Annotated in this window: 53 protein-coding genes, 1 tRNA gene and 1 pseudogene (1 of these 55 cut by a window edge); 32 read left to right on the top strand and 23 right to left on the bottom strand. The window is 67.9% G+C overall.

Going from position 1 to position 56,329, the window contains the following annotated elements; genetic code table 11:
• Positions 1-686, top strand: the final stretch of a protein-coding gene (locus tag RBT54_RS09260) for an ABC transporter ATP-binding protein/permease (RefSeq protein WP_320366427.1). 1,102 nt of this gene lie to the left of the window's left edge; only the last 686 of its 1,788 coding nucleotides appear in the window; the start codon falls outside the window, past its left edge; the stop codon is at positions 684-686.
• Here RBT54_RS09260 and RBT54_RS09255 read toward each other — a convergent pair.
• Entirely contained in the window at positions 672-1,781 is a 1,110-nt protein-coding gene (locus RBT54_RS09255) for a glycoside hydrolase family 5 protein (protein WP_320366424.1), read from the bottom strand. The two genes, RBT54_RS09260 and RBT54_RS09255, sit on opposite strands and share 15 nt — an antisense overlap.
• A gap of 271 nt (positions 1,782-2,052) precedes the next feature.
• Here RBT54_RS09255 and RBT54_RS09250 point away from each other — a divergent pair, with 271 nt between their 5' ends.
• Entirely contained in the window at positions 2,053-3,069 is a 1,017-nt protein-coding gene (locus RBT54_RS09250) for a nucleoid-associated protein (protein ID WP_320366422.1), read from the top strand.
• A gap of 28 nt (positions 3,070-3,097) precedes the next feature.
• On the opposite strand, the gene RBT54_RS09245 is transcribed toward RBT54_RS09250, so the two are convergent.
• The 3 genes from RBT54_RS09245 to RBT54_RS09235 form a co-directional block, all read right to left on the bottom strand.
• Complete coding sequence (locus tag RBT54_RS09245) at positions 3,098-4,018, bottom strand: cation transporter (RefSeq protein WP_413788435.1); 921 nt, start codon at positions 4,016-4,018, stop codon at positions 3,098-3,100.
• Between the two features lie 106 nt (positions 4,019-4,124).
• Positions 4,125-4,559 (bottom strand): hemerythrin family protein, encoded by a 435-nt coding sequence (locus RBT54_RS09240; protein WP_320366418.1) that lies wholly within the window; start codon positions 4,557-4,559, stop codon positions 4,125-4,127.
• 77 nt (positions 4,560-4,636) lie between these two features.
• Positions 4,637-5,266, bottom strand: a complete 630-nt coding sequence (locus RBT54_RS09235) for a DUF938 domain-containing protein (protein WP_320366417.1) — start codon at positions 5,264-5,266, stop codon at positions 4,637-4,639.
• Positions 5,267-5,491: 225 nt separating this feature from the next.
• Here RBT54_RS09235 and RBT54_RS09230 point away from each other — a divergent pair, with 225 nt between their 5' ends.
• Together RBT54_RS09230 and RBT54_RS09225 are read left to right on the top strand one after the other, a co-directional pair.
• Complete coding sequence (locus RBT54_RS09230) at positions 5,492-6,691, top strand: CaiB/BaiF CoA-transferase family protein (protein ID WP_320366415.1); 1,200 nt, start codon at positions 5,492-5,494, stop codon at positions 6,689-6,691.
• A gap of 65 nt (positions 6,692-6,756) precedes the next feature.
• Positions 6,757-7,377, top strand: a complete 621-nt coding sequence (locus RBT54_RS09225; protein WP_320366413.1) for a hypothetical protein — start codon at positions 6,757-6,759, stop codon at positions 7,375-7,377.
• Between the two features lie 8 nt (positions 7,378-7,385).
• On the opposite strand, the gene RBT54_RS09220 is transcribed toward RBT54_RS09225, so the two are convergent.
• The 7 genes from RBT54_RS09220 to ftsY form a co-directional block, all read right to left on the bottom strand.
• On the bottom strand, positions 7,386-9,170 hold the full coding sequence (locus RBT54_RS09220) for a diguanylate cyclase domain-containing protein (protein WP_320366411.1): 1,785 nt from the start codon (positions 9,168-9,170) through the stop codon (positions 7,386-7,388).
• Positions 9,171-9,214: 44 nt separating this feature from the next.
• Complete coding sequence (locus RBT54_RS09215) at positions 9,215-11,098, bottom strand: ABC transporter ATP-binding protein (protein ID WP_320366409.1); 1,884 nt, start codon at positions 11,096-11,098, stop codon at positions 9,215-9,217.
• Between the two features lie 207 nt (positions 11,099-11,305).
• On the bottom strand, positions 11,306-12,871 hold the full coding sequence (gene ahpF / locus RBT54_RS09210) for an alkyl hydroperoxide reductase subunit F (RefSeq protein WP_320366407.1): 1,566 nt from the start codon (positions 12,869-12,871) through the stop codon (positions 11,306-11,308).
• A gap of 131 nt (positions 12,872-13,002) precedes the next feature.
• On the bottom strand, positions 13,003-13,566 hold the full coding sequence (gene ahpC / locus RBT54_RS09205) for an alkyl hydroperoxide reductase subunit C (RefSeq protein WP_320366406.1): 564 nt from the start codon (positions 13,564-13,566) through the stop codon (positions 13,003-13,005).
• Between the two features lie 227 nt (positions 13,567-13,793).
• Positions 13,794-14,690, bottom strand: a complete 897-nt coding sequence (ftsX, locus tag RBT54_RS09200; protein ID WP_320366404.1) for a permease-like cell division protein FtsX — start codon at positions 14,688-14,690, stop codon at positions 13,794-13,796.
• Positions 14,687-15,382, bottom strand: a complete 696-nt coding sequence (locus tag RBT54_RS09195) for a cell division ATP-binding protein FtsE (protein WP_320366402.1) — start codon at positions 15,380-15,382, stop codon at positions 14,687-14,689. The genes ftsX and RBT54_RS09195 overlap by 4 nt, the downstream gene beginning before the upstream one ends.
• Positions 15,379-16,716, bottom strand: coding sequence for a signal recognition particle-docking protein FtsY (ftsY, locus tag RBT54_RS09190; RefSeq protein ID WP_320366400.1), 1,338 nt, complete (start codon positions 16,714-16,716; stop codon positions 15,379-15,381). The genes RBT54_RS09195 and ftsY overlap by 4 nt, the downstream gene beginning before the upstream one ends.
• 179 nt (positions 16,717-16,895) lie before the next feature.
• On the opposite strand from ftsY, the gene RBT54_RS09185 reads away from it, so the two are divergent.
• From RBT54_RS09185 to RBT54_RS09165, 5 genes are all read left to right on the top strand, one after another.
• Entirely contained in the window at positions 16,896-18,272 is a 1,377-nt protein-coding gene (locus RBT54_RS09185; protein WP_320366398.1) for a pitrilysin family protein, read from the top strand.
• A 70-nt stretch (positions 18,273-18,342) separates the two neighbouring features.
• Positions 18,343-19,833, top strand: coding sequence for a M16 family metallopeptidase (locus tag RBT54_RS09180; protein WP_413788433.1), 1,491 nt, complete (start codon positions 18,343-18,345; stop codon positions 19,831-19,833).
• Positions 19,830-20,369 carry a 16S rRNA (guanine(966)-N(2))-methyltransferase RsmD gene (gene rsmD / locus RBT54_RS09175; RefSeq protein ID WP_320366396.1) on the top strand — a complete coding sequence of 180 codons (540 nt, stop codon included), beginning with the start codon at positions 19,830-19,832 and terminating at the stop codon, positions 20,367-20,369. The genes RBT54_RS09180 and rsmD overlap by 4 nt, the downstream gene beginning before the upstream one ends.
• On the top strand, positions 20,366-20,854 hold the full coding sequence (gene coaD, locus RBT54_RS09170) for a pantetheine-phosphate adenylyltransferase (RefSeq protein WP_320366394.1): 489 nt from the start codon (positions 20,366-20,368) through the stop codon (positions 20,852-20,854). The genes rsmD and coaD overlap by 4 nt, the downstream gene beginning before the upstream one ends.
• A gap of 19 nt (positions 20,855-20,873) precedes the next feature.
• Positions 20,874-21,125 (top strand): YfhL family 4Fe-4S dicluster ferredoxin, encoded by a 252-nt coding sequence (locus tag RBT54_RS09165; RefSeq protein ID WP_320366392.1) that lies wholly within the window; start codon positions 20,874-20,876, stop codon positions 21,123-21,125.
• A gap of 91 nt (positions 21,126-21,216) precedes the next feature.
• Here RBT54_RS09165 and RBT54_RS09160 read toward each other — a convergent pair whose 3' ends face one another.
• Complete coding sequence (locus RBT54_RS09160; protein WP_320366390.1) at positions 21,217-23,193, bottom strand: dynamin family protein; 1,977 nt, start codon at positions 23,191-23,193, stop codon at positions 21,217-21,219.
• 167 nt (positions 23,194-23,360) lie between these two features.
• Positions 23,361-24,179: a bifunctional DNA-formamidopyrimidine glycosylase/DNA-(apurinic or apyrimidinic site) lyase gene (mutM, locus tag RBT54_RS09155; protein WP_320366388.1), complete on the bottom strand. Its 819-nt coding sequence runs from the start codon at positions 24,177-24,179 to the stop codon at positions 23,361-23,363.
• A 183-nt stretch (positions 24,180-24,362) separates the two neighbouring features.
• Between mutM and RBT54_RS09150 the strand changes: the two genes are divergently transcribed.
• The 8 genes from RBT54_RS09150 (at position 24,363) to ychF (ending at position 31,248) form a co-directional block, all read left to right on the top strand.
• Positions 24,363-26,078: a tetratricopeptide repeat protein gene (locus tag RBT54_RS09150; RefSeq protein WP_320366386.1), complete on the top strand. Its 1,716-nt coding sequence runs from the start codon at positions 24,363-24,365 to the stop codon at positions 26,076-26,078.
• Complete coding sequence (gene lolB, locus RBT54_RS09145) at positions 26,075-26,683, top strand: lipoprotein insertase outer membrane protein LolB (protein WP_320366385.1); 609 nt, start codon at positions 26,075-26,077, stop codon at positions 26,681-26,683. The genes RBT54_RS09150 and lolB overlap by 4 nt, the downstream gene beginning before the upstream one ends.
• Positions 26,665-27,558, top strand: coding sequence for a 4-(cytidine 5'-diphospho)-2-C-methyl-D-erythritol kinase (ispE, locus tag RBT54_RS09140; protein ID WP_320366383.1), 894 nt, complete (start codon positions 26,665-26,667; stop codon positions 27,556-27,558). Before lolB ends, ispE begins: the two co-directional genes overlap by 19 nt.
• A gap of 46 nt (positions 27,559-27,604) precedes the next feature.
• Positions 27,605-27,681: transfer RNA gene (locus RBT54_RS09135), tRNA-Gln, on the top strand.
• 91 nt (positions 27,682-27,772) lie between these two features.
• A complete protein-coding gene (locus RBT54_RS09130) occupies positions 27,773-28,723 on the top strand; it encodes a ribose-phosphate pyrophosphokinase (protein ID WP_320366381.1) in 951 nt (316 codons plus the stop codon).
• A gap of 88 nt (positions 28,724-28,811) precedes the next feature.
• A complete protein-coding gene (locus tag RBT54_RS09125) occupies positions 28,812-29,423 on the top strand; it encodes a 50S ribosomal protein L25/general stress protein Ctc (protein WP_320366379.1) in 612 nt (203 codons plus the stop codon).
• 53 nt (positions 29,424-29,476) lie between these two features.
• The gene (gene pth, locus RBT54_RS09120) at positions 29,477-30,160 is read left to right on the top strand and encodes an aminoacyl-tRNA hydrolase (RefSeq protein ID WP_320366377.1); all 684 of its coding nucleotides are present in this window, start codon (positions 29,477-29,479) and stop codon (positions 30,158-30,160) included.
• Positions 30,157-31,248: a redox-regulated ATPase YchF gene (gene ychF / locus RBT54_RS09115; RefSeq protein ID WP_320366375.1), complete on the top strand. Its 1,092-nt coding sequence runs from the start codon at positions 30,157-30,159 to the stop codon at positions 31,246-31,248. The genes pth and ychF overlap by 4 nt, the downstream gene beginning before the upstream one ends.
• An 82-nt stretch (positions 31,249-31,330) precedes the next feature.
• Here the strand turns inward: ychF and RBT54_RS09110 are convergent, their stop codons facing one another.
• On the bottom strand, positions 31,331-32,659 hold the full coding sequence (locus tag RBT54_RS09110; RefSeq protein WP_320366373.1) for a ferric reductase-like transmembrane domain-containing protein: 1,329 nt from the start codon (positions 32,657-32,659) through the stop codon (positions 31,331-31,333).
• 77 nt (positions 32,660-32,736) lie between these two features.
• Positions 32,737-33,648 (bottom strand): DMT family transporter, encoded by a 912-nt coding sequence (locus RBT54_RS09105; protein ID WP_320366371.1) that lies wholly within the window; start codon positions 33,646-33,648, stop codon positions 32,737-32,739.
• Positions 33,649-33,909: 261 nt separating this feature from the next.
• On the opposite strand from RBT54_RS09105, the pseudogene gluQRS reads away from it, so the two are divergent.
• Both gluQRS and RBT54_RS09095 read left to right on the top strand, forming a co-directional pair.
• Positions 33,910-34,830, top strand: a pseudogene (gluQRS, locus tag RBT54_RS09100) (tRNA glutamyl-Q(34) synthetase GluQRS); the annotation flags it as partial.
• Between the two features lie 15 nt (positions 34,831-34,845).
• Positions 34,846-35,271, top strand: a complete 426-nt coding sequence (locus RBT54_RS09095; RefSeq protein WP_320366536.1) for a CoA-binding protein — start codon at positions 34,846-34,848, stop codon at positions 35,269-35,271.
• Positions 35,272-35,287: 16 nt separating this feature from the next.
• Here RBT54_RS09095 and clsB read toward each other — a convergent pair whose 3' ends face one another.
• The 4 genes from clsB to RBT54_RS09075 form a co-directional block, all read right to left on the bottom strand.
• A complete protein-coding gene (clsB, locus tag RBT54_RS09090) occupies positions 35,288-36,442 on the bottom strand; it encodes a cardiolipin synthase ClsB (RefSeq protein WP_320366369.1) in 1,155 nt (384 codons plus the stop codon).
• Positions 36,442-37,191, bottom strand: coding sequence for an endonuclease/exonuclease/phosphatase family protein (locus RBT54_RS09085; protein WP_320366367.1), 750 nt, complete (start codon positions 37,189-37,191; stop codon positions 36,442-36,444). Before RBT54_RS09085 ends, clsB begins: the two co-directional genes overlap by 1 nt.
• Positions 37,192-37,216: 25 nt before the next feature.
• Positions 37,217-38,317, bottom strand: coding sequence for a quinolinate synthase NadA (gene nadA / locus RBT54_RS09080; RefSeq protein WP_320366364.1), 1,101 nt, complete (start codon positions 38,315-38,317; stop codon positions 37,217-37,219).
• 110 nt (positions 38,318-38,427) lie between these two features.
• Positions 38,428-38,880: a rhodanese-like domain-containing protein gene (locus tag RBT54_RS09075; protein WP_320366362.1), complete on the bottom strand. Its 453-nt coding sequence runs from the start codon at positions 38,878-38,880 to the stop codon at positions 38,428-38,430.
• A gap of 60 nt (positions 38,881-38,940) precedes the next feature.
• On the opposite strand from RBT54_RS09075, the gene RBT54_RS09070 reads away from it, so the two are divergent.
• The 12 genes from RBT54_RS09070 to RBT54_RS09015 all read left to right on the top strand — a co-directional run bounded on the left by RBT54_RS09070 (position 38,941) and on the right by RBT54_RS09015 (position 50,833).
• On the top strand, positions 38,941-40,131 hold the full coding sequence (locus tag RBT54_RS09070; protein ID WP_320366360.1) for a cation diffusion facilitator family transporter: 1,191 nt from the start codon (positions 38,941-38,943) through the stop codon (positions 40,129-40,131).
• Positions 40,132-40,349: 218 nt separating this feature from the next.
• A complete protein-coding gene (glnA, locus tag RBT54_RS09065; RefSeq protein WP_320366359.1) occupies positions 40,350-41,759 on the top strand; it encodes a type I glutamate--ammonia ligase in 1,410 nt (469 codons plus the stop codon).
• A gap of 138 nt (positions 41,760-41,897) precedes the next feature.
• On the top strand, positions 41,898-42,395 hold the full coding sequence (locus tag RBT54_RS09060) for a DUF4124 domain-containing protein (RefSeq protein WP_320366357.1): 498 nt from the start codon (positions 41,898-41,900) through the stop codon (positions 42,393-42,395).
• 54 nt (positions 42,396-42,449) lie between these two features.
• A complete protein-coding gene (gene glnL / locus RBT54_RS09055; protein WP_320366355.1) occupies positions 42,450-43,517 on the top strand; it encodes a nitrogen regulation protein NR(II) in 1,068 nt (355 codons plus the stop codon).
• A gap of 66 nt (positions 43,518-43,583) precedes the next feature.
• The gene (gene ntrC, locus RBT54_RS09050) at positions 43,584-45,002 is read left to right on the top strand and encodes a nitrogen regulation protein NR(I) (protein ID WP_320366353.1); all 1,419 of its coding nucleotides are present in this window, start codon (positions 43,584-43,586) and stop codon (positions 45,000-45,002) included.
• A 77-nt stretch (positions 45,003-45,079) separates the two neighbouring features.
• On the top strand, positions 45,080-45,934 hold the full coding sequence (locus RBT54_RS09045; protein ID WP_413788432.1) for a biotin--[acetyl-CoA-carboxylase] ligase: 855 nt from the start codon (positions 45,080-45,082) through the stop codon (positions 45,932-45,934).
• Positions 45,931-46,674 carry a type III pantothenate kinase gene (locus RBT54_RS09040; RefSeq protein WP_320366351.1) on the top strand — a complete coding sequence of 248 codons (744 nt, stop codon included), beginning with the start codon at positions 45,931-45,933 and terminating at the stop codon, positions 46,672-46,674. Before RBT54_RS09045 ends, RBT54_RS09040 begins: the two co-directional genes overlap by 4 nt.
• Positions 46,675-46,706: 32 nt before the next feature.
• Positions 46,707-48,071 (top strand): TrpB-like pyridoxal phosphate-dependent enzyme, encoded by a 1,365-nt coding sequence (locus RBT54_RS09035; protein ID WP_320366349.1) that lies wholly within the window; start codon positions 46,707-46,709, stop codon positions 48,069-48,071.
• A gap of 88 nt (positions 48,072-48,159) precedes the next feature.
• A complete protein-coding gene (locus tag RBT54_RS09030; RefSeq protein ID WP_320366347.1) occupies positions 48,160-49,104 on the top strand; it encodes an SPOR domain-containing protein in 945 nt (314 codons plus the stop codon).
• 19 nt (positions 49,105-49,123) lie between these two features.
• Complete coding sequence (gene coaE, locus RBT54_RS09025) at positions 49,124-49,756, top strand: dephospho-CoA kinase (protein WP_320366345.1); 633 nt, start codon at positions 49,124-49,126, stop codon at positions 49,754-49,756.
• A 92-nt stretch (positions 49,757-49,848) separates the two neighbouring features.
• On the top strand, positions 49,849-50,604 hold the full coding sequence (gene zapD, locus RBT54_RS09020; protein ID WP_320366343.1) for a cell division protein ZapD: 756 nt from the start codon (positions 49,849-49,851) through the stop codon (positions 50,602-50,604).
• A gap of 7 nt (positions 50,605-50,611) precedes the next feature.
• On the top strand, positions 50,612-50,833 hold the full coding sequence (locus RBT54_RS09015; protein ID WP_320366341.1) for a DNA gyrase inhibitor YacG: 222 nt from the start codon (positions 50,612-50,614) through the stop codon (positions 50,831-50,833).
• A gap of 77 nt (positions 50,834-50,910) precedes the next feature.
• On the opposite strand, the gene RBT54_RS09010 is transcribed toward RBT54_RS09015, so the two are convergent.
• Both RBT54_RS09010 and RBT54_RS09005 read right to left on the bottom strand, forming a co-directional pair.
• Positions 50,911-51,861: a Nudix family hydrolase gene (locus RBT54_RS09010; RefSeq protein ID WP_320366340.1), complete on the bottom strand. Its 951-nt coding sequence runs from the start codon at positions 51,859-51,861 to the stop codon at positions 50,911-50,913.
• Positions 51,858-52,733 (bottom strand): ATP-binding protein, encoded by an 876-nt coding sequence (locus RBT54_RS09005; protein WP_320366338.1) that lies wholly within the window; start codon positions 52,731-52,733, stop codon positions 51,858-51,860. Before RBT54_RS09005 ends, RBT54_RS09010 begins: the two co-directional genes overlap by 4 nt.
• A 187-nt stretch (positions 52,734-52,920) precedes the next feature.
• Between RBT54_RS09005 and RBT54_RS09000 the strand changes: the two genes are divergently transcribed.
• A complete protein-coding gene (locus RBT54_RS09000; RefSeq protein ID WP_320366336.1) occupies positions 52,921-54,162 on the top strand; it encodes a murein transglycosylase A in 1,242 nt (413 codons plus the stop codon).
• Positions 54,163-54,219: 57 nt separating this feature from the next.
• Here RBT54_RS09000 and RBT54_RS08995 read toward each other — a convergent pair whose 3' ends face one another.
• Both RBT54_RS08995 and RBT54_RS08990 read right to left on the bottom strand, forming a co-directional pair.
• Positions 54,220-54,948: a DsbC family protein gene (locus RBT54_RS08995; protein WP_320366333.1), complete on the bottom strand. Its 729-nt coding sequence runs from the start codon at positions 54,946-54,948 to the stop codon at positions 54,220-54,222.
• A gap of 18 nt (positions 54,949-54,966) precedes the next feature.
• Positions 54,967-56,130: a UbiH/UbiF family hydroxylase gene (locus tag RBT54_RS08990; protein ID WP_320366331.1), complete on the bottom strand. Its 1,164-nt coding sequence runs from the start codon at positions 56,128-56,130 to the stop codon at positions 54,967-54,969.
• Positions 56,131-56,329 lie beyond the last annotated feature (199 nt).

The following is a 56,329-nucleotide window of genomic DNA, read 5'->3' as shown; positions in this document are numbered from 1 at the left end:
ACGGCAAGCCCGGATTGCAGCGCCTCACGCTCGGCGCATCGGCCCACGCCGAGCTCGAGCTGCGCGCGCTCTGCCTCACCACCCCTGCCGGCGAGCCGCTGCTCGATCACCTCGACCTGCGCCTGCGCCGCGGCGAGCGCATCCTCATCAGCGGCGACCCTGCGGTTACGGTCAGCCTGTTCAAGGCAATCGCCGGGCTGTGGCCGTGGGGCAGCGGCGAGATCCGGCTGCCGGCGGGGCGCGACCTGATGTTCGTCCCCCAGCACCCCTTCCTGCCTGTCGCCACCCTGCGTGCAGCGCTGAGCTATCCGCAGCCGCCCGACCGCTTCTCCACCGCGAGCCTGCACCGCGCGCTGGAGTGCGCCGGCCTCGCCTGGCTCACACCGCGCCTGGACGAGCGCGAGGACTGGAGCCGCGAACTGCCCTTGCGCGCGCAGCAGCGTCTGGGCATGGCACGCATCTTCCTGCAGCAACCCGGCTGGGTCTTCATCGACGAGGCCACCGACGCCCTCGCCGCCAAGGACGAAGTCGACACCCTGGAGCTGCTCCACCACGAGCTGCCCAACGCCACCCTGCTCAACATCAGCCGCCGCGGCCGCCAGAACCATTTCTACGACCGCCGGCTGGTACTCGAACGACCACAGCCAGCGCCGGCAAGTCCGGCGCCCGAACTACCCGAAGCGTGACGGCAGCCAGCCGCGTTCCACGCACGCACGCAAGCACCAGGCCGGCGTGGTCTCGGTCCTGTAGCTCCAGAAGAACCACCCTGCCACGCGCTCGAAAGTCAGCAACTGGCTGTCGCCGTAGGCGCGGCAGGCGACATCCTGCTGGAAGCGGTCCATGCGCTCGAGGGCGTGGTTGAACGGCCCCTCGGCCCACAGCGACACCACCTTCAGGTCCAGCCCCAGGCTCCACTCGCCGCAGATCGCCGGCAAGCCGAGTTCGGCGTTGATCGCGTCGGCCTCCTCGCGCCAGTCCACCGCCGCCTTGCGGATGTGGCCGTGGATGTCCATGTCGATGTCGCCACGCTCGAAGCACTGGTAGCGGTGATAGTCGAACACCACGTTGCGGAAGGCCGGCGCCGGCATGAAGCCGACGTACTCGCGAAAGCTGCGAAAGCCGTCGTGAAAGACCACCGCCACTTTGTCGGGCGCGCAGTGCTTGCGGATGCGGGCGTAGGCCGCCTCGTAGTACGCCTTCAGAAAATCGGTCGGCACGTCCCAGCGCGGCTCGTTGAGCACTTCGATCGCGTGCAGCGCCGGGTGCGTCCGGTAACGCGCGGCCAGGCGCTCGAGCACGTCGAGAGCGTGATCGCGATATTCCTGCCTGGTGTGCCACTCGACCACGTCCTTGATGCCGCCATTGTCGAAGCCATTCTGGCAGCCAGGAGCGGCATGCAGGTCGATCATCACGGCGAGGCCGAATTCCTGTGCCCAGTCGAGCGCGCGGTCGAGTACCTCGATGCCGCCGCTGACGAAGGGGTGGCGGTGTGCGCCGTACTTCGGGTGATAGGGATAATTGGGGCCGAAGATCCAGTGCCCCACCGGGATGCGCACCGCGTTGAGCCCGCGCCCGGCGATCCAGGCGAAGTCGTCGCGGGTGATGAAGCCATCCCAGTGCCGGCGCAGGCGCTCGGCCGCGGCGACGGGGCCGAGCTCGGCGCACCAGGTGGTCTCGTCGGTTGCCGCCAGACCTTCGAACAGGCTGGGCACCATCCACTTCTCAAGTACCAGCCAGCTACCGAGGTTCACGCCACGCAGCTTGGCACGGGTCGTTTCCATCGCGTCCTCCAATGCCGGGAATTCGTCAGTCGCACGGTCCTCATTGTCGCAGGCAATCGGCGCGGAGGACTCTGCCGAAACCCCCGACGGCACCCGGCACCGTGGGAGCGGGCTTGCCCGCGAACGTCGCGCGCCCAGGCGCTGCATTCGCGGGCAAGCCCGCTCCCACGGTGCTCGTGCGAAAATCGCGCCCCGCCGCCCCTGCATCACTCGCCCCTGCCTCACGCGCTTCGCCTCACTCGCCCCAGTAACACGCCCCCCGGAACACATCATGCGCACCGTCGAACACGTCGTCACCCAACTCATCGTCCACTCGCTGATCCGCGCCCCCGGCACGCCTTCGCGCCTCGTTCTGCGCGACGCGCCCTGCGCGCTCGACGGCGCCGCGCTGCGCCTGGTCGAACGCCTGTGCGCGCAATACGAAAGCCGCTCGGCCAAGGGCTTCGGCCGCTTCGAGGAGGACCACGAGGCCTTCCCGCTGGCGCGCTGGCTGGGCGAGCACCTCATCGACGAGACGCTCGACTTTGCCACGCTGTCGCGCCAGTTTGCCGAACGGGTACAGGCGATCGCCGACGAGGAGGAACTCGAGGACGGCGGCCATCTGGTCGTGGCGCGCGTGCGCGAGGGCGACACCGACACGCTGTGGGCGGCACTGCTCGGCGCGGCCGAGGGCGTGAGCATCAACGGCACGCTCGATCTGCTCGACTGCACACATGTCGACTTCGCCGCGCTGCACGCCGCCGGCCGCGTCGATCTGTCGGGCTGGCGGCGCGGCGACGAGCGCTACCTCGGCTTCCTGCGCGGGCGCGGCAAGGGCGGAGCGTGGTTCAAGCACGTGCTCGGCTGCAGCGACGTGATGGTGGCGCTGCAGGAAACCAAGAAGCTGGTCGCCACCCTTGACCGCTTCGTCGACACCGAGCGCCTCGCCCCCGCCGCGCGCGACGCCGTGCTCGAACGCGCGCACGACTACCTCGACACGCTCGGCGAGGCCGGCGCCCCGGTAGTCTTCGAAGAGCTCGCGCGCGAAGTCTTCCCTGAACAGCCGGCGCGCCTCGACGCCCTGCTCAACGCCAAGGAGACGAAGATCGCCCCCGGCTTCGTGCCCAACCGCCGCGCCATCCGCCCGCTGGTGCGCTTCAGCGCAAGTGGCGAAAACTGGAAACTCGAATTCGAGCGCAACGGCCTGCATTCGGGCGCGGTGCACTACGACCGCGCCACCGACACGCTGGTGCTGTCGGGCGTGCCCGACTATCTGAAGCGGATGCTCGACGAGGACAACGCGGGCTGAGCTTGCGCTGGCGTATCGCCCGCGCCGCTCACTTCAGCCGCAGGATGCGCACCGCCCCCGTCAGCACCACCGCCGCGATCAGCAGGCCGATGATCCAGTCCGGCCACGGTGTCCCGAGCCAGGCCACCAGCGCGCCGGCGCCGATCACGCCGAGGTTGGCGATGACGTCGTTGGCCGAGAAGATGTAGCTCGCCTTCATATGCACGCCGCCCTCGCGATGGCGGGCGATCAGCACCAGGCAGGCGACGTTGGCGACGAGCGCGAGCAGCGCGATGCCCATCATGCCCACCGGCTCGGGCATCGCACCGGTGACGATGCGGCGCACCACTTCGGCGAGCGCGCCGAGCGCCAGCACGAGCTGCAGCACGCCCGCCAGCCGCGCCGCGGAGAGCTTGTGGCGCGCAGCGCGCCCCACCGCGTAGAGCGCGACGCCATACACCGCGGCGTCGGCGAACATGTCCATGGCGTCGGCGATCAGGCCCGCCGAGCGCGCCCACACGCCGGCGCCGAGCTCCACCACGAACATCAGCGCGTTGATCGCGAGCAGGATCCACAGCACGCGAGCCTCGGCGGCATCGTCGGCGGGCGCGGCGGCCTGCGCCTCGCCGGCGGCGAGCGCACGCGAATCCGCCAGCTCGGCGCCGTAACCCAGCGGCACCAGGCGGGCGAGGATCTGCGCCGGATCGCCGTCGTGATCCACCGTGAGGAGGCGCCCGGCAAGGTCGAACTTCAGCGCCGCCACCGGTGCATCGGCCAGGCGCATGCGGACCATCTGCTCCTCGGACGGGCAGTCCATGCCGGGGATGCGGAACACGCTGCGCGTGCGCGCCTCGACCCCACCCAAGCGCACAGCGGGCCCGGCGTCCGACGCCGTCTCGCCGCCGCCCGCGGCAGCGGCACCCGCCAAGCCCCCGAGCGCCCCGCGCCGTGCGCCGTCACCCGCCACCATCGGCTGCAGCCTCGGCTTGGGCGCCGCGCCGCCGCACTGGCCACAACAGCCGCCTGCACCGTGGTCTTCGCCATTCATCGACGGCTTGTCGCTCAAATCGCTCCTCCTAACGCGCGGCCGGCTTGCGGAACAGCGGCACCAGCAGCATGTCCGCCTTCATCACGTGATCCACCAGCCACTTGCGCAGGAAGGCGGTGATCTCGCCACTCTGCGCCTTGACGCCTTCCACCCCGCCGTCGGGATCCTCGAGCGTGGCATGAATGCGCTGCGCGAGGACGTCGATCTCGGCCAGCAGCGCGCGGTGCTCGCGCTTGTGCTGGTCGAGGTGGAGGTAGCCGCAGGCGATCTGGATGCGTTCCTCGCGCTCGAAGTGGTATTCGGCGTAGCGCCTCAGCTCGGTCAGCGCCAGGTCGACGTTGCGCGGGTCGTCCGGGAAGCGCAGCACGAGTTCCACCGTGTTGATCAGCAGGATCAGGTAGCGGTGGTCGGCGTCGATGTCGTCGTGGCCGATACGGAACTGCGGTCGCCAGAAGATGGGCATGGGAGCCTTGGGAGTCGGTCAGGGGCGTGGAAACGCAGGTGGCTCGATTGTCGCCGATGCAGCGGCCGCCGCGGGCATCATGCGCCTGCCCCGCACGTACCGTCGCGCCGGAAGACCAGGCTGAAGTTGTTGGCGGGCATGGCGACCACCTCCTCCAGCCGAAAGCCACGGCGCTGGGCCTCGGCTTCCACCGCTTCCAGGTCACGCACCGCGAAGCGCGGGTCGACGCTGCGCAGCCATTCGTCGAAGTCGGCATTGCTCGGCGCGGTGTGGGCGCCGCCGCGGCGGTAGGGACCGTAGCAGACCACGACGCCGTCTGCAGGCAAGGCCTCGGCCGCCGCCGAAAACAGCGCGGGCGTGGTTTCCCGGGGCGAGTAGTGCAGCACGTTGATCGCGACGATGGCGTCCGCGGCAGCGACCGGCCAGGGGGTGGCGGCAAGATCGAAGCGCAGCGGCGGCAGCAGGTTGGGCAGCGCGCTGTGCGCCACCCAGTCCGTGATCGAGGCCAGCGCCGCGGGGTCGGCCTCGCTCGGCTGCCAGCGCAGCGCGGGCAGGTGGCGGGCAAAATGCACCGCATGCTCGCCGGTGCCGCTGCCAATCTCGAGCACCAGGCCTGCGCCCGGCAGCACGCGCAGCAGCACGGCGAGGATGGGGTCGCGGTTGCGGGCGGCAGAGGGCGAGAACTGGCGGCGGTCGAAGGTCGGCATGAGGCGCGGCGGGCAGGGTGAAGGATGCCGCGATTATCGCCTGCTCTCTGCCAGGCGCTGACAATTCCAGCCGGAGCAATCCGGCACGGGCGCCCCGCCACCCCTGCCATCCGAGCTCGGCGGCCTCACCTGGCTCTTGTCGACGGGACCGATCAGGTATCAGACGCACGGACGCACGCGCCAAGGCTGAGATAATGACGCATCCCCTTCACCACCCGACCCGCCATGACCGCACCCACCAAACCCCTCGCCGGCCTCAAGGTCATCGAACTCGGCACCCTCATCGCCGGCCCCTTCGCCGCGCGCATCCTCGCCGAATTCGGCGCCGAGGTGATCAAGATCGAATCGCCCGACGGCGGCGATCCGCTGCGCAAGTGGCGCAAGCTCTACGAGGGCACCTCGCTGTGGTGGTACCTGCAGGCGCGCAACAAGAAGTCGGTGACGGTGAACCTGAAGCACCCCGACGGCGTCGAGGTGGTGCGCCGGCTGGTGGCGGAGGCCGACATCGTGGTGGAGAACTTCCGCCCCGGCGTGCTCGACAAGCTGGGCCTGGGCTGGGAGGCGCTGTCGAAGATCAACCCCGGGCTGGTGATGGTGCGCCTGTCGGGCTTCGGCCAGAGCGGGCCGATGGCGCAGCAGCCCGGCTTCGGTGCGATCGGCGAGTCGATGGGCGGGCTGCGCTATGTGACCGGCTTTCCCGACCGCCCGCCGGTGAAGACCGGGATCTCGATCGGCGACTCGATCGCCGCGCTGTGGGGCGCGCTCGGCGCGCTGATGGCGCTGCGCCACAAGGAAGTGAATGGTGGTGCCGGCCAGGTGGTGGACGTCGCGCTCTACGAAGCAGTGTTCGCGATGATGGAGTCGCTGGTGCCCGAGTTCGACGTCTTCGGCTTCGTGCGCGAGCGCACCGGCAACATCATGCCCGGCATCACGCCGTCGAACACCCACACCACCCGCGACCGGCGCCACATCACCATCGGCGCCAACGGCGACGCGATCTTCCGCAGGCTGGTGAAGGCAATGGGCCGCGATGACCTCGCCGAGGACCCGACGCTCGCCGACAACGCCGGGCGCGACGCGCGCCGCGACGAGCTCTATGCGCTGATCGACGCCTGGGTGGCGCAGCACGACGAGGCGGCGGTGCTGGCGACGCTCGCCGCCGCAGAGGTGCCCGCTTCGCGCATCTACTCGGTGGCGGATATGTTCGCCGACCCGCAATTCCTTGCGCGCGAGATGCTGCACACGGTGAAACTGCCCGACGGGCGTGACTGCCACATGCCGGGCGTGGTGCCGAAGCTGTCGGCCACGCCGGGCGGTGCCGAGTGGATCGGGCCGGCGCTGGGCGAGCACACCGATGCAGTGCTGCAGGCGCTGGGCTACGCGCCCGCCGAGATCGAGGCCCTGCGCCAGGCCGGCGCCATCTGAGCCACATCAATGCACAACGCCGAGGGAGGCGGACAATCGCGGCTTCCCCACCCCCCGGAGCCGCCATGTCCAGCGAACGTTTCCCCGCCTTCTTCGAACAGGTACCGCGCCTCATGGTGCGCGACCCGCTCGCCGACTTCCTCGGTGCTGCAGAGGGCGGCGTGCTCGACTACGGCTACGCCGACGCGGTGCGCCTGGCCGGGCATTCCTGCCCCACCGTGGCCTCGGCCTACGCGCTCGCCCACCACGCGCTCACGCGCCTTTATCCCGGCGAGCTTCCGGTCCGCGGCAACCTGCGGGTGAGCTTCCAGCATCCGCTCGACGAGGGCGTGACCGGCGTCATCGCGGCCGTGGTGGGGCTACTCACCGGCAGCGCGCAGGACGGCGGCTTCAAGGGTATCGGCGGGCAGTTCGTGCGCCGCAACCTGCAGGCCTTCGGCGCGCAGCAGCCGCTGGCCTTGCGCTTTACCCGCAGCGACAGCGGCGCCACGGTGGATGCCGCGTCTGAACTCTCGCGCGTGCCGCCGCACCCCGAGCTGCCCGAGCTGATGCGCCACTGCATGCGCGGAGAAGCCGACGCGGCCCAGGCCAGGCGCTTTGGCGAGCTGTGGCAGCAGCGCGTGGCGCGCATCCTGCTCGAGCACTGGGACGACCCCGAGGTTTTCCACCTGTCGTCGGTCGCCTGACAGGGGGCTCAGCCGACCCCGGGCGTCGCACCTTCCAGCGCGGCATCGTAAATGCGGTAGTGCCCACGACCACTGTGCTTGACGGCGTAGAGTGCGCGGTCGGCGCGCCGCTGCAGCACTTCCAGGCTGGCATCGCCATCGGGCCCGAATGCGATCCCCACCGACGCGCTGACGCAGGCCTCGCCCTCGGCGAGCATGAAGGGGCGCGCAATCGACGCGCAGATCCGCGCCGCCACCTCTTCGGCGTCGGCTTGCCCGGTGATCTCGGTCAGGATCACCGCGAACTCGTCGCCACCCAGGCGCGCCACGGTGTCGGACTCGCGCACGCAGGCCTGCAGCCGGGCGGCCGTCTCCACCAGCAGGGCATCGCCGGCGAGGTGCCCGAGGCGGTCATTGACCGCCTTGAAGTAGTCCAGGTCGACCGCGAGCAGCGCGAAGCGATGGCCATGGCGCGACGCGCCGGCGAGCGCCGAACCCAGGCGATCGGCAAACAGCGCGCGATTGGGCAGGCCGGTCAGCGCATCGTGGTCGGCGCGGTAGCGGATCTGCTCCTCGGCGGCCTTGCGCAGGGTGATGTCGCTGAAGGTGCACACGTAGGCCTCGGGCGCGTCCGCGGTGCCGATGCGGGTGATCGACATCCACTGCACGTACAGGTCGCCGCTCTTGCGCCGGTTCCAGACTTCGCCCTGCCAGGCGCCGTCGCTGGCGAGGCGGGCGCGCATGTCGTCGTAGAACGCGGCATCGTGCCGGCCCGATGACATCATCGCCGGCGTGCGCCCGATCACGTCCTCGGCCGCATAGCCGGTGATGGCGCAGAAGGCCGGATTCACCTGCAGGATGCGGGTATCGGCGTCGGTGACCATGATCGCCTCGGCGGCGCCTTCGAAGATCGCGCGGTAGCGCGCCTCGCTGGCGGCGAGTTGACGCGCGCTGCGGCGCTGCTTGTCCACCTCGGAGGCGAGCTCGTGATTGAGCGTCGCCAGCTCGCCGGTACGGCGGGCGATCAGCCGCTCCTGTTCGGTGTTGATGCGATGCACCGCGCGCATGTGGCGGCGGCTGAGCGTCATCAGGCCGTGGATCAGGCCGGCGGCGACGACGAAGGCGACCAGATGCAGCAGCGCGGCGCGCAGGCGCTGGGTGTCGCGTGCGACCGCCAGCGCGCGCGCGGGCATCGTCACCGAGATCCCGCCGCGGATGTCACCGAGCTTGTAGCCCTGCTCGGCATGGCACTGCAGGCAGGGCTGGGTCACGTACAGCGGCGCCATGTAGCGGTGCATCGGCTCGCCGCCGTCGTTGGTCAGCGCCAGCACTTCCTTTTCGCCACGGTCGAAGCGCGCCAGCGCTTCGGCTTCCCAGGGGTCGGGGCGGTTCTCCGGGCGAATCGGGTTCAGGCTGGTGATGTGCAGGCGGACGCCGTCGCCGACCGCCGCGAGTTCGGCGATCTGGCGCGTCATGTAGGCCGGGTTGATCATCGTCAGCCGACGTCCGTCGACGGTCTCGAGATCACGCTCGGGATGGCGCAGATAGGGATTGGGCTGGACCGCATCGGTGACCGTGACGTACACCCCGCCGTGGCGGGCATTCCACTCGCGCGAGGTCTCGATCAGCGCAAAGAGCGCCGCGCCGCGCTCGCGCGCGATCGCCTGCAGGCTGTTGTCGATCCAGCGCCACTCGAGCGCGAGCAGAACGCCGAACAGGAGCGCACAGAACAGGTAGACGAACGCGACGGTGCGCCCGAAGGCAGCACCGTCAGTCCAGCCAAAGCCCTTCGAGCCAGTCGATCCGCTATCCATTTTTTCATCTTACCCCCAGCGCGGCGCCGGCCATCTGACGGCGCTCAAGTCGGCACCGCCGCCATCGCCGCCTCCATGCTCTCGCCGGCCTCCTCGCCCAGGAAGCCGCCGCTCTGGTGCGCCCACAGCCGCGCATACAGGCCGCCGCGGGCAAGCAGGCTGTGGTGGTCGCCTTCCTCGACGATGCGCCCCTTGTCCATCACCACCAGACGGTCCATGGCGGCGATTGTCGACAGGCGGTGGGCGATCGCGACCACGGTCTTGCCTTCCATCAGCCGATACAGGCTGACCTGGATCGCGGCCTCGACCTCGGAGTCGAGCGCGCTGGTGGCTTCGTCCAGCAGCAGGATGGGCGCGTCCTTCAGCATCACGCGCGCGATCGCGATGCGCTGGCGCTGGCCGCCGGAGAGCTTCACACCGCGCTCGCCGACGTGGGCGTCGTAGCCGCGGCGGCCCTTGGGGTCGCTGAGGCCGAGGATGAACTCATGCGCCTCCGCCCGTTTGGCGGCGGCGATCATGTCGGCGTCGGTGGCGTCGGGGCGGCCGTAGAGGATGTTGTCGCGCACCGAGCGGTGCAGCAGCGAGGTGTCCTGCGTGACCATGCCGATCTGCGCGCGCAGGCTGTTCTGGGTGACGCCGACGATGTCCTGGCCGTCGATCAGGATGCGGCCCTGTTCGAGGTCGTAGAAGCGCAGCAGCAAATTCACCAGCGTGGACTTGCCCGCACCCGAGCGCCCGACCACGCCGATCTTCTCCCCCGGGCGGATGGTCAGCGTGAAGTCGTCGATCACCCGCCTGGCTTCCGGGCCACGTGCCCCGTAGGCGAACACGAGGTGTTCGAAACGCACCTCGCCGCGATTGACCACCAGCGCTGTCGCATCCGCACGGTCGGTCACCGCATGCGGGCGCGACAGCGTGTTGATGCCGTCCTGCACCGTGCCCACGTTCTCGAACAGCTGCGCAGCCTCCCACATCACCCAGTGCGACATGCCGTTGAGCCGCAAGGCCATCGCGGTCGCGGCCGCCACCGCACCGACGCCCACCTCACCCTGCGTCCACAGCCACAGCGCCACGCCGCTGGTGGACAGGATCATCAGCATCGCCAGGCTGTGATTGACGATCTCGATACTGCTCACCAGGCGCATCTGCGCATGCACGGTATCCATGAATTCCTTCATCGCGCCGCGCGCATAGCCCGCCTCGCGCCCGGCATGCGAGAAGAGCTTGACGGTGGCGATGTTGGTGTAGGCATCGGTGATGCGTCCGGTCATCAGCGAGCGTGCATCGGCCTGCGCGCGCGCAACCTTGGACAGGCGCGGCACGAACCAGCGCAGCGAGGCCGAATACAGCGCCAGCCAGCCGAGGAAGGGCACCAGCATCCACAGGTTGAAGCCGGCCACCACCACGCTCAGGGTGATGAAGTAGATCACGACGAAGACCAGGATGTCGGTCATGATCAGACAGGTGTCGCGCACCGCCAGCGCGGTCTGCATGACCTTGGCCGACACCCGGCCGGCGAATTCGTCCTGATAGAAGCTCATGCTCTGGCCGAGCATCAGGCGGTGGAAGTTCCAGCGCAGCCGCATCGGGAAGTTGCCCGCCAGCGCCTGGTGCTTGAGCATGGTCTGCACCGTCACCAGCGCGATGCTGCCAATGATGATCGCCGCCAGCAGCATCAGCTTGCCGCCCTCGTCCACCCACAGCCGCGCCGGCTCGACCGCAGCCAGCCAGTCCACCACCTGGCCGAGCATCGCGAACAGCAGGGCCTCGAAGGCGCCGATGGTCGCAGTGAGCAGGGTCATGCCGAGGATGAATGGGCGCAGGCCTTCGGTGCCCGCCCACAGGAAGGCGAAAAAGCCGCTCGGCGCGGGGCCGGGGGCGGCTTCGGGGTAAGGATCGACGCGGCGCTCGAACCAGCTGAAAGGCACGATAAATATCCAGAATGCTTACGGGAGCCCCGTAGGCGCGAGTAAGGAGGCGTCACCGTGGGAGCAACTGTCTGTGGAGCGGGCTTGCCCGCGAATATTGCATGCGGAAGCGCTGCATTCGCGGGCAAGCCCGCTCCCACGGCAATCACGCTCACAAAACAGTGCGCCCCGCTCGAGGCGGGGCGTGTTTTCGCGGGCAGCTCGGGGTCAGGCCGGCGCGCTGGTGCGGATCAGGTGATCGAAGGCCGACAGCGCCGCCTTCGAACCGTCGCCCATGGCGATGATGATCTGCTTGTACGGCACCGTCGTGCAGTCGCCAGCGGCGAACACCCCCGGCACCGAGGTCTGGCCCTTGGCATCGATGATGACCTCGCCGAAGCGGCTGAGCTCGATCGTACCCTTGAGGAAGTCGGTGTTGGGCAAGAGACCGATCTGCACGAAGATGCCCTCGAGCTCGAGGCGATGCGTCTCGTCGGTCTTGCGGTCCTTGTAGACCAGGCCGTTGACCTTGTCGGTGCCGGTCACTTCGGTGGTCTGTGCGCTCTTGATCACGCTGACGTTGGGCAGGCTGTAGAGCTTGCGTTGCAGCACGGCGTCGGCACGCAGGTCGTCGGCAAACTCCAGCAGCGTGACATGACCCACGATGCCGGCGAGGTCGATCGCGGCCTCGACACCCGAGTTGCCGCCGCCGATCACCGCGACGCGCTTGCCCTTGAACAGCGGGCCGTCGCAGTGCGGGCAGTAGGCCACGCCCTTGCCGCGGAACTGCTGCTCGCCCGGCACGTTCATCTCGCGCCAGCGCGCGCCGGTGGCGACGATCACGGTCTTGGCCTTGAGCGCGGCGCCGTTCTCCAGCTGCACCTCGGCCAACACGCTGCCGTCCTCGCTGCCCGGCACGACCTTGGCCGCGCGCTGCAGGTTCATGATGTCGACCTCGTACTGCTTGACGTGCTCCTCGAGCGCCATTACCAGCTTCGGGCCATCGGTTTCCTTCACCGAGATGAAGTTCTCGATCGCCATCGTGTCCATCACCTGGCCGCCGAAACGCTCGGCGACGATGCCGGTGCGGATGCCCTTGCGTGCAGCGTAGATCGCCGCCGCCGCGCCGGCCGGGCCGCCGCCGACGATGAGCACGTCGAACGGATCCTTGGCCGACAGCTTCTTGGCGTCACGCGCTGCAGTGCCGGTGTCGACCTTGGCGAGGATCTGGCCCAGCTCCAGGCGGCCCTGATCGAACTCCTCGCCGTTCAGGTACACCGTGGGCACGGCCATGATCTGGCGCGCTTCCACTTCCTTCTGGAACAGCGCGCCATCGATCATGGTGTGGCGGATTTTCGGGTTCAGCACCGCCATCAGGTTCAACGCCTGCACCACGTCCGGGCAGTTGTGGCAGGACAGCGAGATATAGGTCTCGAAGTTCAACTCTATGTCGAGGTTCCTGATCTGCTCGATCACGTCGGCCTCGACCTTGGGCGGATAGCCGCCGGCCTGGAGCAGGGCGAGGATCAGGGAGGTGAATTCGTGGCCCATCGGCAGGCCGGCGAAGCGCACGCGCCCCTCGCCGCCCTTGGGGCCGACCGAGAACGAGGGCTTGCGCGCATCCGCGCCGTCCTCGACCAGGGTGATCAGTTGCGACTGCTCGGCGACGTCACGCAGCAGTTCGCGCATTTCTTGCGACTTGGAACCCTCGTCCAGCGACGCCACGATCTCGATCGGCTGCGTCACCCGCTCCAGGTAGGCTTTCAGTTGAGTCTTGATGTTGGCGTCCAGCATGGCGAATCTTCCTTGAATGATTACGACCGCCGCGGTTTTCAGCGGTCCTGATACGACACAGCCGGCACGTGGCCGGCTGCGGGGCTCGCAGCCCGGGCCGGGTAGGCCCGGGGGATTGCAGCGCGACCTGCTTAGATCTTGCCGACCAGGTCGATCGACGGGGCCAGGGTCTTCTCGCCTTCCTTCCACTTCGCCGGGCAGACTTCGTTCGGGTGCGAGGCGACGTACTGCGCGGCCTTGAGCTTGCGAACGGTCTCGGTCACGTCACGGGCGATGGCGTTGTCGTGCACTTCCATCGTCTTGATGACGCCTTCCGGGTTGATGATGAAGGTGCCGCGCAGGGCCAGGCCTTCTTCAGCGATATGCACGTCGAAGGCGTTGGTCAGCTTGTGGGTCGGGTCACCGACCAGCGCAAACTGGGCCTTGCCGACGGCCGGCGAGGTTTCGTGCCAGACCTTGTGCGAGAAGTGGGTGTCGGTGGTGACGATGTACACCTCGGCGCCGGCCTTCTGGAACTCGGCGTAGTGCTCGGCGGCGTCTTCGATTTCGGTCGGGCAGTTGAAGGTGAAGGCGGCCGGCATGAAGATCAGCACGGACCACTTGCCCTGCAGGTCGGCCTCGGACACTTCGATGAACTTGCCGTTCTTGTAGGCTTGGGCTTTGAACGGTTGAACTTGGGTGTTGATCAGCGACATCTGTAATCCTCCAGGAGGGTTGGTGGAACGGTGTGTTGAAACTCGATGAAAAGAAGTTTAGACCGCTTCCATGAATTGCTCTAATTGATAATCGAGATGCACTCGATTGGCTATCGCTATCGAAGAGCCCGTCATGGCCTGCGCCTGCCAATGAGACTGCGGCGCCATGACAGCAACGCCACAACGCGACCAGCGACCGCATTTAGATGGGGGCAGATGACAGGAAATCAAGCGCCGGCGAGATGCCTGCGCACCGAGATGACCGCGCCCAGCCAGCCGAGCAGCGCGGCGAAGGCCACGATCGCGAGCGCTGCTCGCCAGTCCGGCCCGCTGAGCTGGAACACCGCGCCATAGGTTTGCGCCAGCCGGGCCACCGGCGGCCCGAGCGCCTGCACCCCGAGCCCTATCGTACCCAGCGCCACCAGGCCGCCGAGCGCGCCCTGCAGGCCACCGAACCAGTAGAAGGGGCGGCGGATGAAGGGGTCGGTCGCGCCGAGCAGCCGGCTCACCGCGATCTCCTGGCGCTGGGTGAGGATCTGCAGGCGAATGGTGTTGAAGGTGACGATGACGAGCGCGAACCCGAGCAGGCCGGCCAGGATCAGCACGGCCGACCGCCCGAGCCCGAGCAGCGCATGCAGGCGCTCGACCCACGCCGAGTCGAGCTGCACGTGCGCGACCTTCGGCCACGCCTGCATGCGCGTCGCAAGCTCGGCAAACACCGCCGGATCCTCGCCGCGCGGTGCGATCACGAAGGCATCGGGCAGCGGATTCGACTTCAGCCCGCCGAGCACGTCGCCGAGCCCGGCGGCCTCGAGCTGGCGCAGGCCCTCGTCGCGCGGCACGAAGCGGTAGCTCGCCAGCCCGGGCTCCGCCTTCAGGCGCTGCTCGATCGCGGCGACGTCCGGCGCACCGGCGTCCACGCCCAGGAAGACGCTGATCTCGGGCGTGCCCGACACGCCGCGCACGAGCGAAGAAACGTTGTCCAGCAACAGGTAGCCACCGCCGGGCAGCGACAGCGCAATCCCCACCACCAGCGCCGATAGCAGCGTCCCCAGCGGCTGCCCCGCCAACCGCCCCAGCGCATGGCCGATCGCGCGCAGGTGCAGGTAGAACCAGTTCATCATGCGGCCTCCTCCACCGCCGGACGCCCGGTCGGGCGCGAGTCCTCGACCAGTTGCCCCTTGGCCAGCACCAGCCGGCGCGGCCGACTGGCGGCGAACAGGTTGGCATCGTGGGTCGACACCAGCACGGTCACCCCTGCATCGTTGAAGGAGCGGAACAGCGCCGCGATGTCGGCCGCGTAGGCCGGATCGAGGTGGGCGGTGGGTTCGTCGGCGATCAGGATGGAGGGCCGGTTGACGATGGCGCGCGCGATCGCCACGCGCTGCTGCTCGCCGCCCGACAGGCCCGCCGGCATCTCCTTGCCGCGGCCGTCCAGCCCCACACGCTCGAGCGCCGCCACCACGCGCTTGACCGCGTCACGCGGCGGATGGCCGGTGATCACCAGCGGCAGCATCACGTTGTCGTACACATTGCGATCGAACAGCAGCCGGCTCTCCTGCAGCACCAGCCCGAGATTGCGCCTCAGGTATGGAATTGCCGTCCTGGGCAGATGCGAGACGTCCTGGCCGTTTATCAGCACACGGCCGGCGGTCGGCCGCTCGATCACCGGAATCAGCTTGAACAGCGTGCTCTTGCCCGCGCCCGAATGGCCCGAGAGCACGACCAGCTCGCCATGGCGGATCTCGAAACTGACGCCCGCCAGCGCCGTGTAGCCGCCCGCATAGCGCTTGGCCACGTCCTCGAAGACGATCATGCGCGCTTGCCCGCTCCGGTCTTGACCGCTGCAGCGCCCGGCTCGAACAGCGCATCGACGAACTCGCGCGCCTTGAACGGCTGCAGGTCGTCGATGCCCTCACCGACACCGATGAAGCGCAAGGGCTTCGGGCATTGGCGGGCGATTGCCGCCAGCACCCCGCCCTTGGCGGTGCCGTCGAGCTTGGTCACCACCAGGCCGGTGACGCCGATCGCCTTGTCGAAGGCCTTGACCTGGGTGAGCGCGTTCTGGCCGATGTTGGCGTCGAGCACCAGCAGCACCTCGTGCGGACCGGTCGGGTCGGCCTTGGCGACCACGCGGCGCACCTTGGCGATCTCTTCCATGAGGTGGAGCTGGGTCGGCAGCCGGCCGGCGGTGTCGGCGAGCACGACATCGATCTTGCGTGCGCGCGCGGCGTTGATCGCGTCGAAGATCACCGCCGCCGAATCGCCACCATCCTGCGCCACCACGGTGACGTTGTTGCGCTCGCCCCAGGTCATCAACTGCTCGCGCGCCGCCGCGCGGAAGGTGTCGCCCGCGGCCAGCAGCACGCTCTTGCCCTGGGCCTGGAAATACTTGGCGAGCTTGCCGATCGAGGTCGTCTTTCCGGAGCCATTGACGCCGGCGATCATGATGATGAAAGGCTGGTGACCCTCGATGCTCAGCGGCTCCTCGAGCGGGGCGATGATCTCGTGCAGTCCGTCTGCGAGCGCCTGCTGGAGCTGGTCGGCGGTCTCCAGATGGTCGCGCTTCCAGCGTCGGCGCAGGTCGTCGATGAGGTGCTGGGTGGCATCGACGCCGCAGTCGGCCATCAACAAGGTGGACTCGAGTTCCTCGAGCAGGTCCTCGTCGATCTTGCGCAAACCGAACAGGCTGGCGAGGCCGCCGCCGAGCTGCTGGCGGGTGCGGGCAAGGCCGGCCTTCAGGCGATCGGTCCAGGACTTCTTCGGCGCAGCTGCAGGTGCCACGAGCCCGGGCACCAACTCGGGCGCCGGCGCGGAGCGGCTTTCAGGCGCGGCCAATGCCTCGACCACGGACTCAGGCTGCGGCGCGGGGGCGACTTCGCGTTCGGGCTCGACGGTCGGCGCGCTCGCCGCGTCCGCAACCGGTGCCAAAGGTGCTGCGGCGGCCGCCTCGTCCAGCGCCTCGGCCTCGGCGGCGAGTGTACGGTCTGCCGCAGCCGCAGGCGCCGGCTCGGACTCGACCGGCGGCGATGCGGGCGCCGCGACGCCAGCGTCGCCGCCGGCATCGCCCTGTTCGGGGGCGTGCGGGTCCTCGGCAGCCTTGGCCGCCTCATCGGACTTGCCGAACTTCTTCTTCAGGAAACCAAACATGAAACGCTCGGGTCAGAGGGGACGATTTGAGTCAGGACGTTTTGCGCCGGCGCCAGCCGCCCGGCCAACCATGGGCGTGTATCGCCGATCACGCTAAGATGCGGCTCCCCGGCCGGGCTGCGCAGCGCGCAGCGGGTCTCGCGGAGTGCCGCGGATTCTAACAGATGCAGGACAACTCCATGTTTCGTCACCCCCTTGCCCGCAGCCTGATCCTGGGCGCCGCACTGGCCGCCCCCCTGGCGCAACCCGCGCTTGCCAACCCTTTCGAGACCACCCTTGCCAACGGCATGAAGCTTATCGTCAAGGAAGATCGGCGCGCACCGTCCGTGGTGCATATGGTGTGGTACCGCGCCGGCGGCATGGACGAGCCGGACGGCGTATCGGGCGTGGCTCACGTACTCGAGCACATGATGTTCAAGGGCACCGAGGACGTCGGCCCGGGCGAGTTCAACAAGCGCGTGGCCGCAGTCGGAGGGCGTGACAACGCCTTCACCGGCAAGGACTACACCGCGTATTTTCAGCAGGTGCCGCCCGCCCACCTGCCGACGATGATGGCGCTCGAAGCCGACCGCATGCAGAACCTCGTGCTCACCGATGACGAGTTTCGCCGCGAGCTCGAGGTGGTGAAGGAAGAGCGCCGGCTGCGCACCGACGACCAGCCGCGTGCGCTGGTCTTCGAGCAACTGATGGCCACCGCCTATCAGGCCCACCCCTACCGCCGTCCGGTGATCGGCTGGATGCCCGACCTCGAGGCGATGCAGCCGGAGGACGCGCGCGAGTGGTACCAGCGCTGGTACGCGCCCAACAACGCCTATCTGGTCGTGGTGGGCGACGTCGACCACCGCGAAGTGTTCCGCGAGGCCGAGAAGCACTACGGCAGCCTCGCCGCAGACGAGCTGCCGGCACGCCGGATCTCACCCGAGCCCGCGCAGCGCGGACCGCGCGCCTCGGTGGTGAAGGCGCCCGCCGAACTGCCCTACCTGGCGATGGCCTGGCAGGTGCCCGCCCTGCGCGACCCGGCGAACGACCGCGAAGCCTACGCGCTCCAGGTGCTGGCGGCGGTGCTCGACGGCTACGACGGAGCCCGCCTCACCCGCCGTCTGGTGCGCGACCAGCAGCTCGCAGTCAGCGTCGGCGCCAGCTACGACACCGGCAACCGCGGCCCGGCGCTGTTCTACCTGCACGGCGTGCCCGCCGCCGGCACCACGCCCGAGGCGCTGCAAGCCGCACTGCGCGCCGAGATCCAGCGCATCCGCGACGAAGGCATCAGCGCCGAGGAGTTGGCGCGCGTGAAGACGCAGGCCGTGGCAGCCCAGGTGTACAAGCGGGACTCGCTGATGGGCCAGGCGATGGAGATCGGCTACCTCGAATCGGCCGGGATGTCGTGGCGTGACGAGGCGAAGCTGCTCGATGGCCTGCGTGCAGTCACCGCCGAGGAGGTGCGGGCCGTCGCCCGGCGCTACTTCGACGACGACACCCTGAACACCGCGCGCCTCGAACCGCAGGCGCTGGGCGCAAAGCGCCCGCGCTCGCCCTTCGCGGCCCCGCGCCACTGAGCTTCGGCGCACGAAACTTCAGCCCACGTTGCTCTCGCTCCGCTTCCAAGCCTCCCGCTACCGAGGCGCAATGCACGGAATCCGCATCGCCATGACCGCCACGCCCAACTTCACCATGCCCACGCTCGCCCCACCCATCGACACGTTGCCGGCTACCACCGCGCGTGCACATGGGCGCACACCTTCCGCAGCCCGCATCATCCGGTTCGCTCGTCTGGCCGCATTCAGCCTCGGCCTCGCCGCGCTCGCCACCCCGGCGCAGGCCGCGCCCGAGATCCAGCACTGGGTCGCGCCGACCGGTGCCCGCGTGCATTTCGTCGAAAGCCGCGCGCTGCCCCTGGTCGACATCCAGATCGATTTCGCCGCCGGCACCGCGCTCGACCCCGCCGCCAAGGCCGGCCTCGCCAGCATGACCCAGGCCCTGCTCGACGCCGGCGCCGGTGCGCTCGACGAGCAGACCATCGCCGACCGCAAGGCCGACCTCGGCATCGAGGTTCAGGGCGGCGCCGACAACGACCGCGCCAGCCTTTCCCTGCGCAGCCTGTCCTCGGCCGCCGAACTCGACGCCGCGGTCGAACTGGTCGCCACCCTGCTCGCCCGCCCGAGCTTTCCCGCCGACATCCTCGAGCGCGAGCGCAGCCGTGCGATCGCCGGGCTGCGCGAGGCGCTGACCAAGCCCGCGACCCTGGCCGCGCGTCAGTTCAACGCCACGCTGTACGCCGGCCATCCCTATGGCAATAACAGCACGCCCGAATCGCTCGCCGCCATCGGCCGCGACGATCTGGTGGACTTCCACCGCCGCCACTACGGCGCCAACCGCGCCGCGGTAGCCATCGTCGGCGACCTCGACCGCGCCGCCGCCGAACGCATCGCCATCCGCCTCACCGAAGCGCTGCCCGCCACCGAACCGGCCGCGCCCCCACCTGCCCCCACCGCGACCACGGCGCAGGTGCTCCGCATTCCGCACCCGTCCGCACAGGCCCACATCCTCGTCGGCCAGTTGGGCATGGCGCGCCAGGATCCGGATTACTTTCCGCTGCTGGTCGGCAACCACGTGCTCGGCGGGGGCGGCTTCGTGTCGCGGCTGACCAAGGAGGTGCGTGAAAAGCGTGGCTTTGCCTACAGCGTGTACAGCTTCCTGGCGCCGCAGCAGGTGACCGGGCCGTTCCAGATCGGCCTGCAGACGCGGGGCGGACAGGCCGAGGAAGCGCTCGCCGTGGTGCGCGCCACGCTCGCCGCCTTCCTCGCCGAAGGGCCGAGCGCGGAAGAGCTGCAGGCCGCGCGCGACAACATCATCAACGGTTTCGGCCTGCGCCTGGACTCCAACGCCAAGCTGCTCGACCACGTCGCGATGATCGGTTTCTACCGCCTGCCGCTCGACTGGCTCGACAGCTATCCGCGCCAGGTCGAGGCAGTCACCGTCGAGGCGGTGCGCGATGCCTGGCAGCGCCGCATCCGCCCCGAACAGCTCGTCACCGTGATCGCGGGCGGGGATGGCGATCGCAGCGCGGCGCCCGCGGCCGATGCCACGTCGGCCCCAGCCGGAAACGCCGCGCAATGAGCCGTGTGCGCATCGTCGGTGGCGCGTGGCGCTCGCGGCTGCTCGAGGTCGCCAGCGTTACCGGCCTGCGACCGACGCCGGATCGGGTGCGCGAAACCCTGTTCAACTGGCTGGGCCAGGATCTGGACGGCCAGCACTGTCTCGACCTCTTCGCCGGCACCGGAATCCTGGGCTTCGAGGCCGCCTCGCGCGGTGCTGCTGAGGTCGTCATTGTGGAGCGCGACCCACGCGCGCTCGATGCACTGCACAAGGCCGCAAAGACCCTACAGGCTTCGCAAGTAGAGATCGTGCGCGGCGATGCGGTAAGATTCGCGCAAACGACGCCGCGCAGTTTCGACGGCGTGTTCCTCGACCCACCTTACAACCAGGGCTGGATCGAGCGGGTGCTGCCCTGGCTCGACCGGCTCCTGAAGCCGGAAGGCTGGCTTTATGTCGAGTCGGAGGCCGCGGTGGAACAGCTCGGCGCATGGCATGTCGTCAAGCAGGGGCGCGCCGGGCAGGTTCATTTCCAGCTGATGCGCAGGAGTCAGGCATGAAGGAAACGATCGCGGTCTATCCGGGCACATTCGACCCGTTTACCCGCGGACACGAAGACCTGGTGCGACGGGCGTCGATCCTGTTCGACCGCGTTATCGTTGCCGTTGCGCGCAGCAACAGCAAGAACCCGATCTTCTCGCTGGAGGACCGGGTCGATATCGCACGCGATGCGCTGTCCGGGTTTCCGAATGCGGAGGTGGTCGGCTTCGACTGTCTGCTGATGGATTTTCTGATGCAGCACGATGCGCGTGTGATCCTGCGCGGACTGCGTGCGGTATCGGACTTCGAATACGAATTCCAGATGGCGGGGATGAACCGCAAGCTCTATCCGGACGTCGAAACCGTGTTCATGACGCCCGGGGAAGAGTTCATGTTCATTTCCGCCACGATGGTGCGGGAGATCGCCCGCCTCGGCGGCGACGTGAGCAAGTTCGTGCAGCCCAGGGTGCTGGCACGGCTGCAGGAAAGACTCAAATCAAAGTAAACGCAAGGAAGCAAAGACCATGGCTCTGATCATTACCGACGAATGCATCAACTGCGACGTCTGCGAACCGGAGTGCCCCAACGGCGCCATTTACCAGGGCGACGAGATCTATGAGATCGACCCCGACAAGTGCACGGAGTGCGTCGGCCATTTCGACGAGCCGCAATGCCAGCAGGTGTGTCCGGTCGACTGTATCCCGCTCGACCCCAGCCACCCGGAGACCAAGGACCAGTTGATGGCCAAGTTCCTGAAGCTGACCGGCAAGGCCTGAGCGCGACCGCAGGCCGCACACCAACGCAGAAAGGTGGGTCACTGGCCCGCCTTTCTGTCCGTTTGTGCCCACGCGTTGTCGGGCCCGGGTTTCAGGCCGCGGCGCGGACCTCACCACTGGCAGCTGCCTCGCCTGCAAGGGCAGCAGCACCGAGCGCTGCGGCGACACCATCCTGCAGCGCATCGAGCTCGGCGATCAGCGCGCACACACCCGACTCGCCCTGTTTCAGTTCGTCGACGCGGCTCTCCAGCGTGTCGGTGGCCTCGTGGATGCGCTTGACGCTTTCGAGGCGGCGTTTGAGCTGGATCTGATATTCGCGCACCTGAGTCTCCAGCGGTGACATGACGGCACGCAGCCACTGCTCGACGTCCTGGTTCGCCACCTCGAAGGTGCGCCGCGCCTGCATCGCCACGGTCTCGAAGAACTTCTGCGTCAGCGCGTGCTTTTCGGTGGTCACCAGCGTCAGCGCGGTGTTGATCTGGCGATTGAAGGTCGCTTCCAGACGATCGAGCTCTGTCTCGTAACGCAGGGTCGAGAAGCTTGCCGGCGGCGACAACTTGAGTCCGTGCTCGACGCTGAAGCGCTTGTACATCGCCTCCAGCATGCGCGTGATCTCGCCGATCTCGCTCGTCGAGCGCTGCAGCTTGGCGCGCAGGTTGCGGAAATACCCTTCCATCGCATCACGCAGCCCGCGCGTGAAGGTCGATTCGAGCATCGCCTCGCGCGTGCGCCGCGTCTCGTCACGCAGCGCGTCCAGTCCCATGTGGTCGAGCAGGCTGTTGGTGAGGTTCGAGAACACCGAGCGCACCGCGTAGTACTTCTGCAGGCCCTGCTCGAACTCGTCCTTCTCGGTGCGGATCTTGCGCATCATGTATTCGATGACGCTCTGGTTCTTGCCGCGCAGGTCGGTGAGTTCCTGCAACTGCTCACGCAGCCCGGACAGGCGAGCCTCGAGCAATGCTCGGGTCTGCGCGGTGACCTCGCGGGTTTCGGCGAGAGTGTCGTCGCGCACGATGTCCTGCTTGGTCGGCAGCAGGTCGTCGCTCAGGGCGCGCTCGAGCGCAGGGATGCGGCTGCGTTCGAGCAGCGACGCGTCGTCCTGGATGCGCGCCACCAGCCCCTTCTGCGCCGACACCGGGAATATCGCGCCGCGGTCCACGCCGAGCGTCTCGGCCACCGAATCCACCTGGCGGTCGATCTCGAGGTCGATCTGCGCCTCTTCGCGCAAGCCATCCCACAAGCCGTCGATCTTGTTGAGCACGACGAGGCGTCCGCGCTGGCGCGCGCCGCCCCCCTGCACGTAGTTGCGCCAGACGGCGAGATCGCTCTGGGTCACGCCGGTGTCGGCGGCGAGGATGAACAGCACCGCGTGCGCGTTGGGCAGCATCGACAGCGTGAGCTCCGGCTCGGCACCGATCGCATTGAGACCCGGCGTGTCGAGCACGACCAGCCCCTGCTCGAGCAAGGGGTGGGGAAACTGGATCACGGCATGGCGCCAGCGCGGAATCTCGACCGCGCCGTCCGTACCCGGCTTGATGCCCTGCTCTCCAGCCGGGTCGACCGCGAAGCCCAGTCCTCGCGCCTCTTCGATGCTGACGCGCTCGGTCTCGCCCACGCGCGCAAGCGCACGCTGCAGGCTGCTCGCATCCACCGCGGTCAGGGAATCGATCGTCCACTCCTCTCGATAGCGCTTGAACTCGCTCACCGGCGTCTGACGCGCGCGCGTGCGAATTGGCAGCAGGCGAAGCTCGGGGCTCGCCCCCTTGCTCCACTGCAACTCGGTCGGACACATGGTGGTGCGCCCCGCGCTCGAGGGCAGGATGCGATCGCCATGATCACCGAAGAAGATCGCGTTGATGAGCTCGGACTTGCCGCGCGAGAACTCGGCAACGAAGGCGACGGTGAGCTTGTCGTCGTTCAGGCGCTCGAGCAGATACTGCAGGCGCAGGTCGGACTGCGCGTCGCCCACGTCGTTGCGCGCCAGCCAGGTGCGCAGGCGCACCACCGCCTCGCCCGCATTGCTGCGCCAGCGGCTGTAGGCCGAGAATTGTTCGGTCAGGTTGGTCATTGGTTCGCTCATCGGACAGACTGCCTTGCAGAGGGACCCGGAAAAAGGGCAGCCCGGGGCTCATACATCCTCGCACGCTGGAGCATAGCCAGCTTCCCTGCCCGCTTCCGTGCCAAAGTACACGCCCGGCGCGGAAGATGCGCCGGGTCGCCCGAGGGCGGCTGGATTCAGCTCCGACGCTGGCAGCGCGGGCAGAAAAACGTCGCCCGCTGCGCGCTGATGACGCGCTGCACCGCGGTCCCGCAGATGCGGCAGGCCTCGCCATCACGGCCGTACACGAAGTACTGCTGCTGGAAGTAGCCGGGCTGGCCGTCACCGCCGACGAAGTCGCGCAAGGTGCTGCCGCCCGCTTCGATCGCCGCCGCCAGGGTCTCACGCACCACCATCACCAGGCGTGCGCAACGTCGCGGCCCGAGGCGCCCGGCGGGCTCCAGCGGATGGATGCGAGCACGAAAAAGGCTCTCCGATGCGTAGATGTTGCCCACGCCCACCACGCGATGGCTGTCCATCAGCACGTGCTTGATCGGCGCGCGCAAGCCGCGCGTCACGGTGTGCAGCCAGGCCGCATCGAACGCGCCATCGAGCGGCTCGGGCCCGAGGCGCGCCAGCAGCGGATGTTGCACCGCCTCGCCGCCCTGCCACACCACCATGCCGAAACGGCGCGGGTCGCGCAGGCGCAGCGCGTGCGCACCGAAGACGAAATCGACGTGATCGTGCGCGCCGGGCTGCTCGTCGCTGCGCACCACGCGCAGGCTGCCCGACATGCCCAGATGCACGATCACCGTGCCCGCGTCGAAACCCAGCAGCAGATATTTGGCGCGCCGCCCGACCGTGCGCAGGACCTGCCCGGCGACCCGCGGCGGCAGGTCAGCCGGCAGCGGCACGCGCAGACGCGGGTTGCGCACCGTCAGCGCGGTCATGACGCGCCCCTCGACGTGGGGCCGGATGCCGCGGCAGGTGGTTTCGACTTCGGGCAGTTCGGGCATCGGCAATGGCCTCATTGGGGGCGGGGCAGGCATGACAGGTTGCGGCCATGGCGCCGATCTGCATACCATGGAGCGAACCGAATTCTAGTTCAGTCCTCCAACCCACTCCATCCACGACAACGCGCGGCCGGCTGCCCATGCTGCGCGTTGCCGCGTCCTATCGCAGTCCGTCGGACCCATTCCATGAAGATCCAGCTTTCCCGTCTCGCCCGCTCCCTCTGCCTCGCCCTTACGCTCGGCGCGGGCGGAACCGCGATGGCGGCCAGCGGCGATGCGGTGGGCGGCCCGCTTCCCGGCCAGGAGCTCACCCCGCGCACGCTCTACAACTTCCTGCTCGCCGAGATCGCCGGCGCGCGCGGGCAAATCGGCCTCTCCGCGCAACTCTATCTCGACCTCGCGCGCTCCACCCGCGACCCGCGAATCGCGCGCCGTGCGACCGAGATCGCGATGTACTCGCGCAACCTGCGCATGGCGGGCGAAGCCGCCCGCCTGTGGGCCGAAGCCGCCCCCGACTCCGAAGAAGCGCGACGCGTACTGGCCAGCATGACCAATCCGGAACATGGCGGCGAGATCAACCTCGACGCCATCCAGATTCAGCTCGCGCGCGTCCTGGCACAATCCAACGGCCGACTCCCCCAGAACCTCCTGGGCCTCAACCGCACGCTGGCGCGCGTACCCGACAAGCAGGCCGCGCGTGCGATCATCAATCGACTTACCGAGCCCTATCTGGAGGTGCCGGAGGCACATATCGCCCGCGCGCAGGCCGCGATGGTCGTCGAGGACGCCATGGGCGGCCTCGCCGCCGTCGAACGCGCGCTCGAACTCAATCCCGGCTGGGAACCCGCCGTGCTGTTGAAGGCGCAGATCCTGCAGCAGGCCGGCGCAGTCGATGAAGCCCTGCGCCAGCTCGAGACGGAAGTCGCTCGCAAGCCGGAGAGCACGACGCTGCGCCTGGCATGGGCCCGCGCGCTGGTGGCGGCGCAGCGCTTCGAAGCGGCACGCACCGAATTCCGCCGCCTGCTCGATGCCTCGCCGGACGACGCCGAACTGCTCTACGCGGTCGGACTGCTCTCACTCCAGGTCAACCAGCCGGCCGAGGCAGAGATCCACTTCGCGCGCGCTCTGGCAGCCGGCCACCCGCAGTCCGACCTGATCCGCCTCCACCTCGGGCAGATCGCTGCCGATCGCGGCCAGGGCGAAGCGGCAAGGAAGTGGTTCGACGAGATCACCGACCCGGAACTCCGCCCCGAGGCCAACATCCGCAGCGCCCAGAGCATCGCGCGCGAGGGCCGCGTCGACGAGGCCCGCGCCCTGCTGCAGGCCGAGGCCGACGAGCCCGAGATCATGCGCCGCTACATCCTCGCCGAGGTGCAGATCCTGCGCGACGCCAACCGCCCCGCCGAAGCGTTGCTGGTGCTCGACGACGCCCTGCGCGAAACGCCCGACGACACCGGCCTGCTCTACGAGGCCGCCATGCTGGCCGAACGCATCGACCGCGTGGACCTGATGGAAACGCGCCTGCGCCGCGTGATCGAACTGCAGCCCGACCACGCCCATGCGCACAACGCGCTGGGCTACTCGCTCGCCGATCGCAACCTGCGCCTGGACGAGGCGGAGGCGCTGATCGTGCGCGCGCTCGAAATCTCTCCGGACGATCCCTTCATCCTCGACAGCCTCGGCTGGGTGCGATTCCGGCGCGGAGACGGTGCGGCAGCGCTCATCCACCTCGAGCGCGCCTACGCCAAGCGCCAGGACGCCGAGATCGCCGCGCATCTGGGCGAAGTGCTGTGGAGTCTGTCGCGCCGAGACGACGCCCGCCGCATCCTCGATCAGGCGCTCGCCGCCCACCCCGAGAACACGCTCCTCGTCGAAACCGCGCGCCGCCTGGGCATCCGATGAATCGCGCACCCCAGCTCCGGGCACCCGCGCTGCGCCGCCGCAGCCTGCTCGCAGGCACGGCGGCCGCGTTGGCGCTCGCGGCCTGCGCACCGATCGTCCCGCGCGAGACTCCCAGCGCAGCGCTGCGCCCGCTGATGCCAGCCTTCCTGCTCGATGGCCGGCTCTCCGCCACCGACGGCCGCCAGGCCGCAAGCGGACGAGTCGAGTGGGAGCACGCCCCGCAAACCGACCGCCTGACGCTGCTCAGCCCGCTCGGCCAGATCGTCGCCCGTCTCGACAGCGACCCCGCCGGCGCCCGCCTCTTGAGCGCGGACGGCACGCGGCGCGACGCGCCCAGCGCCGACGCGCTGCTGCCCGAGGTGCTGGGCATCGAAGTGCCGTCTGCCCGCCTGCCGCGCTGGGTGCAGGGCGCCCCCGACGCCGGCGCGCAGATCCGCGAGCGCGATGCCCTCGGGCGCCCGCAACTTGTCATCGACCAGGGCTGGCGGATCGACTACCTCGCCTACGCCGACGACCGCTCCGACGCCCTGCCCGCCCGCCTCGACATCTCGCGCGGCGAAGCGCGCATCCGCCTGATCATCGATTCATGGACCGCCCTGCCCTGACCCCGCCCCAGCCGCTGCTCCTCGGCGACGACGCCCCGACGCAACTCATCGCCTGCCCGGCGCCTGCCAAGCTCAACCTGTTCCTGCACGTCATCGGGCGCCGCGCCGACGGCTACCACCTGCTGCAGACCGCCTTCCGCCTGCTCGACTGGGGCGACACGCTCGACTTCGCGCTGCGCACCGACGGCCGCATCCGCCGCGTGAACGACGTGCCGGGGGTCGCCGAAGCCGACGACCTCGTCGTGCGCGCGGCGCGCCTGCTGCAGGCGCACACCGGCAGCCCCCTCGGCGCGGACATCACGGTGCACAAGGTGCTGCCGATGGGCGGCGGCATCGGCGGCGGCAGCTCGGACGCCGCCACCACGCTGATGGCACTCAATCGCCTATGGGGGACGGGCCTGTCGCGCGCCGAACTGCAGGCGCTCGGCCTCACGCTCGGCGCCGACGTCCCCGTATTCATCTACGGCCGCGACGCCTTTGCCGAAGGCGTTGGCGAAGCGCTGCAGCCGCTCGCATTGCCGCCGGCCTGGTACGTGGTGATCTCGCCCGGCGTCTCCGTCCCCACCGCTGAAATTTTTTCGGCCGAGGACTTGACGCGAAATACCGCCCCCATCAAAATGGCGGACTTCGCAGCAAGCACCACGCGAAACGACCTGCAGGCAGTCGCCTGCAGTCGCTACCCGGAAGTGCAAGGCGCGATCGATTGGCTGGATGCATATGCGCCAGCCTTGATGACAGGCTCAGGCGCCTGCGTGTTTGCGGAAGTCTCCTCGGAAATCGAGGCCGATCGCATCACGAGAAGTTGTCCGCCACATTGGAAGGCATGGAAAGTGCGAAGCCTCACTCGCCATCCGCTTTACGAGTGGTTACAATAGCGCCCGCTTCGTCGAACGATCCGTATCGCTGACGAACAAGGTTTCTTGGGGAGTCGCCAAGTCGGTTAAGGCACCGGATTTTGATTCCGGCATTCGAGGGTTCGAATCCTTCCTCCCCAGCCATATAACGACGGGCAGACCACGGGTCTGCCCGAGTCGTTTTTACGCGCCGAATATTCGCGCGTCGTTTCTTACGGCACTCGGAGTAGCACAAATGCCCCACGGCAGCCTGATGGTCTTCACCGGCAACGCCAACCCCAAACTTGGCGCCGACGTGACGCGACGTCTGGGTATCTCCCTCGGTTCGGCCACGGTCGGCCGGTTCTCGGATGGTGAAGTGAACGTCGAACTGCTCGAGAATGTGCGCGGCAAGGACGTCTTCGTCCTGCAGCCCACCTGCTCGCCGACCAACGACAATCTGATGGAGCTGCTGGTGCTGGTCGACGCCCTGAAGCGCGCCTCCGCCGGGCGCATCACCGCCGCCATCCCCTACTTCGGCTACGCCCGCCAGGACCGCCGCCCGCGCTCGGCGCGCGTGCCGATCACCGCCAAGGTCGTCGCCAACATGCTGCAGGCCGTCGGCGTCCAACGCCTGCTGACGATGGATCTGCACGCCGACCAGATCCAGGGCTTCTTCGACATCGCGGTCGACAACGTGTATGCCGCCCCGGTGCTGCTCAACGACCTCGACAAGCAGAAGTACGACGACCTGCTGGTCGTGTCTCCCGACGTCGGTGGCGTGGTGCGCGCGCGCGCCTTCGCCAAGCGCATGGAGTGCGACCTGGCGATCATCGACAAGCGCCGCCCGAAGGCCAATGTGTCCGAGGTCATGAACATCATCGGCGAGGTCGAAGGCCGCACCTGCGTGATCATGGACGACATCGTGGATACCGCCGGCACGCTGTGCAAGGCCGCGAGCGCGCTCAAGGCCAACGGCGCCAAGCGCGTGCTGTCCTACTGCACCCACGCGGTGCTGTCGGGCGCCGCGGTGTCGCGTATCGCCGAGTCCGACCTCGACGAACTGGTCGTCACCGACACCATCCCGCTGCGCGAGGACGCCAAGGCCTGCGGTCGCATCCGCCAGGTCTCGGTCGCGTCGCTGCTGGCCGACACGATCCTGCGCATCAGCAACGAGGAGTCGGTGTCCTCGCTGTTCATGGAATGATCTTTCGCCCGCTGCGCCTTCCGGTGCCGCGGGTTTTTCCCGTTTTCGCCTGGTCGCGGGCGAAGACAACACTCTCAGGAGCAACACCATGCAAATCGAATTCAAGGCCACCAAGCGTGACGCGCAGGGTACGGGTGCGAGCCGCCGCCTGCGTCGCGCCGGCCACGTTCCGGGCATCATCTATGGCGGCGCGGGCGACGCCCTCTCCATCACCATGGACCACAACGAGCTCTACCACCTGCTGCGCAAGGAGGCCTTCCACGCCTCCGTGCTGAACATCGACGTCGAAGGCAGCAAGGAAAGCGTCGTGCTGCGCGACACCCAGTGGCATCCGTTCAAGCAGCAAGTGCTGCACATCGACTTCCAGCGCGTCGCGGCGGGCGAGAAGATGCACCTGAAGGTGCCGCTGCACTTCGTCGGTGACGAACTCTGCCCGGCGGTCAAGCTCGGCGGTTGCATGATCTCGCACACCATGAACGAGATCGACGTCCAGTGCCTGCCCAAGGACCTGCCCGAATTCGTCGAGGTCGACCTGTCGGCGCTGGAAGTCGGCCAGTCGGTCCACGTGTCCCAGCTCAAGCTGCCCGCCGGTGTCGAGCTGGTGGGCCACGGTGAAGGCGACCCGGTCGTCGCCACCGCGCTGCAGGTCAAGGGCGCCGTTGCCGAAGGCGAGGACGAGGGCGAGGGCGAAGCGGCCTGACCGGCCCCTCCCCCTTCCCTGCCTTCAACCCGGATGCCGGAGACCGCCCCCCGATGAGTAACGCGCCCACGCGCCCGCCTCGTCTGATCGTCGGTCTCGGCAATCCGGGTGCTGAATACGCTGAAACCCGGCATAACGCCGGGTTTTGGTTTTGTGAACGGCTCGCCGCCACCCTCGGCGTTCGCTTCGCGCACGAGTCCCGCTTCCACGGCCTGGTCGCCAATGCGCGCGACGCCGGCATGTGGTTGCTGATGCCGCAGACCTTCATGAACCGCTCCGGCCAGGCCATCGGCGCGCTGGCGCGCTTCTACCGCATCGAGCCGGCCGAGATCCTCGTCGTGCACGACGAACTCGACATCCCACCCGGCCAGTTGCGCCTGAAGTTCGGCGGCGGCCTCGGCGGGCACAACGGGCTGAAGGACACTTCGGCCCACCTCTACACCAACGATTACTGGCGGCTGCGCATCGGCATCGGCCACCCGGGCGATCGCAACGAAGTGGTGAATTTCGTGCTCAAGCCCGCGCGCCGCGAAGAACAGCAACTGATCGACGAGGCCATCGACAAGGCGCTCGCGATCTGGCCGCAGCTCGTGCGCGGCGAGCTCAACGCCGCGGCGACCAGGCTCAACGCTCGCCCTGCGCAGCCTAAGCCGCCGAAACCGCCCAAGGCCCCCCAGCCCGCGGCCGCGCCCGACACGGCGGCCACCGAACCTCCCAAGGAAGAACCCCAGCCATGAGCCTTAAATGCGGAATCGTCGGCCTGCCCAACGTCGGCAAGTCGACCCTCTTCAATGCGCTGACCAAGGCCGGCATCCAGGCCGAGAACTACCCCTTCTGCACGATCGAGCCCAACGTCGGCATCGTCGAAGTGCCCGACCCGCGTCTCGCCGCGCTCTCCGAGATCGTCAAGCCGCAGAAGATCCAGCCCGCCATCGTCGAGTTCGTCGACATCGCCGGCCTGGTCGCGGGCGCTTCCAAGGGTGAAGGCCTGGGCAACCAGTTCCTCGCCAACATCCGCGAGACCGACGCCATCGTGCATGTGGTGCGCTGCTTCGCCGACGACAACGTGATCCACGTCTCCGGCAGCGTCGACCCGATCCGAGACATCGAGGTCATCGACACCGAGCTCGCGCTCGCCGACATGGCCACGGTCGAGAAGGCGCTCAACCGCTACAAGCGCCCTGCCGCCTCGGGTGACAAGGAAGCCAAGATCCTCGTCGCCGTACTCGAGAAGTGCTTCGCCCAGCTCGACCAGGGCAAGGCCGTGCGTGCACTCGACCTCTCCAAGGAAGAATGGGCCAGCATCAAACCCTTCTGCCTGATCACCGCCAAGCCGGTGCTGTACGCCGCCAACGTCGCGGAGGACGGCTTCGAGAACAACCCGCACCTGGACCTGGTGCGCGCCCACGCCGCCGCCGAGGGCGCCGAGGTGGTCGCCCTGTGCGCCGCGATCGAAGCCGAGATCGCCGACCTCGAGGACGCCGACAAGAAGGAATTCCTCGAGACCATGGGCCTGGAAGAGCCCGGCCTCGACCGCCTGATCCGCGCCGGCTACACCCTGCTCGGCCTGCAGACCTACTTCACCGCGGGCGTGAAGGAAGTGCGCGCATGGACCATCCACGTCGGCGACACCGCGCCGCAGGCCGCCGGGGTGATCCACACCGACTTCGAACGCGGATTCATCCGCGCCCAAACCATCGCCTTTGAGGACTTCATCGCCTACAAGGGCGAAGCCGGCGCCAAGGAAGCGGGCAAGATGCGTGCGGAAGGCAAGGAATACGTGGTGAAGGACGGGGACGTGCTGAACTTCCTGTTCAACGTCTGAACCGCATCCGCACCGCACGTCACCATCCAGGCCCCGCACTGCGGGGCTTGTGCTTTCCGGGCACCCATCCGCAACGGCACGCTCAGCGCATGTCGAAGAGCTCCTGATGGAAATCGCCCGCTGACAGCCCCTTCGCGGTGAATCCTTCTCGCAGCGCCTGGCCAAAGCCCCCCGGGCCGCAGAACCAGATGTCCGCCTCCGGCCACGCCGGCACCGCAGCGCAGATGCGCGCCACGTCCAGGCGGCCGTCGCGCGCGCTGACCAGCACGTGCAGGCGAACGCCCGCGGCGTCGGCGTCACGCTGCAGGCGGGCGATGAAGCCCGCGTCGGGCGCCGCCGTGCTGTAGAACAGATCGATCTCCCGGCCATCGGGCTCCACCGCCAGCGCCTTCATGCGCGCGATGAACGGCGTGATGCCGATTCCGCCGCCCACCCAGATCTGCCGGCGCTTGCCGCTTGCAAACGCAAAGCGGCCATAAGGCCCTTCGACCGTGACGACGTCGCCGACCCGCAGCAGCTCCGGCAGGCGCGCGGTGTAGTCGCCGATGCCCTTGATCAGGAAGAACAGCCGACCGTCGCCCGTCCACCCCGAGGAGATCGTGAACGGATGCGCGCCTTCGGCGGTGTCGAAGGTGACGAAGGCGAACTGCCCGGCCTCATGCCCGGCCCAGCGGTCCTTGAAGCGGATGCCGACCTTGAGCACCTGGTTGTCGGGGAAGCGCAACAGCTCGACGATCTCACCGACCGCCTTGCGCCGATGACCGACCTTGCGCAGCAGCGACACCACGGCCGCCACACTGCCGAGCGCCATCAGCAGCGTGATGACCGGCCCCACGCCCTGCGTCCAGTAGCCGAAGGGCATCAGCACCACCGAGTGCACGACGAGGAAGAGATAGACCACGGCGAGCACGCGGTGGGTCTTGAAGAACAGCCGGTACGGGAAGCGCTTGACCAGCGCGAGCACGATCAGCACGACCGCGGCGTAGAAGGCCCACTCGCCGATCGTCTCCGCCAGCCCGCGTTGCTGCTGGAAGAAGTTCAGGATGGGGTCGGTCTGCTCCACGCGCGGACCGCGCGCCGGCTTGACCAGCCAGCCCCAGCCCACCGCCCACTTCGTGCCTTGGGCCCACAGCCAGTGGGTGACCGACACCACCAGCCCGGTGATGCCCAGCCACTTGTGCAGCCGATAGGTCTTGTCCAGCCCGCCGAGCAGGGGCTCAAGGCGCACCGGCCGCAGCGCCAGGATCATGCCCACGCTCATCACGCCGATGCCGAGGATGCCGGTGTAGTTGATCGCCAGCGTGCGCAGCGCGAAGTACTCGTAGCCGTCGGGCAGCAGCGGATCGGCCATCCACCACAGCAGGCTGAGCACGACGAGCAGCCCGACATAGGCCAGTTTGATCCTCTTCATTGCCGTCCTCCTTGCATCGCCATCGTCCCCGGCATTGTCAGGCCAGGGCAATGCGCGTCACGTTGAACATGACGTCATTATCCCCGCGCGTGGAACAGGCCGCGAATCCACACCCAGCGACTCACCACCAGCGCGAGGAAGATCAGCCCGCAGCCGGTGAGCTGCAGCGCATTCATCGTCTCGCCGAACCACCATGCCGCGGCGAGCGCGGTCCACACCGGCTCGAGCATCAGGATCAGCGCGGCGTGACTGGGCGTGGTCAGGCTCTGGCCGTGGAGCTGGAGCAGGAAACGCAACGTGGTGGCGATGAGCGCGCTGGCGAGCAGCCAGCCGAGCACCGGCGCACTCCAGGTTTCGGGCCAGGACTCGATCATCAGCGCGGGCGGCAGCACCAGCACGCCGACGGCCAGCATCTGCACCACGCTCAGCGCGCGCACCGAAATGTTGCGCACGATGTGCGAATTGACATTGAACATCAACGCGAACACCAGCGCCGCGCCGAGGAAGAACCACTGCCCCAGTTCGACCTTGAACCCGCCGTCCAGCGACAGGCAGGCGAACCCGGCAAGCGCCAGCGGCAGTGCGAACCAGGTGCTCGCCGGCGGGCGGTCGCCGAAGAAGATGCGCGCGATCACCGGCACCAGTACGATGCCCAGGCTGGAGATGAACGAGGCCTCACCGAGGTGGCTGCTGTGGGCCAGGCCCAGAATCCACAACACCATGGCACCGGCGAAAAGGCTGCCGACGAGCAGGCTGCTGCGCAGGCCGCGGGCGTCGAGCGCGCGCAACTGGGGCAGCGAGAACGCGGCGAGCACGAGCCCCGCGACCAGGAAGCGCAGGCCGATGAAGATCAAGGGGGGGAGGCCGGCGAGCGCCTCCTTGGAGAAGATCCAGCCAGCAGCGGCGATCACCGTGGTCAGCGTCAGCAGCAGATCGGCTTCGAAGCGTTGCCCCGTGGCCGGCGCGCCGCGCGTTGGCTGGGCACTCATCGGCACTCCGCGCACGCGCAGCGCGCGATGCAACGGCCGCCAAGGCTGCAGACCCGGAGAAGGAATTCCGGACTGCGCGAAAGGACGAACAAACCGGAAAGCGACACGATGATACCGGGAGCGGTGGGCGCCACGGCTGCGGCGCGAAGGCGTGCACGATAACCCATCGTGGGAGCACCGGCCGCGCCAGCCCGCTCACAGCCCCGCTCACCCTCCCGCTCAGCCGCTAGCGACCAGCCTCCGGATGCTAGGATCCTGGCCATGCAGCCTCCCACCTCACGCCCCCCCGATCCGCCCTACATCGGCCGTTTCGCGCCTTCGCCGACCGGCGCGCTGCACTTCGGCTCGCTGGTCGCCGCGGTCGGCAGCTTTCTTGAAGCGCGCGCCCACCGCGGACGCTGGCTGCTGCGCATCGAGGATGTCGACACCCCGCGCACGGTCGCCGGCGCCGCCGAAGGCATCCTCGCCACGCTGGCACGGCTCGGCTTCGAATGGGATGGCGAGGTGGTCTGGCAGAGCCGGCGCACCGCAGCCTATGAGGCAGCGCTGGAGGCGCTCAAGGCCGCCGGCCACGCCTACCCGTGCGCCTGCACCCGGCGTGAACTCGCCGATCAACCGCTGGCCCGCGACGGCTCGCGCCGCTACCCCGGCACCTGCCGCAACGGCCTGCCACCGGGTCGCGAGGGTCGGGCCTGGCGGGTGCGCGCCGAAGGCACGATCCGCTTCGATGACGCAGTGCAGGGCACGCAGGAAGTCGATCTCGCCGCCGATGCGGGCGACTACGTAGTCAAGCGCGCCGACGGCCTGTTTGCCTACCAGCTCGCCGTGGTGGTCGACGACGCCGAAGCCGGCGTGACTCACGTCGTGCGCGGCGCCGATCTGCTCGACGCCACCGCACGCCAGATCCACCTGCTGGAGCTGCTCGGCCAGCCGGTGCCGACCTACGCCCACCTGCCGCTCGCCACCAATGCCGCCGGAGAAAAGCTCTCCAAGCAGACGCTCGCGCGCGCCATCGACGAGCACCCGCCGCAGGCTGCGCTGCTGGCCGCGCTGCGCTTTCTCGGCCAGAATCCGCCGGACGCGCTCGCCGGCGCAGCGCTTGCCGAACTCTGGCAGTGGGCGCAGGCGCGTTGGTCCATCTCCGCCGTACCGCGCCGCCGCCAGGCGGTGGCGGGCAGTTTTTTCCAAGGAAACGCCATGCACCCGAACGACATCAGCGCCCAGCCCGACGCCATCCGCAAGCTGCTGCAGGACGCGCGCACGATCGCGATCGTCGGTCTGTCCGCGAAAGCCGACCGCCCGAGCAACGAAGTCGCGCATCGCCTGCAGCGCCTCGGTTACACGATCATTCCGGTCAACCCGGCTTACCAGGAAGTCATGGGACTGAAGTGCTATCCCGACCTGCACGCGGTACCGGAGAAGATCGACATCGTCGACGTGTTCCGCAGATCAGCCGAGGTGATGCCGGTCGTCGACGAGGCGATCGCGGTGGGCGCTGGCTGCGTCTGGCTGCAGCTCGGGGTGATCGCGCCGGAGGCGGCACGGAAGGCGGCCGAGGCCGGACTGAAAGTCGTCGTCGACCGCTGCACCAAGATCGAACACCTGCGCCTGATCGGCGGCTGAAAGCACCCGACGGCGCTCAGTGACTGCGCCCGAAGCCCGCAATGCCGATCGCCAGACGCACGATCTGATAAGCGAGCCAGCTCAAGCCACGACGTAGCAGCGGCAAGCGTTGCCAGTCCGAGGGCTTCAGCTCGCGGGCGCCGTCACAGATCGCCGACTCGAGGCTGGCGCGCAGGCGGCCCGCAAAGGCCGTGTCGTCCACCACCACGTTCGCCTCGCGCGCCAGCAGCAGGCTGAAGGCGTCGATATTGCTGGAACCCACGGTCGACCAATGTCGATCGACGACCGCGACCTTCGCATGCATGTGACTGCGATGGTATTCGAACAGACGAATCCCGCGGGCGAGAAACATCGGGTAGAGCGCGCGCGTGGCATAGACCTGCAGCGGGTGATCGGACAGCCCCTGCAGCAGCAGAGTCACCCGCACGCCACGATCGGCTGCATCCACCAGCGCCTGGCGGAACCGCCGGCCAGGAAAGAAATAGGCGCTGGCGATGACGATCTCTTCGCGCGCGCCGGCAATCGCGTCCAGATAGGCATTCTCGATCGCATGCCGGTAACGCAGGTTGTCGCGCACGACGAAGGCCGCGCGGATGTCGCCCGCAGGTTTGGTGCGAGGCGGGGCAAGCAGCGGCTGCGAGTCGCGGCGCCGGAAGCTTGCCCACGCCACCAGCCGCCACAGGCGCTGCACGGACGCGACGATCGGTTCGAGCAAGGGCCCCTCGACCTGGACCGCATAGTCGTAGCGCGGATGCGACAGCAGGCCCGCATCGAAATCGTCCACGACATTGATCCCGCCGACGAAGGCGACGCGGCCATCGACCACGACCACCTTGCGGTGCAGCCGGCGCAGGCGGTGACGACGCAGGGACAGGGGACGCAGCTCGCGGCGATAGATCAGCACCTGCACGCCCGCTTCACGCAAACGCGGCAGCAGACCGGAGACGAAGTTGCGCCCACCGAAGCCATCGACCATGACCCGGACCGCCACCCCCCGTCCAGCCGCGCGCACGAGCGCATCCGCGATCCGGCGGCCGGCCGGGTCATCGTCGAAGATGTAGCTCTGCAGGAAGATCTCGTGCGCGGCGGCGTCGATCGCCGCTTCCAGCGCCGGGAAATACTGCTCGCCGTTCTCCAGCAGCGCGATCGCGTTGCCGGCCAGGAACCGCATCAGGGCGCGGGCTCCAGGTCGGCGGTGAGCGCGGCGTGATCGGAGATCTGCGCCCACGGCGCACCGTAATGGACCTGCGCCTGGCGTACACGGAAGCCGCGCACGTAGATGCGGTCGAGACGGAAGAAGGGCAAGGTGCTCGGAAAGCTGCGCGCAGGCCGCCCCTTGCCGCTGCCGAAGGCCTCGACCAGGCCGAGGCGGTGGCCGAGCAGCTCATCGGCATGGTTGCGCCAGTCGTTGAAGTCGCCGGCGATGATCAGCGGTGCGTCGCCCGGGGCGAGCTGCTCCATGCGCTCGGCCAGCGCCATCATCTGCCGCCGCCGACTACCCGCCATCAAGCCGAGGTGCACACAGACGCAGTGCACCGGTCGATCGAATTCCGGAAGCTCCACCTCGCAGTGCAGCAGGCCACGACGCTCGAAGCGATGGTCGGAGACGTCCTGGTTGGCGGTACTGAGGATCAGGTGGCGGCTGAGGATGGCGTTGCCATGGTGGCCGTGGTCGTAGATCGCGTTACCGCCGTAGGCAGTCTGCTGCCACGCATCCTCGGCGAGGAACTCGTGCTGCGGCAGCAAGGGCCAGTCGGGATGGCGCGCCGTATGGCGCACATGAAGGCCCTGCACCTCCTGCAGGAAGACGAGGTCGGCATCCAGGCTGCGCAGGCGGTCGCGCAGTTCATGCACCACCATGCGGCGATTGAACTGCGAGAAGCCCTTGTGAATGTTGTAGCTGCAGATCCTGAGCGTCATGGCCGCCGGACCTCGTCGACCGCGATCAGGATACCGCGAGCATGCGATCGAGCGCGATGCGGGCGAGCTCGGCCTCGTGCTCGGGCACCTTGATCTGGTTAACAACATTACCCTCGGCGAGGTTCTCCAGCGTCCATGCCAGATGCTGCGGGTCGATGCGCTGCATGGTCGAGCACATGCATACGGTGGGGGCCATGAACTGCACCACCTTGCCCTGCGGCTTCATCTCCTCGGCCAGCCGGCTCACCAGGTTGAGCTCGGTGCCCACCAGCCAGTGGGTATTGGGTGGCGCGTTGGTGATGGTGTTGAGGATGAATTCGGTGGAGCCGACGTAATCGGACTTCTGGCACACCTCGAGCATGCTCTCGGGGTGCGAGATCACGAAGCCATGCGGATGTTTCTCGCGCCAGCGGTCGATGTGCACCGGCTGGAACATCTGGTGCACCGAGCAGTGCCCCTTCCACAGCAGGATCTTGGCGTTGCGGATCTGCTCGGGGGTGAGACCGCCGTACTCGAGGTCCGGGTCCCACACCACCATCGCGTCGAGCGGGATGCCCTTCTTGAAGCCCGTCCAGCGCCCGAGGTGCTGGTCGGGGAAGAACAACACCTTCTCGCGCCTGGAGAACGCCCAGTCGAGGATGACCGGGGCGTTGGTCGAGGTGCACACGATGCCGCCGTGCTCGCCGCAGAAGGCCTTGAGGTCGGCCGCCGAGTTGATGTAGGTGACCGGTGTGATGACCTCGTCGGGCTTGTCGAGTACCTCGCCGAGTTCGCGCCAGCAGCGCTCGACCTTGGCCAGGCTCGCCATGTCGGCCATCGAACAGCCCGCGGCAAGGTCAGGGAGGATCGCCATCTGGCTGGGCTTGGACAGGATGTCGGCGACCTCGGCCATGAAGTGCACGCCGCAGAACACGATGTATTCGGCCTCGGTCTGCGAGGCCAGGCGGGCGAGCTTGAGCGAGTCGCCGGTAAGGTCGGCGTGCTGATAGACGTCTGCACGCTGGTAGTGGTGGCAGAGCAGCACGGCCCGATCGCCGAGGCGCGCGCGCGCGGCACGAATGCGCGCCTGCGCCTCGTTGTCGGCGAGTACGTTGAAGCGGTCGAAGCTGATGGTCGAGACTTGCATGATGGGTATCCGCGTCCGGTGAGGACAATCCTTGAGTTGCGAGAATCGGACCCCGGCGGCCGGCCGCGCGTTCCGGCCGGGCGATGGGACCCCGGGTAAGGAAATGTTGCTCAGCCCTGGTACCAGGGCAGGCCGGCATGGCGCCAGCCGCCAATTCGGTTGCGCTGGTTGCTGGCGTCGCGGTCGCCCTCGAAGCCTTCGAGCACGTTATAGCAGTTGGCATAGCCCGATGCACTGGCCAGGCGCGCGGCCGAATCCGAGCGCGCCGCCGAGCGGCACAGAAAGAGCACGAGCGCCTCGGGGTCGACCTGGTGCCTGAGCTGGGCGAGGAAGTTCGGGTTCTCCTGCATCGAGGGGTAGGACTTCCACTCGATCTCGACCGCACCCGGTACGCGCCCAACCCAATCGAGCTCGGCACGCGTGCGCACATCCACCAGCTTGGCGCCGGGTGCAAGCTGCATCACCTGCCAGGATTCGGCAGGCGTGAGCGCCCCTTGGTAGGGCAGTCCGAGGTTATCTGCACGTTCGTGCGCGAGGGACAACAAGTCCGACAGGGTTCCCATGCGAACATCCGTCTAAAATGAAAGTTGGCCGAAGTATAACGCGTCCGTCGCGCCCCCCCCATGCACCCCAGTCGAGCTTCCAAGACCCTTCCCGCCAGCGCTGCTCCACTGAGCGACGAGGCTGCGCGCGGCAGGGGCATTCAGCGCGCGACCCTGATCGCCATCGCGACCAACGCCTTTCTGACCGTCGGCCAGATCGTCATCGGCCTGTTCGCCAACGCCTTCAGCCTTGTCGCCGATGCGGCCCACACCTTGTCCGACCTGGTCACGGACATGATGGTGCTGGTCGCCGGTCGCCGCGGCGCAGACCCGGCCGACACCGAGCACCCCTATGGCCACGGCCGCATCGAGACCGCCACCACGCTGGTGCTCGGTGCCGTACTGTCCGGCGTCGGCATCGGCTTCCTGTGGAGTTCGGGCGTGCGTCTGCAGAACATGGACGCCTTGCCAGACCTCCACCCCGCCGCGCTGGTGATGGCGCTGGTGACCCTGGTCGCCAAGGAAGGATTGTTCAGGTTCACGCTCGCCGCTTCGCGCCGGCTGCGCGCCCCCATGCTGGAAGCGAACGCCTGGCATGCGCGCTCGGACGCAGCGTCCTCGCTGGTGGTCGCCGCGGGCATCGGCGGCAGCCTGGCGGGCTACCCCTTCCTCGAGCCACTGGCCGCGGCCGTCGTCGGCTTCCTGATCCTGCGCATGGGGCTGAAGCTGGCATGGAAATCGGTCGGCGAATTGATCGACACCGGGCTACCGGAAGAAGAGTTGCAGCGCCTGCGCCAGACCATCGAGGCCACGCCCGGCGTGATCGGACTGCACGAGATGCGGACGCGGCGCATGGCCGACCGTGTGCTCTGCGACGCCCATGTGCAGGTGGATCCACGGCTCACGGTGTCCGAAGGGCATCGGGTCTCGGACGCCGTGTATCTGCGCGTGCGCTCCGCCCATCCCGAGGTCCAGGACGTGCTCGTGCACATCGACCCCGAGGACGACGGCGAACTGCAGGCCGTGCCCCCCGGACCACTCCCCGAGCGCGCTGAGATCGTTGCTCAGATGCGTGAGCTGCTCGGCCCCGGCACCCCCGAGCCCAAGCGCGTTCAGTTGCACTATCTCGGCCAGCGCATCGAAGTGGAGATCATCCTCCCCGCGCGCCTGGACGATGACGCACTCGCAGCGTTGCGCAACCGCAGGCGCGCGTGGCTCGAGAACCATCCGCACTATCGCAACATCCGCGTTTTCAGCGAGCTCGCACTTTAATGGTGCCTAAACGGCATGCAATGCCCCAAATGCGTGCATGAGCCCGCAGCCGCAAGCACCGCTTTCGGGCATGCGCCCTTATGGCACAATGACTGTCACATCCGAACTCGCCTGGCACGCTTAGTGCTTCAGGCTCACCACCCGAATCCGGTGCATCGACCCCAGGCCGCTGCTCCACCCGCTCAACGCAACAACGCCTCATCTCACCAGGAGTGAAAATGAACGCCCAAGACGTCATGAAGATGATCCAGGAAAACGAAGTCCGCTTCGTAGACCTGCGTTTTACCGATATTCGCGGCAAGGAACACCACGTCGGCCTGCCGGTTTCGGCCTTCGAGGAAGAGCACTTCGAGCACGGCCACCCCTTCGACGGCTCCTCGCTGGCCGGCTGGAAGGGCATCCAGGCCTCCGACATGATCCTGTTGCCCGAGCCCGCCACCGCTTACATCGATCCCTTCTTCGACGAGACCACGCTGGTCATCAGCTGCGACGTCATCGAGCCGTCCGACGGCAAGGGCTACGACCGCGACCCGCGCTCGATCGCCAAGCGCGCCGAGGCTTACCTGAAGAGCACCGGGATCGGCGACACCGCCTTCTTCGGCCCCGAACCCGAGTTCTTCATCTTCGACTCGGTCGAGTGGTCGGTTGACATGTCGGGCGTGTATAGCAAGATCAACTCGGAAGAGGCCGCCTGGTCCACCGCCGACAAGTTCGAAGGCGGCAACACCGGCCACCGTCCGCGCGTCAAGGGTGGCTACTTCCCGGTTCCGCCGGTCGACAGCCTGAACGACGTGCGCGCTGCCATGGTGCTCGCGCTCGAGGCCTGCGGCGTGCCGGTTGAAGTGCACCACCACGAAGTGGCCAACGCCGGCCAGTGCGAGATCGGCACCAAGTTCAGCACGCTGACCCAGCGCGCCGACTGGACCCAGGTGCTCAAGTACATCGTGCACAACGTCGCCCACCAGTACGGCAAGACCGCCACCTTCATGCCCAAGCCCATCGTCGGCGACAACGGCTCCGGCATGCATGTGCACCAGTCGATCTGGAAGGATGGTCAGAACCTGTTCGCGGGCAACGGCTACGCGGGACTGTCGGAAACCGCGCTGTACTACATCGGCGGCATCATCAAGCACGCCCGTGCCTTGAACGCGATCACCAACCCGGGCACGAACTCGTACAAGCGCCTGGTGCCGCACTACGAAGCCCCGACCAAGCTGGCCTACTCGGCGCGCAACCGCTCGGCATCGATCCGCATCCCCTACGTCGCCAACCCGAAGGGCCGCCGCATCGAAGCACGCTTCCCGGATCCCCTGGCCAACCCCTACATGTGCTTCGCCGCGCTGATGATGGCGGGCCTGGACGGCATCCAGAACAAGATCCACCCGGGCGACCCGGCCGACAAGAACCTGTACGATCTGCCGCCGGAAGAAGACGCGCTGATCCCCACCGTGTGCACCAGCCTCGAGCAGGCGCTGGAGTACCTGGACAAGGATCGCGAGTTCCTGACCCGCGGTGGCGTGTTCTCCAACGACTTCATCGATGCCTACATCGCGCTGAAGATGGAAGACGTGGACCGCATGCGCATCACCACCCATCCGGTGGAATTCGACATGTACTACAGCCTGTAATCCACGGATTACAGCGTCGCCAGAAAAGGACGGGCATTGCCCGTCCTTTTCTTATGCGTTCTAATCAGGCTTCATTCCGCAAGGACAAGGGCGCGCCGGTGTGCATACGCCGCCATCACCAGCGTCTCGGACAAGCCCATGCAACCGTTTCGACTCCTCTCGCTTCGCCCCCTCGCGCTGATCCTGTTCACCGGCCTCGCAGCGCCTGCATACGCAGACATCTACAAGTGCACCGATACCGACGGGCGGGTCACGTACACCAACGACCGCTCGCTCGGCCGCGGCTGCGTGCGCCTGCAGAGCGACCAGCCAGTGTCCTCGATCCCCTCGCCAGCACGCCGCCCCTCCGCCGCTGCGCCTGCGACAGGCTCCTCCGCCGCCTTCCCGCGGGTGAGCCCGAGCGACCAGCGCAACCGCGACGATGCACGCCGGCAAGTGCTGCAGAGCGAACTCACCACCGAGGAAGGCGCGCTCGCCGCCGCCGAAAAGGCGCTCGCCGAACAGGAAGCCGTGCGTTTCGGCGACGAGCGCAACTACCAGAAGGTGCTCGACCGCCTGCAGCCCTTCAAGGACAAGGTCGATCTGCACAAGCGCAACATCGAAGCCCTGCGCCGGGAGATCTCCGGCCTGCGCTGACCCGCGTCTGGCTCGCATCTTGCTTCTCGATTCGGAGACCACCAGGACGCGCCCATGCCAACGCCGCCCAGCCACACCGCCACCGGCCCCTTCTCCGGCCTCGACCTGCTGTCGTCGGCCGTCATCCTCGTGGACGGGCGACTGGTCATCCGCTACATCAACCCCGGCGCAGAGAACCTGTTTGCGGTCAGCCAGCGCAAACTGCTCGGCCACCCGCTCGAGCGCCTGCTCGGCGCGCCGCCGGGACTGGGTGCCGCGCTCGACAACGCGCTGCGTACCAACTGGAGCTACACCGGGCAGGACCTCACGGTTGCCCGGCTTGACGCCGACCCGATCCGCCTCGACTGCACGGTGACGCCGGTCGACACAGCCGGCGCGCGCCTGCTGCTCGAATTCCGCCCAATCGACGCCCAGCTGCGGGTCGCACGCGAGGAGCAGTTGCTGCACCAGCAGCAGGCCAATCGCGAGCTCATCCGCAATCTGGCGCACGAGATCAAGAATCCGCTCGGCGGCATCCGCGGCTCGGCGCAACTGCTGCAACACGAGCTCGACGACCCGCAACTGCGCGAGTTCACCGACGTCATCATTGCCGAGGCCGACCGCCTGCAGGATCTGATGAACCGCCTGCTCAGCTCGCACTGCATGATGCGGCCGGCGGCGCTCAACATCCACGACGTGCTCGAGCGTGTACGCCGACTGATCCTCGCCGAATTCCCCGCGCTCGACATTCGCCGCGACTACGACCTCAGCCTGCCCGAGATCACCGCCGACCGCGAACAGCTCATCCAGGCCGTGCTCAACATCGTGCGCAACGCCGCACAGGCGCTCGATGGCCAGGGCGAGATCCATCTGCGCAGCCGGATCGCGCGTCAGGTCACGCTCGCCAAGCGCCGCTACAAGCTGGCACTGGAATTGCAGGTAGTCGACGACGGCCCCGGCATTCCGGATGAGATCCGCGACCGGATCTTCTATCCGCTGGTCTCGGGGCGGGATGGCGGCAGCGGGCTGGGTCTGTCGCTGGCGCAGAGTTTCATCGAGCAACACCAGGGCATGATCGAAGTGGACAGCCGCCCCGGGCGCACCTGCTTCACGATCCTGCTACCGATTTCCGACCGCGTCTGAGCGCGCCGGCGCCCGCACTGCCCGGGCGCACGCGCGAAAGAGACGCACCAATATGGTGCATATGAAATGAACGACGTCTGGATCATCGATGATGACCGCTCGATCCGCTGGGTGCTGGAAAAGGCCCTCGGTCGGGAAGGCATCCACCACACCAGCTTCAGCTCGGCCAGCGACGCACTCGCCGAACTCGACCGCACGCCGCAGCCCCCCGCCGTACTGCTGTCCGACATCCGCATGCCGGGCGAATCCGGCCTCGACCTGCTGCAGAAAGTGAAGGCCGGCCACCCGCACCTGCCGGTCATCATCATGACTGCGTATTCGGACCTGGACAGCGCGGTGTCAGCCTTCCAGGGCGGCGCCTTCGAATACCTGCCCAAGCCATTCGACGTCGACCAGGCGGTCGCCCTCGTGCGCCGTGCCCTCGAACAGACCGCGCACCAGAATAGTGCGAGCGAGGAAGCCACCCTCGCCCCCGAGATCCTCGGCCAGGCCCCGGCCATGCAGGAGGTCTTCCGTGCCATCGGCCGGCTGGCGCACTCGCACGCCACCGTGCTGATCAACGGTGAATCCGGCAGCGGCAAGGAGCTGGTCGCGCGCGCGCTGCACCGCCACAGCCCCCGTCGCGACGCGCCCTTCATCGCCATCAACACCGCGGCCATCCCGCGCGACCTGCTCGAATCCGAGCTCTTCGGCCACGAGCGCGGCGCCTTCACCGGCGCCGCCACCCAGCGCCGCGGGCGATTCGAGCAGGCCGACGGCGGCACGCTGTTCCTCGACGAAATCGGCGACATGCCGGCCGAGCTGCAGACGCGGCTCTTGCGCGTGCTCTCCGACGGTCACTTTTACCGCGTCGGCGGCCAGCAGCCGATCCGCGCCAACGTGCGCGTGATCGCCGCCACTCACCAGGACCTGGAAGAGCGCGTGCGCCAGGGCCTGTTCCGCGAGGACCTCTTCCACCGCTTGAACGTCATCCGCCTGCGCCTGCCGCCGCTGCGCGAGCGCCACGAGGACATCCCGCTGCTGGTGCGCCACTTCCTGCAGAAGAGCGCGCAGGAGCTCGGCGTCGAGCGCAAGCGCATCTCGGAGGCGACCCTCGAATACCTGCAGACCCAGCCCTTCCCCGGCAACGTGCGCCAGCTCGAGAACCTGTGCCACTGGCTCACGGTGATGGCGCCGGCACAGGTCATCGAGGTCGCCGACCTGCCGCCCGAGATGCGCGACCAGCCCGGACGGGAGTCGCCCACGAGCTGGATCGAAGGGCTGTCGACGGAGGCCGATCGCCTGATCGCCGCCAGCCCGGGCGAGGTCTTCGACCGCCTCACGCGCGAGTTCGAGCGCACCCTGATCCGGCGCGCGCTGGCCGCCACCGGCGGGCGCCGCATCGAAGCGGCGCAGCTGCTCGGCATCGGCCGCAACACCATCAGCCGCAAAATTCAGGACCTGGGCATGGACGAAGGCCGCAGCGGCGAGGGGGACGAGCACTAGACGCCCGCTGCGGGGCTCGTGCCGCAGCTCGGGATCGCGGATAATGCGCCTTTCGACGCGTCCGCCGGTTCCCGCTCGTGCCGCTGCAATCATCGCCCGACCCTGCTGCCCAGAACCCGTCGCCGGTCGCGACGCGCGCGGCCGAACTTGCCACCGCGCTCGGTCCGCTGGCCGGGGACTTCGCGCTCGACTGGGTGAGCGAGTGCGCCTCGACCAACACGGCCCTGGTCGACGCACCACCGGCTGATGATGGCCGCATTCACGTCCTGGTCGCGGACCGTCAGCGCGCAGGACGAGGCCGGCGCGGCCGGCAGTGGCTGTCCTGGGAAGGCGCGAGCCTGACCTTCTCCACCCTGTGGCGCTTCTCGCCCGGCGCCCCGGCGCCGGCAGGCCTGTCACTGGTCGCCGGACTCGCGCTGGCACGTGCGCTCGAGCAACTGGGCGTGCAGGGCGTGCAGTTGAAATGGCCGAACGACGTGCTGGTGCATGGGAACAAGCTCGCCGGCATCCTCATCGACCTGCTCCCCGGCCGAGGCCGCCCCCCCGCCGCGGTGATCGGGATCGGGCTGAACCTGCGTTTGCCCGCGGGCCACGGCATCGAGAACCAGACCGGCGTCACCGACCTCGCACAGGCGCTGGAATGCGACGCTCCCCCGGCCTCCGCAGCGGTGCTCGCCGGCATCCTCACCGAGATGCATCACCTGTTCCATACATATGCGGCCGCGGGCTTTCCGGCACTGCGCGGCGCGTGGCAGCAGCGCAACGCCTTCGCCGACCTGCCGGTGCGCATCGTCAGTGATCAGGACGTCCGGATCGGCATCTGCGCCGGTGTGGACGACGACGGTGCGCTGTTGCTGCGCACCGACACCGGCATGCAGCGCATCCTGGCCGGTGACGTGTCCCTGCGCCCGCTCACGGGAGACGCTGCGTGATCCTGCTCATCGACGCCGGCAACACGCGCATCAAGTGGCGAGTGGTGGAGGCGGCCGCGCCGCTGGTGGCACGGGCCGAGGGCGCATTCGCGCACGACGCCCTCGACGCACTCCCGAACGCTCTCGCCGACGTGCGCGCCCGCCATCCCGGACTGCAGCGCGCATTCGGCTGCAACGTCGCGGGCGCGACCGTCGCTGCGCGCATCGCCGGGGCCTGCGCCGGCCTAAGCCTCGAATGGCTGAGCTCCACCGCAAGCTGCGCCGACGTGCGCAATCTCTACGAGAACCCATCCCAGCTCGGCGCCGATCGCTGGGCCGCGCTGATCGGCGCCCGCGCCCTCCATCCGCACGCCTGCGTGGTCGTCATGGCCGGCACGGCGACGACGGTGGATCTGCTGTCCGGCCGCGGTGAGTTCCTCGGCGGCCTGATCCTGCCCGGCGTGGCGCTGATGCAGCAGGCGCTCGCCCGCGGCACCGCGCAACTGCCGCTCGCCGACGGCCGCTTTGCGCTGCAGCCGCGGTGCACGGTGGACGCGATCCACTCCGGCTGCCTGCAGGCGCAGGCCGGCGCCATCGAGCGCATGTTCGGCCAGATCGCCAGCGCACCCGATGCGCTGTGCCTGCTCGGCGGCGGCGCCGCGGACAGCTTCGCGGGCCTGCTCGAGATTCCCGTGCGCCGGGTGGATAACCTGGTGCTGAGCGGCCTCGGCGCGGTTGCCGGGCTGGCCGCCGCCGCGTGACACTGACCAGATCCATCAATGGAGACAACACCATGGAAGCCACCCGAATCCAGCTCGACGCCGCCGACATTCCCACCCACTGGTACAACGTCGCCGCCGACCTGCCGAGCCCGCTTGCCCCGCCGCTCGGCCCCGACGGCAAGCCGGCGACGCCGGAACAGATGGGCGCGATCTTTCCGGGCGCCATCCTCGAGCAGGAGATGAGCACCGAGCGCTGGATCGCGATCCCGCAGGAAGTGCGCGAGATCTATCGCCTTTGGCGCCCCAGCCCGCTGGTGCGTGCGGTGCGGCTGGAGCAGGCGCTCGGCACGCCGGCGAAGATCTTCTTCAAGTACGAAGGCGTGTCGCCGGCCGGCTCGCACAAGCCCAACTCCGCCGTGCCGCAGGCCTTCTACAACAAGCAGGCCGGGATCAAGCGCCTGACCACCGAGACCGGCGCCGGTCAGTGGGGCTCGTCGATCGCCTTCGCCGGGCAGATGTTCGGACTCGACGTGCGCGTCTACATGGTCAAGGTCAGCTACGACCAGAAGCCCTACCGCCGCCTGATGATGCAGACCTGGGGTGCCGAAGTGTTCGCCAGCCCCTCGACCATCACCGAGACCGGCCGTCGCCTGCTCGCGGAAGACCCTGACAACCAGGGCTCGCTCGGCATCGCCATCTCCGAAGCGGTGGAAGAGGCTGCAAGCCGCGCCGACACCAACTACACGCTGGGCTCGGTGCTTAACCACGTCGTGCTGCACCAGAGCATCATCGGCCTCGAGGCCAAGAAGCAGTTCGACAAGATCGGACTCTATCCCGACGTCGTGATCGGGCCCTGCGGCGGTGGCTCGAGCTTCGCCGGCATCGCCTTCCCCTTCCTCGCCGACAAGGCCGCGGGCGACAAGCGTGCCGAGGGCCTGCGCTGCGTGGCGGTGGAGCCGACCTCGTGCCCGACGCTGACCAAGGGCGAGTACGCCTACGACTACGGCGACGCCTCCGGCTTCACGCCGCTGATGAAGATGTACACGCTCGGCCACGACTTCATGCCACCGGGCATCCACGCCGGCGGGCTGCGCTACCACGGTGACTCGCCGCTGGTGTCGCACCTGCTGCACGCCGGCCTGATCGAGGCTGCCGCAGTGCCGCAACTCGCCACCTTCGAGGCCGGGGTGCAGTTCGCACGTGCCGAAGGCATCATCCCGGCACCGGAGTCCTGCCACGCGATCCGCCAGGCGATCGACGAGGCGCTCAGGTGCAAGGCCACCGGCGAGGCGAAGACCATCCTCTTCAACCTCACCGGCCATGGCCACTTCGACATGAGCTCCTACGAGCGCTATTTCTCGGGCAAGCTGGAGAACTACGACTATCCCGCTGACGCAGTTGCCACCTCGCTCGCGCACCTGCCCAAGGTCGGCTGAGGACGGGGCGCGCCCTGCCGACCGGGAACGCACCGCGGCAGGGCGCGCCCGACTTCAGTCGCGCCCATCGATGGACTAAGCTCGACGCATGACGACCTTGCGCTTCCTGATCATCCTGCTCCTGATACTCAACGCCCTCGCCTTCTCCGCGGTGTTCGGCTGGCTGGGGAATGCGCCGCCGGCCGGGGAGCCGGAGCGCATCGCATCCCAGCTCAATCCCGAGCGCATCCGTCTCGAGCGCGAGGTCGCGCCGTCGCCGCAAGCCACGCCAGACGCAGTCGGCCAAGGGCTGTCAGCGACGCTGCCCGCGCCCGAACCATCGGAGACGCCCTTGCCGCCCGCCGTTGACCCGGCACCCGACACGTCCGCACCCGACACCCTCGATCCGGCGCGCGCCGGCGAAATGGCATCAGTGGCAAACCCCGATCATGGGATCGCCCCCGAGCGTCCCGAGGCCCCAGCGCAACCGGCAGCCGATGATCCCACCGTTCCCGGGGTGGCCGAAGCGCCGAGCCCCGCGCAAGACGCCACCTCGGCGTCCGCAGCCGAGCTCGCCACCCCCAGCCCGGTGGCCGACATCAGCCCGCCGGCCGTCTGTAACGCCTGGGCAAACCTGACGCCCGATCAGGCGGACCGCCTCAGCCAGCGCCTGCGCCGGATCGACGTCACGCCGATCCGTACCCGCACGGAGACACCCGACTCGTGGTGGGTACGGATCCCGCCGCAGCGCAGCCGGGCGGAAGCCGAACGCCGCGTCGTCGAACTCAACCTGCTCGGCGTGACCGACACCTTCATCGTCCCGGACGCGGGCGCCACGCAGTACGCGGTATCGCTCGGAGTATTCAAGACCGAGAACCGCGCGCGCGTGCTTTTGGGCCAACTGCGCAGCAGGGGCGTCACCAACGCCGGCATCGAACCACGGATGAGCACCACCTACCGCATCCAGGCCAGCATCCCGGAGAGCGCGCTGCGCGCAGTCGAGTCGGCAGCGCCAGGCTTGCGTGGCAGGCGGCAAGCCTGCTCGCCACGCTGAAGGTTCCGGACGCCTGCACATGAAAGTCTCACCTGCTTACATCGTCGGCCTCACCGGCGGCATCGGCAGCGGCAAGAGTGCCGCAACCGCACATTTCGCCGCCCTTGGGGCCACCGTGGTCGACACCGACCTCATCGCCCACGCCCTCACCGCGCCCGGCGGCGCGGCGATCGAGGCCATACGCCGTACGTTCGGCGAGGGCATGCTTACACCAGGCGGCAGCCTCGACCGCGCGGCGATGCGCGCACTCGCCTTCCAGCGCCCGGAGGCACGGCGTCAGCTCGAAGCGATCCTGCATCCGATGATCCGCGACGAGAGCGCCCGGCAATGCGGGGAAGCGCCCGGCCCTTATGTGATTCTCGCCGTACCGCTCCTCATCGAATCGGGCACCTATCGCGAGCGCTGTAACCGCATCTGCGTGGTCGACTGTCCCGAAGCCCTGCAGGTGGCGCGCGTGCGTCAACGCAACGCACTGCCCGAGGAACAGATCCGCTCCATCATGGCCGCACAGGCGAGTCGCGCGCAGCGCCTGGCGGCGGCAGACGACGTGATCGACAACAGCGGCACCCTTGCCGAACTCGAAGCCCAGGTCGAACGCCTGCACGCAGCCTACCTGGCGGCGGCCGACGCGGCCGACGCAACCGCCGAATGACCGCCGCGGCGGCGCTGCGGGCATGGCGGGACAAGGGCCTGTGCTATCATCGGCCCGACTGAAAAAGGCGCGATACTTGCGGATCCTGTGCGGTGATTAGCTACGAATATCCTCTGAACGAGCGCATCCGCACACTGCTGCGTCTGGAGGATCTTTTCCTCAAGCTCGCCCACTTCACCGCGGGTAGTGCACCACAGGATCACCACGTCGCACTGCTGACCGTCTTCGAGACGCTCGAGGTTGCCAGCCGCGCCGACCTCAAGGTGGACCTGGTGCAGGAACTCGAGCGCCAGCGCCAGATCCTGATGTCCTTCCGCAACAACCCCGAGATTTCCGAAGAAGCCCTCGCCGGCGCGCTCTACGAGATCGAGCAGGCGTCGACCGGGCTGCTGGCAATGGCGGGCAAGATCGGGCAGTACCTGCGCGAGAACGAGTGGCTGATGAGCATCCGTAGCCGGGCGGCGATCCCGGGCGGCGTCTGCCAGTTCGATCTGCCGTCTTATCACTACTGGCTCAATCGCGACCCAGAGGTGCGCCGCCGCGATCTCGATGCCTGGATGCATCCAATGGCACCGATTCGCGACGGCCTCGAGATCGTGCTTCGCCTGCTGCGCGCCAGTGGCCGCCCCGAGGCGCAACAGGCGCGCAGCGGCGCCTTCCAGTTGACGATGGCAGGCCGCACCGCGCAGATGGTGCGCGTGCGCCTGGCGCGCACCGAAACCGTGGTGCCCGAGATCAGCGCCAACAAGTACGCCCTCAACGTACGCTTCATGCTGCCGGAAACCGTCGCTCGCCCTCGCCTCGCCGAGCGCGACGTGGCCTTTGAACTGACCTTCTGCAGTCTTTGAGGCCGGGATGAGCGAAAAAGTGCGCGTCGTTAACTGCCCCACCTGTGGCAAACCCGTACCCTGGCAGCCGGAAAGCACCTGGCGGCCGTTCTGCTCGGCGCGTTGCCGCCAGATCGACCTCGGCGCATGGGCATCGGAGGGCTACCGCGTGCCGAGCGCGCCACCCGACGCGCCCCTGGACGACGTCGACTTCCAGCCTCCCGGGCTGGGCGAGGGCAGGCAACGCTGAAAGCCTGCAGGCGCGGTAGGTACTCGAACGCCGTGAGTCAGCGGCGTGGCGCGGCCTGACGGAAGCCCTGCGCGCCGCTACGCCTGCACTTGCCCCCACAGTCCCCGGATCGCTGCAATTCCGTGCGCTCCAGCATCACGGGCGTGCGCCATGTCGGTCTCCACCAGCCCGCCAAGTGCGAGCACCGGCATCGGCAGGCCCTCCACGAGGCGTGCAAATGCCTGCCAGCCCAGCGCCGGCTGGCCGGGATGGGTCAGGGTCGGGTGAACCGGTCCGAGCAGGGCGTAATCAAGGCCAAGCGCCGCGGCGTGCTCGAGTTCGACGCGTGAGTGACACGAGGCGCCCACCCACTCGAAATCCACCCGGGCCTGCGCCGACATCAGCATGTGCGCGGGAAGGTGCACGCCGTCTGCGCGCAGGCGTCGGGCCAAGGCGAGGTCGCCGTTGATCAGCATCAGCCCGCGATGCGCTCGCATCCGGGCCTGCACCTCGCGCGCCAGACGCTCACGTTCGGAGGAATCGAGCTCTGCCTCCCGTACCTGCACAAGGCGCAGCCCGCGCGCAAGTGCCTGGTCGAGCACGGCGATCTGCGCGTCCACGCCAAGCGCCGAGGCATGGGTGATGCCCATCATGCGCGGCAGGCGCAGCGCCTTCAGGATCGGGCCGTTGGCGGGCAGCATGGGCGCGCGGGTTGGACCGTCGGGCTGCACCCAGGCCAGGGCACTGTGCACCCGGTCATCGAGTTCCCCCTCCCACGCGGCGACCTCGAAGAAATGCAGTCGCACATGGGCATGCTCGTACACGTGCTCGCGGCGTAACCACGGGCGCAAGTGGGTCACGCGAATGCCGAGCTCCTCTTCGAGTTCGCGACACAAGGCCTGCGCTGGCGTTTCGCCGGGCTCGACCTTGCCACCGGGAAACTCCCAGTAGCCTGCATACACCGTGTCCTGCGCGCGCTGACCGAGCAGGTAGCGTCCATCCGGGCGCAGCAGCACACCCGCGGAAACGTCGACGAGCTTGCGTGTCATGCGTTCTCGTCCTCGAGCCGACCGGCATGGTCGCGCGCGAACTGCCACGCGACCCGTCCGGAGCGCGAGCCGCGCATCAGCGCCCACTGCAGCGCATCCTGGCGCGAGGCCCCGATTTCGTCCGCGCTGGCGCCAAAGCTGCGCAGCCAGTGCGCGACGATATCGAGGTACTCGTCCTGACTGAACGGGTAAAACGAGACCCACAATCCAAAACGTTCTGACAGCGAGATCTTCTCCTCGACCGCCTCGCCGGGGTGGAGCTCGCCATCGATGTGTCGCGTCTGCAGGTTCTCGTCGTGGTACTCGGGCATCAGGTGGCGACGGTTGGAGGTGGCGTAGATCAGCACGTTGTCGGACATGGCCGACACCGAACCGTCGAGCACGCTCTTGAGGGCCTTGTAGGCATCTTCGCCTTCCTCGAACGACAGATCGTCGCAGAACAGGATGAAGCGCTCGGAACGCGCGGCGATCAGCTCGACAATCTCGGGCAGATCGACCAGGTCGGTCTTGTCCACCTCGATCAGGCGCAGGCCCTGCGCCGCGTATTCGTTGAGCAGCGCCTTCACCAGAGAAGACTTGCCGGTGCCACGCGCTCCGGTGAGCAGCACGTTGTTGGCGCGTCGGCCGGCGAGGAACTGGCGGGTGTTGCGATCGATGCGGGCCCTCTGTTCGTCCACATCCTGGATGTCGGCAAGCGTGATCTGATGCGGAGCACGCACCGGCTTCAACGCAGCGCGCCCATGCCGGCGCTGCCAGCGAAATGCCACCGCAGCGTCCCAGTCCGGACTGGGCGCCGCTCCCGGCAGGATGGACTCCAGGCGCGCGAGCACGCGTTCGGCGCGGCTGAGCAGATCGGCAAGTTCGGTCGTCATGGCGGTGTTCGGTATCCTGGTCGTCAGCATTACCTTGCCGGTCGCGGGCTGCGCAGATTGAGCACTGGGCGCGCGCCTCCCCCATGAGGCACGCGCTCGAGCAAGCGCAACGCTTGACGCGGTCCGGTAGCGCTCGGAGGCCCGGTATACTGGCGGCAAACCCCCTTGAGTTCAACCGACGCCCCCGATGAGCCGCTTCCGCATCCTTCATTACACTTTCACAGTCCTGCTTGGTCTGCTCGCTGGCGCCTGCGCGCATTCGCCCAACACGCCGGCGCTCGACACCGATGGCAGTTGTGCACCGGCGAAACCTTGCCCTGCCTGCCCTGCGTGCCCCGGACAACCCGGGCAGGCAGCAGCCCCCCCTGCGGCTGCACCATTGCAGGCGGGCGACTGGCGAGCCGTCAGTGGCTGGCTACAGGATGACCCAGCCCAGGCCTGGCCGGCGCTGCGCACGTCGTGCTCGACACTGTCCCGGCAACCGACATGGAAGGCGGTGTGCGACCGCGCCGGCTTGCTGGGCGCCAGTCCATCGACCGCCGCGGCGCGACAGTTCTTCGAAGCCAACTTCACCCCTTGGCAATTGACCAACGCCGATGGGAGTACGCAGGGCCTGGTCACGGGCTACTACGAGCCCCTGCTCCGAGGTAGCCGAACTCGCAGCGCGCGCAGCACGTGGCCGATCCATGGCGTACCGAAGGACATGCTCACTATCGAGCTCGGTGACGTATATCCGGAGCTCAAGAGCCTGCGCCTGCGTGGCCGGCTGGTCGGGAACAAGGTGCTCCCCTACTGGAATCGGGCGCAGTTCGGAGAGCGGGCCGAACAGGCGCAAGCTCCCGTACTGTTGTGGGCCGACGATCCCATCGAGCTCTTCTTTCTGCAGGTTCAGGGCTCGGGCCGAGTCCAGCTGCCCGACGGAAAGACAGTGCGCGTTGGCTATGCCGACCAGAACGGCCATCCCTACCAGTCGATCGGCCGCTGGCTGGTGGCGCAGGGGGAATTGCCACTCGAGAAAGCATCGATGGACGGTATCAAGCGCTGGGCCGAAGCCAATCCGCAGCGCCTGCACGAACTGCTGAACTCGAACCCGAGCTATGTATTCTTCCGCGAACTACCGGCATCGAGCGGAGGCCCGATCGGCGCGCTGGGTGTCCCCCTGAGCGCAGGGCGCAGCATCGCTGTCGATCCGCGCTATGTCCCGCTGGGGGCGCCGGTGTTTCTTTCGACGACTCATCCGCTGAGCGCAACACCGCTGCAACGCCTCGTCCTCGCGCAAGACACGGGCGGCGCCAACAAGGGGGTCGTCCGCGCGGACTTCTTCTGGGGCTTCGGCGCCGAAGCCGGCCGCGAAGCGGGCAGGATGCGCCAGCAAGGCAGCATGTGGGTGCTGCTTCCCAAAGGGATCAGCCCACCTGAGCATCGATGATCCTGCCGCAGCCCGGCCCAAGCACAGCTTGGACGCGGGGCGACGAAGCTGCGAGCCTTACTGCTTGACGGCGGATAGCGCTTTTTCGAGCTCGGCGCGCGGCACGTAGCCACCAATTCGGGTGCCATCGGCAAGGAAGATGGTTGGCGTGCCACTGATGCGCAGGCTCTGGCCGAGTTCGACATTGCGAGCGACTGCGGCTGCGTCACAACTGGCCTCTGCCGGCGCCTTTCCGCCCACCACCCAGTCTGTCCAGGCCTTTCCCTGGTCCTTGGCGCACCAGATGTGGTCAGATTTGGCCTTCGAATCCTCGCTCAGGATCGGATAAAGAAAGGTATAGACGGTGATGTCGTCCATCCCCTCCAGTTCCTTTCCCAGGCGCTTGCAATAGCCGCAGTTGGGGTCCTCAAACGTCGCAATTACGCGCGTCCCCTTACCCTTCACCACCTTGACCGCCTGATCAAGCGGAAGCTTCCCGAAATCGATAGCAGAAAGCTGATTCATCCGCTCCTGAGTCACATCACGACGCGTCGCGGTGTCGATGACATTGCCGTCTATGATGAAGCTGTTCTTCGCATCCGTATAGACGAGCTGTCCATTCTTGAGCACGACCTCGTACAGCCCGCCGAACTCGGTCCGTTTTACGGACTCGACAGCAGGGGCGCCAATGAAGGCCTCCATGCTCTTCTTGACCTCGTCTTCGTTCGCCAGCGCCGTACTGCCTAGCGTCATGGCAAGGGTTAAGGACAAGGGCTTGAGCACGGCACGCGCCGAAAAAGATTGCATCTGGTTCTCCAGGGGTGGTCAAAATCGCCCGGTCGCTGCGTAGCGAACGAGCACGCTCTTTAAGACCGGCAGCCGGCTGGTGAGGTTCAGTCCGACATTGCGCAACGAGCCCACCAGTGGATTACCGCTCGCGAAAAGGCGGCTGAGCCCGTCTGTTGCGTACTGCAGAAGAAAGGGCTCTTCCGCACGCCCGCGGGCATATGCGCGCAACACCGCTAGTTCCCCCGGATCACGCCAGGCAGGAAGCGCGTACAACACTTCGGCAAGCGCGCGTGCATCCTGAAAGCCGAGGTTGATGCCGTGGCCAGAAAGGGGATGGATCGCGTGCGCCGCATCGCCGATGAGCGCAATCCGCGGTCGAACGACACTTTCCGTGCGCATGAGCCTGAGCGGGAATGCAGCACGCGGCGTGACAAGTTCCAAGCGCCCCAGGCGATTTCCGCCGGCAGCGGCCACACGCTCACAGAAGCTGCGCTCCGGAAGCTCCAATAACTCAGCGGCCAACGCATCGGCCGCAGACCACACCATCGAGATCAACCCATCCGCAAGCGGAAGCCATGCCAGCACACCTTCGCGGGTAAACCATTGAAAGGCTGTTCCACGATGAGGCTGCTCGCTGCGGAAATTGGCAACGACACCCATTTCTGCATAGGGCTTTATGGAAGCGCCGATTCCCGCCTCGCGCCTGACCCAGGAGTCACGCCCATCAGCCCCGACGACCAGCGCGGCGGTCAGAACACGTCCATCTTGCAGGCGGAGCGTTGCGCCGCCCTCGCCGACATCAAGCGCCTCGGGAATCGCAGGACAGAGAAGGGACACGTTGTGCTGGCGCTTCAGGCTTTCCCACAATTCCACGTGCACCAGGCTGGACTCGCCGATCCAAGCCAGTTCGCTCACCCCGCTTTCGTAGGCAGCGAAGCGCAGCGTGCCACCCGCATCCCCGTGTATCTGCATCTCTGCAACAGGGGTAAGTCGCGCGTGGTCCAGGTGCGCCCAAACGCCGAGGTCCGCAAGAAATGCCGCGCTGGCGGGACTATATGCGTAAATTCGCTGATCCCAGCCGTCCGGTCGGCGAGGCGCCCCCTGCTCGACCAACGCAATCCTGAGGCGGCTGCGGCGAAGCGCAACGGCCATGGCCGCGCCAGCAAGTCCGCCACCGACGATGATGAGGTCGAACTTCACGTCATTCTCATTTGATGGTCACCATGAGTTGCATTTTGCCTCAGCGCGCGCACCCCTGCCGCTTTTGGTTGCGTAGACGGCCAAACGCCCTTGATCTTTTTGAGATCGAGGGCGTTTGTATTGTGTTTAGTCTGACGATGACCTACTTTCACGAGGGCGGACCTCACTATCATCGGCGCGAGTGCGTTTCACGGCCCTG

The sequence above is a fragment of the Thauera sp. genome (assembly GCF_034003485.1).
Lineage (GTDB): Bacteria > Pseudomonadota > Gammaproteobacteria > Burkholderiales > Rhodocyclaceae > Thauera.
This window is presented reverse-complemented; position numbering and strand designations above follow the sequence as displayed.

Coding starts and splice junctions, on each gene's coding strand:
- RBT54_RS09255 (WP_320366424.1), bottom strand. CDS start 1,781: ATGGAAACGACCCGTGCCAAGCTGCGTGGCGTGAACCTCGGTAGCTGG.
- RBT54_RS09250 (WP_320366422.1), top strand. CDS start 2,053: ATGCGCACCGTCGAACACGTCGTCACCCAACTCATCGTCCACTCGCTG.
- RBT54_RS09245 (WP_413788435.1), bottom strand. CDS start 4,018: ATGGTGGCGGGTGACGGCGCACGGCGCGGGGCGCTCGGGGGCTTGGCG.
- RBT54_RS09240 (WP_320366418.1), bottom strand. CDS start 4,559: ATGCCCATCTTCTGGCGACCGCAGTTCCGTATCGGCCACGACGACATC.
- RBT54_RS09235 (WP_320366417.1), bottom strand. CDS start 5,266: ATGCCGACCTTCGACCGCCGCCAGTTCTCGCCCTCTGCCGCCCGCAAC.
- RBT54_RS09230 (WP_320366415.1), top strand. CDS start 5,492: ATGACCGCACCCACCAAACCCCTCGCCGGCCTCAAGGTCATCGAACTC.
- RBT54_RS09225 (WP_320366413.1), top strand. CDS start 6,757: ATGTCCAGCGAACGTTTCCCCGCCTTCTTCGAACAGGTACCGCGCCTC.
- RBT54_RS09220 (WP_320366411.1), bottom strand. CDS start 9,170: ATGGATAGCGGATCGACTGGCTCGAAGGGCTTTGGCTGGACTGACGGT.
- ahpF (WP_320366407.1), bottom strand. CDS start 12,871: ATGCTGGACGCCAACATCAAGACTCAACTGAAAGCCTACCTGGAGCGG.
- ahpC (WP_320366406.1), bottom strand. CDS start 13,566: ATGTCGCTGATCAACACCCAAGTTCAACCGTTCAAAGCCCAAGCCTAC.
- ftsX (WP_320366404.1), bottom strand. CDS start 14,690: ATGATGAACTGGTTCTACCTGCACCTGCGCGCGATCGGCCATGCGCTG.
- RBT54_RS09195 (WP_320366402.1), bottom strand. CDS start 15,382: ATGATCGTCTTCGAGGACGTGGCCAAGCGCTATGCGGGCGGCTACACG.
- ftsY (WP_320366400.1), bottom strand. CDS start 16,716: ATGTTTGGTTTCCTGAAGAAGAAGTTCGGCAAGTCCGATGAGGCGGCC.
- RBT54_RS09185 (WP_320366398.1), top strand. CDS start 16,896: ATGTTTCGTCACCCCCTTGCCCGCAGCCTGATCCTGGGCGCCGCACTG.
- RBT54_RS09180 (WP_413788433.1), top strand. CDS start 18,343: ATGCACGGAATCCGCATCGCCATGACCGCCACGCCCAACTTCACCATG.
- rsmD (WP_320366396.1), top strand. CDS start 19,830: ATGAGCCGTGTGCGCATCGTCGGTGGCGCGTGGCGCTCGCGGCTGCTC.
- coaD (WP_320366394.1), top strand. CDS start 20,366: ATGAAGGAAACGATCGCGGTCTATCCGGGCACATTCGACCCGTTTACC.
- RBT54_RS09165 (WP_320366392.1), top strand. CDS start 20,874: ATGGCTCTGATCATTACCGACGAATGCATCAACTGCGACGTCTGCGAA.
- RBT54_RS09160 (WP_320366390.1), bottom strand. CDS start 23,193: ATGACCAACCTGACCGAACAATTCTCGGCCTACAGCCGCTGGCGCAGC.
- mutM (WP_320366388.1), bottom strand. CDS start 24,179: ATGCCCGAACTGCCCGAAGTCGAAACCACCTGCCGCGGCATCCGGCCC.
- RBT54_RS09150 (WP_320366386.1), top strand. CDS start 24,363: ATGAAGATCCAGCTTTCCCGTCTCGCCCGCTCCCTCTGCCTCGCCCTT.
- lolB (WP_320366385.1), top strand. CDS start 26,075: ATGAATCGCGCACCCCAGCTCCGGGCACCCGCGCTGCGCCGCCGCAGC.
- ispE (WP_320366383.1), top strand. CDS start 26,665: ATGGACCGCCCTGCCCTGACCCCGCCCCAGCCGCTGCTCCTCGGCGAC.
- RBT54_RS09130 (WP_320366381.1), top strand. CDS start 27,773: ATGCCCCACGGCAGCCTGATGGTCTTCACCGGCAACGCCAACCCCAAA.
- RBT54_RS09125 (WP_320366379.1), top strand. CDS start 28,812: ATGCAAATCGAATTCAAGGCCACCAAGCGTGACGCGCAGGGTACGGGT.
- pth (WP_320366377.1), top strand. CDS start 29,477: ATGAGTAACGCGCCCACGCGCCCGCCTCGTCTGATCGTCGGTCTCGGC.
- ychF (WP_320366375.1), top strand. CDS start 30,157: ATGAGCCTTAAATGCGGAATCGTCGGCCTGCCCAACGTCGGCAAGTCG.
- RBT54_RS09110 (WP_320366373.1), bottom strand. CDS start 32,659: ATGAAGAGGATCAAACTGGCCTATGTCGGGCTGCTCGTCGTGCTCAGC.
- RBT54_RS09105 (WP_320366371.1), bottom strand. CDS start 33,648: ATGAGTGCCCAGCCAACGCGCGGCGCGCCGGCCACGGGGCAACGCTTC.
- RBT54_RS09095 (WP_320366536.1), top strand. CDS start 34,846: ATGCACCCGAACGACATCAGCGCCCAGCCCGACGCCATCCGCAAGCTG.
- clsB (WP_320366369.1), bottom strand. CDS start 36,442: ATGCGGTTCCTGGCCGGCAACGCGATCGCGCTGCTGGAGAACGGCGAG.
- RBT54_RS09085 (WP_320366367.1), bottom strand. CDS start 37,191: ATGACGCTCAGGATCTGCAGCTACAACATTCACAAGGGCTTCTCGCAG.
- nadA (WP_320366364.1), bottom strand. CDS start 38,317: ATGCAAGTCTCGACCATCAGCTTCGACCGCTTCAACGTACTCGCCGAC.
- RBT54_RS09075 (WP_320366362.1), bottom strand. CDS start 38,880: ATGGGAACCCTGTCGGACTTGTTGTCCCTCGCGCACGAACGTGCAGAT.
- RBT54_RS09070 (WP_320366360.1), top strand. CDS start 38,941: ATGCACCCCAGTCGAGCTTCCAAGACCCTTCCCGCCAGCGCTGCTCCA.
- glnA (WP_320366359.1), top strand. CDS start 40,350: ATGAACGCCCAAGACGTCATGAAGATGATCCAGGAAAACGAAGTCCGC.
- RBT54_RS09060 (WP_320366357.1), top strand. CDS start 41,898: ATGCAACCGTTTCGACTCCTCTCGCTTCGCCCCCTCGCGCTGATCCTG.
- glnL (WP_320366355.1), top strand. CDS start 42,450: ATGCCAACGCCGCCCAGCCACACCGCCACCGGCCCCTTCTCCGGCCTC.
- ntrC (WP_320366353.1), top strand. CDS start 43,584: ATGAACGACGTCTGGATCATCGATGATGACCGCTCGATCCGCTGGGTG.
- RBT54_RS09035 (WP_320366349.1), top strand. CDS start 46,707: ATGGAAGCCACCCGAATCCAGCTCGACGCCGCCGACATTCCCACCCAC.
- RBT54_RS09030 (WP_320366347.1), top strand. CDS start 48,160: ATGACGACCTTGCGCTTCCTGATCATCCTGCTCCTGATACTCAACGCC.
- coaE (WP_320366345.1), top strand. CDS start 49,124: ATGAAAGTCTCACCTGCTTACATCGTCGGCCTCACCGGCGGCATCGGC.
- RBT54_RS09015 (WP_320366341.1), top strand. CDS start 50,612: ATGAGCGAAAAAGTGCGCGTCGTTAACTGCCCCACCTGTGGCAAACCC.
- RBT54_RS09010 (WP_320366340.1), bottom strand. CDS start 51,861: ATGACACGCAAGCTCGTCGACGTTTCCGCGGGTGTGCTGCTGCGCCCG.
- RBT54_RS09005 (WP_320366338.1), bottom strand. CDS start 52,733: ATGACGACCGAACTTGCCGATCTGCTCAGCCGCGCCGAACGCGTGCTC.
- RBT54_RS09000 (WP_320366336.1), top strand. CDS start 52,921: ATGAGCCGCTTCCGCATCCTTCATTACACTTTCACAGTCCTGCTTGGT.
- RBT54_RS08995 (WP_320366333.1), bottom strand. CDS start 54,948: ATGCAATCTTTTTCGGCGCGTGCCGTGCTCAAGCCCTTGTCCTTAACC.